Below are 57671 nucleotides of genomic sequence, written 5' to 3'. Positions count from 1 at the left end.
TATCCGTGGCAGGGTTAATGCCAATTACGGCATCACCATTGCCATACATCAACCCATCTAAAATACTGGCTGAAATACCGAGCACATCATCGGTAGGGTGGTTGGGTTGTAAACGGGTAGAAAGATGTCCTTTTAAACCAATTGTGTTGCGAAATTGGGTGACCACTTCACATTTGCTGGCGACATAAATCAAATCTTGATTGCGCATAATTTTGCTGACAGCAGCCACCATTTCTGGAGTTAAACCTGATGCTAAAGCTTTTAAGCTTTCTGCAGTGGCATCTTCTCCAAGTAACCAATTTCGAAAATCGCCTACTGTAAAGTGTGAAATAGGGGTAAAGGCTGCCAGATCATGTTCATCAATAATCAGTCGTGTAATTTCATCAGTTTCATAATCGATTACAACTTCATTTAAAAAGGTTTTTAATGGCACATCAGCCAAAGTCATTTGTGCCGCAACATGTTCGGTTGCATCTCTGGCAGCTACACCGGCTAACTCATCGCCTGAACGTAACGGTGTAGCTTTGGCCATTAACGTTTTTAGGTCAGCAAAGTGATACTGTTGATTGGCGACAATATTGCGATAACTCATAGTTACATCCTTTTATTTATAGTTCTTGTTCTGCGGCTTTAATATTTGCAAACTCTTCTTCTGGTGTTCCTTTCACTAAATGATAGCGGCTGTAGAACAAGAAGTAAGCAATAAATACGACATAGATACCGGCAGCAATAAACCACACTTTCGGATTAACAACAAAACCTGCGACCACAGCAGCGACTGCTAAAACTAGTGCAATGCTTGAAGTGATGATTCCTCCTGGAGTTTTATAAGGACGAGGCATATCGGGTTTAGATAAGCGCAGTTTGATGTGGGATAAAAGAATCAGCACATAAGAAATAGTTGCACCAAAGACCGCGATTAAAATGAGTGAATCGCCTTCTTTTGTGAGTGAAAGTAAGAACCCGATAATGCCCGGAATAATAATTGCAAGATAAGGAGCTTTATTTTTATTGGTTAAAGAGAGTGAAGTAGGTAAGTAGCCAGCTCGTGACAATGCAAAGATTTGACGCGAATAGGCATAGATAATTGAGAAGAAACTTGCGATTAAACCAGCTAAACCCACAAAGTTTACGAATGTCGCAAGCCAAGTGTTGGTGCCATAAACTTTAACCAAAGCATCTACCAGAGGGGCGCCTGAGTTTTGTAAGGTACTTGCACCCGCCGCACCTGCACCCAAGAACAAAATGAGCATAGCGAATGCAGTTAAGATGAGCATTGCACCGATTAAACCGCGTGGCAGAGACTTGGCTGGATCTTTTGCTTCTTCTGCTGCTAACGGCACACCTTCTACTGCAAGAAAAAACCAGATAGCAAAAGGAACTGCGGCCCAGATGCCTAAATAGCCATGAGGTAGAAAACGACTTGCACCAGTTGCTGTGCTAACGGGAATATCTAAAAGGTTTTGTGCATTAAAGTGTGGAATCATTGCTGTAATAAATACAACAAGAGCAACAGCAGCGACTAGCGTAATGGCAAACATGATTTTTAAGGCTTCGCCGGCACCTTTGAGATGTATCCCCATAAAAATGGCATAACAGGCGAGGTAAATCATCCAGCCATTAATACCAAATAGAGATTCGCAATAACCCCCAATAAATACGGCAATAGCGGCAGGCGCAATTGCGTATTCAATTAAAATCGCCGTACCTGTTAAGTAGCCTCCGAAAGGACCAAAGGCAGCACGTGCAAAACTATAACCGCCACCTGCTGTCGGCATCATGGTGGACATTTCCGACATAGAAAGACATAGACATAAGTACATAAGCGCAGCAAGAGCAGTGGCAATAAACATACCACCCCAACCACCTTGGGCAATACCAAAGTTCCAGCCGGCAAAATCACCTGATATCACATACGCTACGCCTAAACCAATCAGGAGTAACCAACCCACCGTACCTTGTTTAAGTTGACGCTGAGCAAAATATTCTGCTGATGAGACTTCTGCACTTGAAGAAATAACGGAAGCTGTTTCTGGTTGATTCATACAATACTCCTGCGAGTTGGTTTGTATGAATGAATGCAAAAGCAATGCCTAAATGATGTGCTTTAAATATTAGATGACGCTTTTTTATTCCGGATAGTAAAAATTTGAGAGCTGACTGTACTAAATAAAAAAGCCAGCAATCTAAATTACCGGCTTTTTATACAATTAATGAGCTTACTTCCTTCTAGCGTTGATAGCCTGGTATCAACTTGGTGCGAAACTTAGAAGAAGCCCATTGGTTTGGTTGAATAACTCACCAGCAAGTTTTTGGTTTGTTGGTAGTGATCTAGCATCATCTTATGGTTTTCACGGCCAATACCAGACTTTTTGTAACCACCAAATGCAGCATGCGCAGGGTAGATGTTATAGCAGTTTGTCCAGACACGACCCGCCTCAATAGCGCGACCAGCACGGTAAGAAATATGGGCTGAACGTGACCAAACGCCAGCACCTAGACCATACATGGTGTCATTGGCAATTTTGATTGCATCGTCAAAGTCTTTAAATGTTGTCACAGCAAGTACAGGTCCAAAAATTTCTTCTTGGAAGACTTGCATGCTGTTGTGGCCTTTAAAGATAGTCGGATCAACATAGAAACCGTCACCTACTTCTTTACGGCCACTACCACCTAGTAAGAGTTCTGCGCCTTCTTCACGGCCCGTATTAATACAACGTAAGATTTTCTCTTGTTGTTGCAAAGATGCTTGAGCACCAATCATGGTTTCAGTATCGAGAGGATGACCAGTTTTAATACGTTTTACACGTTCAACGGCCAACTCTAAAAATTGATCAGCAATGCTTTCTTGTACTAAAGCACGAGAAGGGCAAGTACATACTTCACCTTGGTTTAAGGCGAACATGGCAAAACCTTCAAGTGTTTTTTCTAAGAAGTCATCTTGTTTATCCATGATGTCTTCAAAGAAAAGGTTCGGTGACTTGCCACCAAGCTCTAACGTAACTGGAATAATATTTTCGGTCGCATATTGCATGACCATTTGCCCAGTTTGTGTTGAACCGGTAAACGCGATTTTGGCAATACGTGGGCTTGTCGCTAATGGGCGGCCAACTTCTGCACCGAAACCATTCACAATATTGAGTACGCCCGGCGGTAAGATATCTTGGATAAGTTCGGCAACTAACAAAATACCTACCGGAGTTTGCTCAGCTGGTTTAATCACCACACAGTTACCAGCCGCCAAAGCAGGAGCGAGCTTCCATGCAGCCATTAAAATCGGGAAGTTCCATGGAATAATTTGACCAACCACACCTAGCGGTTCATGGAAATGGTAGGCAATGGTATCTTCATCAATTTCAGAGATGCCGCCTTCTTGAGCACGAATACATCCTGCGAAATAACGGAAATGGTCGATTGCAAGTGGAAGGTCGGCTGCCAAAGTTTCACGAACTGCTTTACCGTTATCCCAAGTTTCTGCAACCGCAAGCATTTCAAGATTTGCTTCTAAACGATCAGCAATTTTTAAAAGTATATTAGAACGTGTAGTCGGTGAAGATTTATTCCATGAAGCTTTTGCTTTGTGTGCTGCATCTAAAGCAAGTTCAATATCTTCAGCACTAGAGCGTGGAATGCGTGTGAAAGCTTTTCCATCCACTGGCGATACATTATCAAAATATTCACCCTTTAGAGGTGCAACCCATTCACCGCCAATAAAATTTTCATATTGTGATTTAAATTGAACTTTTGAGCCTGGTTGATTTGGATCGATATAGCGCATATAAATATTCCTTTGCTTTTTTAGGACTAAAGACTAACAAGAACCCTGTCAGTAAGTACTTTCGTACTTTGTATAATTAGGATATAAAGAAGAAGGTTGGAGAAAGGTTGGAATAGAAATGTGAATATATAAGGAATTTACAAATGTTCACAAAAAAGGATTTATTGCAGCAACGGATGTTGATTGATCAACTGCGCACGCAAAATAGTCTCTCTCCTCAGAACGCTGCCAAACTCGGCCAAAGTATTGCAAGCTCGTGGGAACGATCAGCTTCTGCTGCGATTCCTAAAGAAAGATTTGCAGCACCTCTACTTGAAAAAAAATCTGCTTCACAAAATGCTTTAGATCTGGCACTAAGCCAGTGTGCTGATGACTTACGTCATATTGCAGAGCAGTCTTCAATGGTGATTGCTGTGGGTGATATCGGCAGTACCATTATCTGGACAGCCTCAAGTGCTCAAATGCAGAGTGCTGCTGAACGTGTACATTTTGTACAAGGTGGTCAATGGCGTGAAGAATTTGTAGGTACGAATGCATTAGCGTTATCTTTAAAAACTCAACAATCAAGTTGTGTTTTTTCCAATGAACATTATATGGAGTCGATTCACGATTGGGTTTGTTATGCAGCACCCATTATCGATCCATACTCAAAGCAAACCTTGGGCGTGGTAGATTTATCAACCACGTGGAAAAACCATAATACCTTGGGCATTTTGGCCGCTGAACGTTGTGCTTCCATTATTCAATCTGCTTTGTTAGAACAACAGCGCCAGCACTTACACATCCGCGCATTTTCGACACCACAAGTCAAATTTAATGGCAAAAGTTTATTATTAACACCGCGGCAAATTGAAATTTTAACCATATTGGCACTATGTCCACATGGTTTAACCTTAGAGCATCTCTATCAGGCTCTTTATGGTGAGCGTAAAGTCAGCATGGGTACACTTAAAGCTGAAATGTCTCAACTGCGAGATATTTTAGGAGGTTTGCTTGGTTCACGCCCATATCGGCTACTTGTGCATGTTGAAGCCGATTTCTTACAAGCTGAACAAGCACTCGATGCAGGATATGCGGCTTCTGCTTTACAGCTTTATACCGGTGTTTTTCTGGCAAAAACCGAAAGTCCGTTTCTGTGTGCATGGCGCGACTGCCTTGAGTCACGCTTGAGCGATGCAATTTTTAAAACCCAAGAAACGGATTTATTACTCAAACATTTAGCTCATTTTCCCGAAGCAATCGATGCGGTAGAACGTCTTATGGAGTTATTACCGAGTGAACATCCTGCGCATAAACTGCTGGTGAAATATATTGACTCACCTAAGCTAAGTTAAGTGATTTTTTGATCCAGCCACTGGAATAGTTGTTGATAGACTTGATTCCGCACTGGCTGGGCCGAAAGGACTAAATCGTGTAAGCCATTGTGAATAGAGACAACCGAAACATCGCCCTTTATTTTTTTACCGAATTTCGCAATGTCTTTAACATCTAAAATAACATCACTTTGGGTTGCATCTGGTCCCCATTTACGTGGGTTTTTAGTTTGGTGCGAATGCATAATCAGTGCAGGGACGTTTAGCTTAACGCCGTGGTGAATTTCTTTTTGTGCTGTATGAATCGCATGTAGAAAGCTAAGTTGAACTGTAGGGGCAGAGGTCGGTTTCCAATCCAGGTTGAAGTCCCATTCACCTTTAAGTTGTTTGTGAAGGCTGGTGGTGTACCATTTGTTAAGTTTGCTTGGAAATTTAACTTTAGGCAGATATTTTCCTACTCGACTGAGCATTGGAATACCAAATTTCTTTTCAACTAAACTTAAATTGAAGTCGTAAAACGGACTATTCGCCCATAGGGCTTTAATAAGTGGATGATCTGGATGATGAGTAGCATAAAGCGTTGCTGTCAAACCGCCAGTCGAATGACCTGCAAGTAATACTTGTGTATGTTTTTCTTGGCCAATGATCTCTAATGCTTGAGTAATTTCGGCATCATATTCATTTAAATCAAGCACATTATAGAAAATTTGATGAGGCAACTTTGAGCGGCCATATTTTCTTAAATCGAGTGCATAGAAGTCATAGCCATGCGCATTGAATTGCTCGGCCATTTCAGTTTGAAAGAAATAATCTAAAAAACCATGAATATAAAGTACGGCTTTTTGAGTTGGCTGAGTGGTCTTTTTACGAACTAAGGTGGCTATAACTTTACCTTCATAATCATCTGGAAAGTTGAGTGTTAGCTGTTCGTAGCCGGCACCTAAAATATCTGGGGCATAATTGTGTTTAGCTGTAGATGTATTCATTTTTATCGAGCTATTGTCATTAAGTCATGTTGAGTATCCTTCAATGAAATGGGCAAATTGTCAATCAGGTTTAGAGAAGGTTGGAGTATAGGTTTTAAAAAAAAGGGAATACCGCTGGAGCTAAGTATTCCCAAAAAGTAAGTCAACGGTCGGAGGGATTTGACTTACTACAGGAACATGCCGTTACATCAGTATTAAAGAGCGGCTTTGAAAATCTCCACAACTTGTGCATGGTTTGCTTTGCGAGGGTTGGTCAGCATACATGCGTCTTTTTGAGCGTTATCGGCCATCACCGCGAGGTCTTCGGTTTTTACGCCAAGTTCTGTTAAGCCAGATGGGATACCAATTGAAGAAGACAGTTTACGGATGGCATCAATTGCAGCATATGCAGCTTCTGTTACGGTGAGACCTTGCGTATTTACACCCATTAATTCTGCGATTTTTGCATAACGATCTGGACAAGCAATTAAGTTAAATTCACAAACATGCGGTAGCAAGATTGCGTTACATACACCGTGAGGTAGGTTGTAGAAACCGCCCAACTGGTGTGCCATTGCATGGACATAACCTAAAGATGCATTGTTAAATGCCATACCAGCCAAGTATTGTGCATAGCTCATAGCATCACGCGCTTCGATGTTTTCGCCATTTGCGACAGCGGGTTGTAACCATTGACTAATCATGGTGATTGCTTTTTCAGCACACGCATCGGTAATTGGGTTTGCCGCCGTAGATACATATGCTTCAACTGCATGTGTTAGTGCATCCATACCTGTTGCAGCCGTTAAACCCGCTGGTTTTGCAATCATGAGTTTCGGATCATCGATCGCAATAAGTGGAGTACAACGCCAGTCCACAATCGCCATTTTTACATGAGTGTCTGTATTGGTAATAATACAAAAGCGAGTCATTTCAGATGCAGTACCAGCCGTTGTATTCACTGCAATCAATGGTGTCATTGGTACTTTACTTTTATCGATGCCTTCGTAGTCACGAATATGACCACCACCTGCAGTCACTAAGCCAATTCCTTTTGCACAGTCATGAGATGAACCACCGCCTAGCGAGACAATAAAGTCACAGCCATTGTCGTTATAGGCATTCACACCGTTGTGAACATTAATATCGGTTGGGTTAGGTTCCGCGCCCGGGAAAATATGGCTCGCTACGCCTGCTTCGGTTAAATAGCTTGCGATAAGATCTGCAACGCCAAATTTAAATAGCCCTTCATCGGTCACAATTAATGCTTTTTTTGCGCCGAGATTTTGTGCTTTTGTACCAATTTCTTTGGCACATCCTGGACCAAAGAGTGATACGCAAGGAATATAAAAACCGTTTGTTTGATCTGCAATATTTTTAAAAGCCATGGAGTGATTCCTTTTTCCATAAATCCATTGTTTGTTATTACAGGTGAGCCTCACCATGGGCTTAGTATTGTGATGTGTAGATTATTTTCCTACCTACCAAAAACCTACCAAATATTACTTAAGTTTTAATTGTTGATTTTTAATGACTTTATATAAAATTTGGCGCATTCATTTAATTTTTTCGGGAAAATCGTTAAGCTATGGGCTGTTGAAGATGTACATATGAGATTATGAAACAGGAAACTGCACTTAAACTGCTCAAAGCAGGTGAAAATGTTTTTTTAACCGGTTCGGCTGGTGCAGGGAAAACCTATACACTCAATCAGTACATTCAATATCTAAAAGCACGTAAAGTGCCTGTAGCGATTACAGCATCGACAGGTATTGCTGCAACGCATATGAACGGTATGACCATTCATACGTGGGCGGGCATCGGCATTAAAGATCAGTTAACTGACGACGATCTAAAACGTATGAAAGAGCGTAAATATCTCAAGGAACACCTTGAAAATGCGCAAGTTCTCGTCATTGATGAAATCTCGATGCTACATGCGAAGCAGCTCAATCTGGTCAATCAGGTTTTAAAATATTTTAAAGAAAGTGATGAAGCATTCGGTGGCATTCAAGTGATTGTGGCTGGAGATTTCTTCCAGTTGCCGCCTGTAGGCCGTAATGGTGAAGCCAACCGTGATAAGTTCTGCTTTATGTCAGATGCATGGGTCGAAGCTAAATTCCGCGTATGTTATTTAACAGAACAGCACCGTCAAGACGATGAAATTCTGAATCAGATATTAAATGCGATTCGTGCGCAAAGTATTCAAACCGAGCATTTGCAAGCTTTGCATCAATCCCGTACTCATGACATTGGCGAAACCTTTACTCGTCTTTATACGCATAACATGGATGTCGACAATATCAATTATCAGCACTTAAATGAAATTGATAATGAAGGGCATCAATTCAACGCTGTTTTAGATGGTAATGAAAAATTACTAGAAACCTTAAAATCTTCAGTTCGTGCACCAGAAGAACTTACTTTGAAAAAGCATGCCAAAGTCATGTTTGTAAAAAACAACTTTGATATGGGTTATATCAACGGAAGTTTAGGTGAGGTGATCGGTTTTGAAGAAGATGACGAAAACGGGTTATTGCCAAAGGTAAAATTAACCGATGGTACAACTTTGCTGGTAGCGCCTGAAACATGGTCAATTGAAAATGAAGCAGGAAAAGTCATTGCAAGTTTTCAGCAAATTCCACTTCGTTTGGCATGGGCGATTACCATTCATAAAAGCCAAGGTATGACTTTGGAAGCTGCTGAAATTAACCTGATGCATACCTTTGAAAAAGGGCAAGGTTATGTTGCGCTCTCACGTTTGAAATCTTTAACAGGATTAAAATTATTAGGATTTAATGAACAAGCTTTAGAGTTAGATAGTCTTGCTGTAAAAGCTGATCGCCGTTTTCAGGAATTATCGGCTGAAGCCGAAGATAATTTCGCTAATGTCGATTTAACTGCCCAGCACAAAGCCTTTATCCGTCATTGTGGCGGCACCTTAAATGAAAAAGAGATTTCTCGTAATGAGAAGAAACTCGCAAACGGTGGTAAGCAAAATTATGCTACGGCAACGCTAGACGAGACACGTGTCTTGTTTGAAGAAGGTTACGAAATTGAAGATATCGCGCATGAACGTGGTCTAACACCAGCAACTATTATTAATCACTTGGCTCGACTGCATAAAGAGCAAAAACTAGATATTTCGGTTGCTCACCCAGGTGAAGAAGTGGTCGAAGAAGTGCGTAAAATTTATAAGAAGTTGAAAAAGCGTCAAAATCCGGATCATTTTTCTGATGATGGTTCGATCAAACTAAGACCAATTGTTGAAGCAACTAGCCCTCGAATGGGATATGATCAAGTTCGATTAGCTTTATTATTTATTGAATAAAGTTTAATGGGCTTAATGACTTATTATATAAATTGAGGTGGCTATGCCGCACGTTGTAGTTGATTATTCAGATAACTTAACTGGACTAAATGCAAAACAATTACTTGAAGAAATTAATACCACACTGATTGAAACAGAGTTGTTTAGTCCAGAAGACATCAAAAGCCGTGCACGTAAAGATGAAGTTTTTCTGATTGGCTTAGGGGTTGATCAAGCCTATATCCATGTAAAAGCCTATATTTTGTCGGGAAGAACTGCTGAACAAAAACAGCTTGTGGGTGAGCAGTTATTAGCGGCGCTCAGCAACAAAAAATATCTACCACAAGAGTTTAATAAAGAAATTCAATTGTGTGTTGAGCTTATCGACATGCCAAGAGACGATTATTTTAAGCAAGTTGTATAATTTTAAAAAACGCAATTTCGATCAAGAATAGCGATGAGCACTATGTAAAAGTAGTGCTATCGAATGAACAGACATGAATGTATGGCTGTATATACACAAAAGCTGCAACTGGTTTGCGATTATATTCAAAGACATCTAGATGAAGACCTAGATGTTGATCGATTGAGCCAGATCGCAGCTTTATCTAAGTTCCATTTTCATCGCATTTTTGCCATTCATATTGGTTTAAATGTGATGAAGTTTATTCAACTTTCTCGTTTAAAGCGGGCCTCTTTTCAATTGGCTTTTGAACCTGATCTCAAGATTATTGAGATTGCATTACAAGCAGGGTTTGATAGTCCAGAGGCATTTACTCGTGCATTTAAGCGTTCATTTGATCAAACTCCTCGAGCTTTTAGAGATAAACCGGACTGGGAATCTTGGCATCAGAAGTTTGTTTTTACAATTCCGAAAAGTGAGTTAAAAATGAATGTAAATATTGTTGAGCGACCTGCTGAAAAGATTGCATATTTATCGCATTTAGGAAGCCCTGATAAAGTCTTTGAAACGGCTGCACGTTTTATTGCTTGGCGCAAAGAAACAGGTTTGTCACCAGTGACCAAGTCTAGAACTTATGGTATTCCTTTTGCTGATCCTGAACAGACTCCATCTGATGAGTTTCGATTTGATATTGCCGGTTCAATTGAAAAGGCTGTACCTGAAAATACTTACGGTGTACAGACAGGTGAAATTCCTGCGGGGCGTTATGCAACCGTAAGACATTTGGGTAGCCATGATCAGATTAAAGATAGCGTCTATTACATCTTTAGAAACTGGTTACCTGAGCAACCAGAAGAGGCAGGGGATTATCCGGTTTTCTTTCATTATCATAACTTTGTGCATGATGTGAATGAATGTGACCTTGTGACAGATATCTACTTACTTTTAAAGTGAGTCTAGTGTCATTCAGGCATAACTTAGGTTATGCCTGTTTATTTAAAAGTTTGATATCTGCATATTGCTCAATCAGATTGTCATCTAGCATATGGATATAATCCATAAATATGCTACTAAAACTACCCATCGTTTGTGCTTGATTTGCAGCAAGTTTACCTGCAATTGCAAAGTGAATATGAGCTGAAAGAGCTGCAATAGTTGGTGTCGTCACAGCGCTATAGGCTGCAATTAATGCACCCAAAGCGCAGCCAGTTGCAGTAAGTTTTGGCTGTAATGGACTTCCACCATTTACTTGAATCACAGCATCTATTTCTTTAGACAAAATGTAATCTGATTCACCTGAAATAGCGATACAGCTCGCATGCGTTAAGAGTGAAAAAGCTTGTTGATAAGCTTGGTCACTGCTTAAAGTGCTGTCTACACCTTTTGATTGAACCTGATTGCCTGCAAGCGTGCTAATTTCTGAGGCATTACCACGTATAACGTTTGGCTTAAACTGCAAAAGCTCGTCTGTCATTTGACTGCGCCAAGCTAAAATTGGTCCGTAGCCCACTGGATCAAGTACCCACGGTACTTCATTAAGCTGTGCGGTCTTAGCAGAGATTTGCATGGCTTGCATTTGCTCTGAAGTCGGTGTACCCAAATTAATGCTTAAAGCCGATGAAATTTTGGTAAAGCTTTCTGCTTCATAAGGATTATCAATCATGGCAGGTGAAGCACCGGAAGCGAGTAACACATTGGCTGTATAGTTGGCAGCAACGCTGTTGGTAATACATTGCACAAGAGGCGTTTTTGCCTGCATGTTTTGCCAAGCTTCAATCACCTGTTCAATGAGGTTGGATGTCGAAGTCATCTGATAATCCTTATTAAGCCAGAGATAAGAAATTTAACGAGTAAAATAGTGATCTTGATGTTTACAGTTTTGGCAAATCAACGACACATAATCTGCTGCATCATAGTCAACACTTAGATCATTTGAACCACAGTACATACAACGTTTAACCGAGTAAAAGTTTAACCGAGGTTCGATTTTTCGCCATGCTTTCCATACAGGTTGTACAAAAATCTGTTCGTCATAACCTAAAAAGCGGTTAAACAATATGTGGCTCATTTTACTGTAAGGAATATTGTAAGGGCGTGGCAACATTGAAGTTTCCCACTTTTCAGCCAAAGCCCGTTCCCGATATTGCTCTAAAGTTTTCTTTAATAAATTGGTGTTAATAAACTTTTCATTTCGTGGCTGTAGCGCCTTTTGTTTATAAAGGTATTCAAGTGCAGTCTGAATAAGATAATAAATTTGTCCAATTGCCAATGAGTCCATTAAACGGTAGCAAAAAGTTTGAAAATTAGAGCTTCCTGCAATTTGGATACCCCAAGTTCGGCAGTAGAACTGAGTGAACTGAATAATTTCTTGGTAGAGCACCTGAAACAGCACGTCTTTCACTTCATCGGCACTACGAAATGGAATACCAAGACTTAGGTTTTCATAGAACCAGTGGCGTAGTTGCTGAGCTACACTAAATAAACTTGGGTCGCTATAACCATCTAGACGAATATTTAAATAAAAGCACTGTGGTTCATCGGTTTGATCTTGTGCATTTAAAATCCCATCTTTATGAAGCTGTTTAATCAGATGGCTTTGGAACATCCAGTTGGGGGTAATCGGCTGATATTTTATCTGGTCCCAGTGAATGTATTCGTCATGAGCAATATCGTCTCGTGCGTAGTCATCAAGTAGGCTTAGTAAAAAAAGTTTATGTAAAAAACTCAGTTGTTCCAGACTGCGTTGTGACTGATCTTTTGACTTAAACTGGCGTTGTTCTTGTAGGCGGGTTTGCTGTAAAAGTTTCTTTCTTTGTTTTGTGCATTGGTCACAGTGGCACGTCATTTTTGTGTCTTTAAATACACGATGTTGGCAATGGCTACATTCATGAAATTGAACGTCTTGCTCAAATTGTTCGGCATCTACCCAATACATCGACGCTTGGCAGAGAGGGCAATGGCTACTTTCATCTAGCTGTTTTTGTAGAATTTGTAAGGCCATTTTGCTCCGAGCGTTTAAATCAATCACGACTGATCTATTATACACAGCCGCATTGCCGATAGCTGAGATTGTCTTTTTGTTTGGTGCAAAAATAGAAAACCTAAAGTCTTTGCTTTGACTTTAGGTTTTCATAAGCGGTTAAAAGTTAAGATTAAACAGGGCACGGCAAGGTCTCATCATTTTGTCCAAGTTTTTTGGCATTGATAAGTGCCTGCACTTTTTTACTTGGTAATTTCACTTTACCTAAGGCGTCATAAGTATTAACGATAGTAGTTACCTCCTGAGCAGTCATTGAAATACCTTCGGCAGACAAGAACACGGCAATCACATGATGGTCGAGTCCTGCTGCATCTAGATCATGAATCGCTTTAATGTTTTCTAATCGATGTAAATAAGCTTTTAATTCCATAGTGAGTTCCTCTTGTTCTGATTGAAATACTTATACTGGTATATTGGATAAGGCAAGAACCATGCCCAAAATGTAAGCAGCTCCTCAAAAATGTTAAAAGCGAAAGGAGTTTTATTTTTATTGTATAGATTGATTATATAAGCAGCGATTATCGTAATTTTGGTCTAATCTGTGCTAATAAAAGACGATTCTAATTTGAAATGTATAAATGAAGTCCCATTAATTTTATAAAGGTAAACAAACACAGTATGTATGAATGTGTATGATCAAATTCATAAAATTCGTACTACGGTTTCCGAAAAGTATATAAGGAATAAAGATGAATATTGCGGCGCAGCCTCCAGTTCAGGCAGATCAAACAGTTTATTTAAAAGATTATCAAAAACCTGCGTTCTTGGTTGAATCAATTAATCTTGATATTCAAGTCTATGACGATAAAACAATTGTTGATTCAACATTGGTCATGAAGCGTCAAACTGCTGGAGACTTGGTGCTATTGGGCCGTGATCTTGAGTTGCAATCTATTCAGCTCAATGGACAAGATCTTACTCCTGCACAATATTTACTCGATAGTGAACAACTGGTGATCACTGATGCACCAGATGAAGTCATTTTACAAACTCAAGTTATTATTCACCCTGAAACCAATACTCAGCTTGAAGGTTTATATAAAGCTGGTGACTTATTTGTAACGCAAAATGAGCCTGAAGGTTTCCGTAAAATTACCTTCTATCCAGACCGTCCAGACGTACTTTCAGTTTTTACGACACGTGTAGAAGCAGACAAAAAATATCCAGTATTACTTGCTAACGGTAACTTGCTTGAAACAGGTGAAGTTGGTGAAAACCGCCACTTTGCGATCTGGCAAGACCCGACTAAAAAGCCAAGTTATTTGTTTGCTTGTGTGATTGGTGATTTAGCTGTTCTTAAAGACCGATATACCACTTCAGAAGGACGTGATGTTGCTTTAGAAATCTATGCGATTGAGAAAGACATTCCAAAATGCCATATCGCGATGGAAGCATTAAAGCATTCTATGCGTTGGGATGAAGAACACTACGGTCGTGCTTATGATCTCGACAACTATATGATTGTGGCGGTGAGCCAGTTCAACATGGGTGCAATGGAAAATAAAGGTTTAAATATCTTTAATACCTCATGTGTACTTGCCGATGAAGAATATACAACTGACGCAGCGATTATGCGTGTACAGTCTGTGATTGCCCATGAATATTTCCATAACTGGACAGGGAACCGTATTACTTGCCGTGACTGGTTCCAGTTGTGCTTAAAAGAAGGTTTAACTGTATTCCGTGATCAATCTTTCTCGGAAGATCTGCAATCTGCTGCGGTTCAACGTATTGACGATGTCGCTGTACTTAAATCGCATCAATTCCCGGAAGATGCAGGTCCTTTGTCGCATCCACCACGCCCAGACCACTTTGTCGAAATTAATAACTTCTATACAGCGACTGTTTATGAAAAAGGTGCGGAAATTAACCGCATGATGTCGACATTACTGGGTAAAGAAAAATTCCGTCAGGGAACAGATGAATATTTCCGCCGTCATGATGGACAAGCCGTAACTGTAGAAGACTGGGTTGCAGCATTGTCAGCAGGTTCAGGTGTCGATTTATCTGCATTCTTAACTTGGTATAACCAACCAGGTACACCAAAGCTTGAAGCGAAAGGTGAATATGATGCAGCAGCACAAACTTACCGTTTAAGTTTTAAACAAAGCCTAAAAGCACATCCTAAATATCCAAACTTAAAAGCTGTTCCGATTCCTGTAGCGTTGGCGCTATTTAATGCTAAAACAGGTGAGCAATATACACTTCATAGCGACAGCCTATTTGTAAATGGTGTTAAAGATGGCGTGTATTTGTTTGACCAAGATGAAGCTACTATCGAGTTTACAGGTGTGACTGAGCAACCAGTTGCATCGCTATTACGTAACTTCTCTGCACCCGTAAATCTGATATTCGATTACAGTGATGAAGAATTAGCATTCTTGATTCAGCATGAAACAAATGGTTTTAACCAATGGCAAGCAACACAAACCTTGCTTGAACGTATTTTGTTAGAAGATCACTCAGCGGATACCTATATTCAAGCTATTCAAAGTACATTGCCTGATTTAGTTGGTCGTGATCCACTTTTAACATCCCGTTTATTTGATGTACCAACTGAAGGTTATTTGGGTAGTCGTATTGATCAAAACTATGCACCAGCCGATATTCATGTAAAACGTGAAGCCTTGCTGAATCGTTTAGCACAAGATTTGGGTTCATTCTGGAAAGATACATACCTTACACTGGACCCAGACTTGCAAAAAGAATTTTCTTTAGCGATGGGTGTACGTGCATTAAAGAACATTATGCTTATGATGATGGCGCGTCAGGGCGACCAAAGTGCATTTGAATTGGCTTACGAGCAATATCAAAGCACAGGCAATATGTCTGAACGTTTAGGTGCGCTACGTGTATTAGTTTGGCAAAATGCGCCTCAAGCACAAGAAGCCCTTGCTGATTTCTATAACCGCTTTAAAGATGAAGCATTGTCTTTAGACCAATGGTTTATGATTCAGGCAGCAAACCCAAATGCCACAGTTGAGACAATTGAGTACTTAACTCAACATCCTGATTATGACTTAACTACGCCAAACCGTATTCGCGCCGTGAGTGGTGGTTTGTCAAATAACCCTGAAAATACTTGGGGCTTTGGGGTAGGTCACTTTATTCATCTTGCAGAATATCTGGACGAGAAAAACCCAATTTTAGGTTCACGCTTATTACAAGTGTTATCTCGTTGGTATACGCTTGCAGAACCTCAGCGCACTCAAGTGCAACAGGCTTTACAAGCCTTGCAGCCTAAAGTGAAATCTAAAAATGTTTCTGAAACTTTAAATAGTATGTTGAGTATTTAATTATTTAAATATACTTAATAAAGGCCTCTTAAGAGGCCTTTATTTTTATATAAATTTCATAATAAAGAGTGTTCAATATTACCCATCATAAAAATTAGAATTATATACGCTCTATAATTTATTTTAGTTAAGGTGAGTTTTTAATGATTTATTTTAAATATATCTTTTAATGTGACAAAAAATAGAATAGTTAAATTTTAATCCTTATGGTTTTTATCTAAAAGACCTAAATTTTTGACATATTTATTTAAAATTTAGGAAATAAATTTTAATGGTAATTTATTAATTTTAAATAAATCAAATTCTTGTAATTTTGATTGTTAACTTTTGTTAATGTTTTGTTAGTTGGGGTAATGGTATTTTGTTAAATAGAAATAAAAATAAAAACATACTCATACATTTTAATTATTTTTATGTATGATGACTAAAATAGGATAAAAAATAAGCTTTAAAAGAGCAGTCAAATAAAAATGATTGTAAGGATAAGAGTTAATTTTTTTATATCTATTAATTCGACAATTTAGTTTAAAAGGTTTTAGACATGAAAAAGACTTTTTTTTATTTATCGGCAATTGCTGTAGGATTATTTTCTTTTAATGCAGCAAACGCCGCTACAGCAACGGGGACATTAACTGTTAAGGCGACAGTAACAAATAGTTGTGTTCTGAATACATCTGCAACAGGTACAACCACAAATGCTGTTTTGGACTTTGGTACTTTAAGCTCTCTCGCAACTAACGAAGATGCTGATACCACCACGACCGGAGGTACCTCAATTAAAGTCCTTTGTAACAATACTGTACCATGGACTCTAGCTTTCGATGGCGGCAAAAATGCTCAAACGACCCAACGTCGTATGATTGGTGGTGCAACAAGTAATGAATATATCCCTTATAACTTATATTCAGATACAGGACGTGCTACTGCAATTGGAATTGCTACAACCGCTTATAGTGGTACAGGGAGTGGTGCGGTACAAACAGTAAACGTATATGGTCGTATTCCTGCTGGCTCAGCGTTGCCAAGTGCGGGTAGCTATGTTGATACGGTGACAATAACGGTAACTTATTAATTTGTATAAATTAGAAAAACTGTTAGCCCTTTTGAAAGGGCTAATATATTAAAAGATATATATTTGAGTAAAACATGAAAAAAAATATTTTTATTATTATGGGATTATTCTTATCTTTATCTACCATTATTAACGCAGCTACAATCCGTCTTTCACCAGTAACAGTGGAAATTTTAAGCCATCAGAAAGCATCTTCAATTAGTTTATATAATCAGTCAAATGAAAGTGCTGATTTACAGGTACGTATATTTGAATGGACTCAAAATAATGGGCAAGATCAATTAACGCCTACAGATGAAATCAATATTAGTCCACCTTTTTTAAAGCTAAAGCCTAATGAGTCTTATAATTTACGGGTAGTTAGAATTAATCCAGAGCCGATTTCTGGTGAAAAAACTTATCGTATTATTATTGATGAATTACCCAAACCTGTTGATAGCCGAAAAGCTTCTCAAGGTGTAAATGTAATGCTTCGTTCGTCATTACCTGTATTTGTTGTCAATAAAGATGCGATTACTCAACTAAATTGGAAAATTGATACTCATCAAAAAGAACCTTCCCTAAATATTAATAATGTTGGGAATCGACATGCACTGTTAAATGATTTAACGCTTGTAGATAACACAGAGAATAAGAGTTATCCGATTAAGGTAAATACAGTGAATGGCTATATTCTTGCAAAGCAAGAAAAAAGTTATTCAATTAGTAATTTTACATATCAGCCAAATCATAAATATAGTATTTCTCTGACAGTAAATGGTAAGAAAACCACACTTTAAGAGGCTTATATGAAATATATTATAGGTGTCTTATGTGTTGCATACTTTCCAGCGCATTCATTTGCTGAACAATTAGTAGATCATACGAATACTTTGATTCCAAGTGTTCCTGAATCTATAGATGGCAATAATAAATATACACAGGAAAAGATAAATGGACAGGAGCAAAATCTTAATTTTATTCAGTTATTTTTAAATATTTCTATTAACTCTAATCCTTCAGAAGATTTGTTTTCCGTAAAACAATCTAAGGACGGAAAGTTATATATTCGTTCTGGCGACTTAAAAACGCTAAGAGTGAAAATGGATGAGCATATTCCAGATAGCCAATGGGTATGTATTAATGAACTTAAAGGAATCCAGTTTAAATATCTGGAAAATGAGCAGTCTCTGAACTTACAAGTTCCTTCGAGCATGTTAACTGGTTACTCAGTTGAGTTAAGTGGTCAGCAAACTACTAGTTCTGGTTTGCTAAAAATGAAACCCTTAAATGCTGCAATCCTGAATTATAGCCTGTACCACACCATAACCAATGATGAGAGTATTTTCTCAGGTTCAGCTGAAGGTATTTTTAATAGCGCACTCGGTAACTTTTCATCAGGCGTTTTATATAACGGTAGTAATGAAACGAGCTATAGCCATGAGAAGTGGGTACGTCTGGAAAGTAAATGGCAATATGTAGACCCTGAAAAAGTCAGGATATATACCCTAGGTGACTTTGTTTCCAACAGTTCTGACTGGGGCAGTAGTGTACGTCTTGCCGGTTTCCAGTGGTCGAGTGCCTATACCCAGCGTGGTGATATTGTTACCTCGGCGTTGCCGCAATTTTCCGGTTCGGCGGCACTGCCTTCAACACTGGACTTATACGTTAACCAGCAAAAGATTTATTCAGGACTTGTTCCGTCAGGCCCATTTGACATTAAGCAACTGCCGTTTATTTCCGGAAATGAAGTCACACTGGTAACCACCGATGCAACAGGTCAGCAAAGCATTACTAAAAAGCCTTACTACTTTTCATCGAAGATTCTGGCAAAAGGCATAAATGAGTTTTCAGTAGATGTTGGGGTTCCACGCTATAACTATGGGCTGTACTCAAACGATTATGATGATGCCACTTTTGCCTCTGGTGCAATTCGTTATGGTTATAGCAATTCACTGACCTTAAGTGGGGGTGCAGAGGCTTCTACAGATGGTCTTTCCAACGTGGGAACAGGTTTTGCCAAGAATTTGTTTGGTGTGGGTGTGATTAATGCTGACCTTGCAGCAAGCCAGTATAAGGATGAAAACGGCTATTCGGCTCTGGTTGGTTTAGAAGGGCGTATTAGCAAGAACATTTCATTTAACACCAGTTACCGCAAAGTATTTGATAACTACTTTGATCTGGCCCGTGTATCTCAAATTCGCTATTTAAAAGAAAACCAGATTACTTCTGAACCACAAAATTATTTGAGTTATAGCGCGCTGGCAGATGAGATTATTAGGGCAGGGATTAACTATAACTTTTATGCAGGCTATGGTGTTTATGTCGGTTATAACCAGATCAAGTACAGTGATAACTCGTATAAGTTACTGTCTGCTAACTTAAGCGGAAGTTTAAACAAGAACTGGGGTTTTTATAGTTCAGCTTATAAAGATTATGAAAACCATAAGGACTATGGTATTTACTTTGCGCTGCGCTATACGCCGTCTACCAGAACTAATGCGATTACAAGCGTATCTAGCGATAGTGGCAGGCTGACTTACCGACAAGAAGTATTTGTTTTATCGGAACCAAAAATTAATTCATTTGGATGGGGTGGATATGTAGAGCGAGATCAGGATGCGCATACTAACAATGCATCGATCTATGGTTCGTACCGAGCAAGGGCTGCGTATCTGACAGGTCGTTATAACCGAATTGGAGATAATGACCAAGTTGCTCTTTCAGCGACAGGATCGTTGGTTGCGGCGGCAGGACGTATATTTGCGGCCAATGAAATAGGGGAAGGTTATGCTGTTGTTACCAATGCCGGACCGCAAAGCCAGATTATAAATGGTGGGATAAATCTAGGAACAACTGACAAGTCTGGAAGATTTCTTATTCCTAGTCTTATGCCATATAGAGAGAACCATATTTATTTAGATCCATCATATCTTCCTTTAAATTGGAATGTTAAATCTACAGATCAAAAAACAGTGGTGGGCTATCGCCAAGGGACGCTAGTTGACTTTGGTGCACATCAGGTTATTTCAGGCTTGGTGAGAATAGTTGATAAAAACAATACACCATTATTACCAGGCTATAGCGTTCGAATTAATGGACAGCAAGATGCTGTAGTGGGCTACGATGGTGAAGTATTCGTTCCAAACTTATTAAGACAAAACAAACTTGAAGTAGATCTTCTCGATCATGGTTCATGCCAGGTTAACTTCACTTATAACAGTAATCAGTACTCAACTAAAAAATTGGGACCTTATATATGTCAGTAAATAGTATTAATAAGGCTCAAAGAGAGAGCTATAAAAAATTTTCATTGTTTTTAAAATATTTTATAGGTATTTGCTTATTTTATATCGTTTATGCATTCTTTAGTCCGTCACATGCTGCTTGTACGGTAGCTGGAACGACCAATAATACGTTTACCTACACGGCAGCAAATATTAATAGTGATGCAACGGTAAACTTTTCAGGAACAATTACTTGTACGAATGGAGGGATAATACCTCAGATCTCTCCGTTTATGTGTATGAAGACCGTATTTACAGGAGCAACCACTGCGAATAATAACGTGACCTTACCCTATACGGTTACTGCAACTGTAGGTGGAGCAGGTTCTTCTACCACCAACCAAACCTCCAATGTTTGGTATGGTCCAGTGGTAACTATCGCTTCAAACAATGTTCTTAGCTATTCGGTAAATGTGAAGGTACCCGCACGTACAGGATCACTAATTGCTTATCCTCAAGGAACATATACAGCTACAGTTCAACTATTTTGGGATATGGATCTTCTATCAGTGCTATGTTTAGGTGATTTACTCAGCTGGGACTCTGGAAGTGTAATTTTAACAGCAAATTTTGTAGTGCCGACACTTTGCCAATTAAACTCAACCTCGAATGTAGATTTTGGCAATATTAACGATATTGGCACGGCTAGTCGTGATTACACAACACAAGGTGCTGTAAATACGACATGTAACTATGGAACGCCTTATACGATTTATTTGGGGGATGGCAATAACCGTATAAGCGGAGGATTCAGGCGTATGGCCAATAGTAATAATGAGTTTATTCCCTATCAGTTATACAAAGATGCTGCTTATAGTTCGGTGTGGGATGCTACAGGTGGGGTAGCTAGTATTGGTGGAGCAGGTGGAGTATCTGGCACAGGATCAGGTAATGCTCAAACGACTACAGTTTATGGAAAAATTCCGCAAGGTACTACGATTGCAAGTAGGCCAGGTGCTTACTCCGATAATGTTGTGGTTACAGTGACTTATTAATTATTTTAAAGCTATATAAGAAGCTCTTTTGTGACAGAGCTTCTTGTAATTAAAATTGTATTGGTTAGAAATTGCTAAAATATAAATAATAAAAATCAAATAATTCTTAGCTTTTAAAACTTGTAGGTCATCAAAATTGGTTTGACTTAAAAAGGTATTCTGTATATTTATTGATTAGTTCCAAAAAAGAACTGGTAAGTAAAACAGGCAATTAAAAAATAAAGGTGAATAAATGTCAGATATTATTTTGCATCAGTGGGAAATTTCTCCGTTTTGTCAAAAAATTTCAAGGGCTTTGAAATTTAAGGGTATTCCATTTGATACAGTAAACTATAACGGCATTCTTGGTGCCAAAGTTCCTTTGCTGAGTAAAGTGGGGAAGTGCCCGTTATTGATGATAAAGGGCAACGTATACAAGACAGTACCCGTATTGCTCGTTATTTAGATGAAGCCTATCCAGATACACCGCGACTTTATCCCGAAGATCCAAATCAAAAAGCACTTGCCGAACTCTGGGAAGACTGGGCAGATGAGTCTCTTTATTTTTATGAGGTGTATTTAAGGGTAAATGACTCGGAAGCGTTAGAAGAAGCAATCCGTATTAGTAGCATTGGTCGCCCAGCTTATGAAAAGCCAATGGTAAAAGCTTTTATTTTAACCGAATTAAAAACACAACTTTTCTTTCAGGGTTTGGGCCGAATGAAAGCTGAAAATGTAGAAGCAGAGTTTTTAAAACATTTAGACCGTATTGAGCAGGTGTTATCACAAAGTGAATGGTTGGTTGGAGATAAACAGACGATAGCAGACATTGCCGTAGTTGCCCAACTCGGTGAGGTGGTTCGAACAAGCAAAAAGTTTAGTAAAGAAATTTTGAATCGACCGTTTATTGCTTTATGGTATAAAAAACAAACAGGGTGAAACGGCTATGTCATTAGAACCACCGAATAAAACACGAGATTGTGCAGTTGTTATTGGTGTTGGGGCTTCACAGGGGATCGGAGCAGCCGTTTGTCATCGTTTTGCAAAAGAAGGATTAAAAGTTTACGTTGCAGGACGAACTTTTCAGAAAATTGAAGCAGTGGCTGCTGAAATCCATGCAAATGCAGGTGAAGCTGTCGCATTTCGTTTAGATGCCGAAGATATACATCAAGTACAAGCCTTATTTGACACCATTACTAGTCAAAACGAGCGTATTACCGCTGTTATTCATAATGTTGGAGGGAATATACCTTCAATTTTTTTACGCAGCCCGCTGTCGTTTTTTAATGATATGTGGCAATCCACATTTTTATCAGCTTATTTGGTTTCTCAAAGCTGCCTAAAAATTTTTAAAGAACAAAATCACGGCACACTTATTTTTACTGGGGCGAGTGCTTCTTTACGTGGAAAACCGTTTTTCGCTGCTTTTACCATGGGTAAATCTGCCTTGCGAGCTTATACATTAAATCTAGCTCAAATTTATAAAACACAAGGCATTCATATTGCTCATGTCATTATTGATGGAATGGTAAATGGTGACAGAATTAATAAAGCTTTATTTGGGCTAGGCCGTTTGGCGCGTCTTACACGTGGAACAGGCGGGCTTAATCTTGATGCAATAGCAGAGAACTATTGGATGCTCTACCTGCAAAGCCCTGAACTTTGGACACATGAGTTAGATTTACGCCCATACCAAGAAAAATTTTGAGAGACTTATATGCTAAAAACAATATTTCAGAAGTTTCAAAAAAAGCAGGGCTGTGTTGTGGTTGCCGGCCATGATATAGAACTACTTAATCATGACTTTGTAATTTTAGATAAAAACTATCAAGCTCCATTACATGTTTATCAAGTTGTGCATGATTCTACTGTTCAGAACATACAATTAAGTTACGTAAATGATGGCATGACGAGTGTGCGCTTAAACTTGGTAAAAACTAAGCATTTAAAAAGTCTGCTGAAATATATAACAGAGCATTGTCATACCATTGAGTTATGTGTGTTTCAGCCAAATTTTTCATCAGCGCCAAATATCGAAGCTTTATCTTTAGAAGAAATTGAACACAGTTGGCAGACCACAGGTTTAAGTGCAGTGAGCGTGTCACAGTCCGTACTGAAACCTATGTTAAAGCAGCAGCGGGGTACAGTTATTTTTCTTGGAGCGCCATCTCATCATTCGGCTCATCACGATGTATTAAGTCAAAGTATGTTTGCGAGTATTCGAGCGTTATCGCAGTCGTTGGCAAGAGAGTTTCAGCCCAAAGGTATACACGTGGCGTATTGCATGGTGGAAAAATGGGATGGACAAAACCCGCACTTTATTTCATCGGTTAAACAAGTGTGCCAGCACATCTATCACCAATCTGATTCTGCGTGGAGTCAAGAGCTCAGCGTATCGTGAGATTTTACTTTCGAGTGTTCTTAAAATAGAGTACTGCTTTGGAATGACAGCACAACAATAATTTCTACAGGTACTCAAATGTTAAATATTAAGTATGCTCAACAAACGGTTAAAGTGGCGACTGCAGTGGCAACTTTGATGTGCTTTTCTTCACTGGCACAAGCTTATCAATATGAGCAAACAGCACGTTTAATTAACGAACGTTTATCTTATATGAAAGATGTCGCAGGCTATAAAGCAGAGCAGCATTTACCGATTGAAGATTTAACACAAGAAAAGAAGGTACTCGACCAATCACTTTCTGAGGCCGACTCTTTTGGGCTTAACAGCGAAACAGTAAAGCCATTTATAGTAGCGCAAATGGATGTGGCTAAAGCAATTCAGTACCGATATAGAGCAGATTGGTTGTCGAGTCCTGAAACCAATTGGAAGCCTCAAGACTTAAGCGAAGTGCGTTTAAAAATTAGTTCTTTAAACACCGAACTTCTAAAAAATATTGCCTATGAACTTAAGAAAAATAATAACAAGGCGCCTCATGGCTGTAGCTATATGTGGCCAGTTCAGCACCCTCAACTTAAAGAAGCTGACAAGAAAGCTTTATGTGTAACATTAAATAAAATCAAATTAAAACAATGAAACACCCAAAGCTGTCCATATAAGTAAATCACTCAATTAACATTAAATCGGCAGTATTGGCAGATTTAAGTGGTCGTAAGGCAAAGGTTGAACGCGTATGCCGAATACCTTTGATCGAATACAGCTTTTTACGTAAAAACCGTTCGTAATGTTCGGCATCTTTTACGGCCACTTTTACCAAGTAATCATAATCACCCGTAACTAAATGCGCCTCGACTACTTCAGGAATGTCTGCCAAAGCCTCACTAAAGTTTTCTAACATTTCGTCATCGTGTCGTTCTAGCGTAATTTCAATAAAGAACAACTCGTGAATGCCAATCGCTTTTGGGTTTACGTTTACTGTATAGCCTTCAATAATTTTTAGACTTTCTAAACGTTTGAGTCGAGTCCAGCAGGGTGAAGATGAAAGCCCAACTTCTTCGGCGAGCTGCGCAACTGTTAAGCGTCCATTTCCACGAAGGGCAGATAATATTTTCCGATCTATGCGATCTAGTGTGTATTCTGTGCTGTTCAAAATATAAACCAAAGAAGATTCTTCTGTTAATTTTTAATATACGTGATTTTTATGCTGAGATCATTTAAAAAAACTGAAAATACAGTAAACATTTTGAGTGACACAGCCATACACTATTTCTATGCATCGAACTCTACTGGATAGGAGTTGTGATGAAGCAAAGAGCACTGTTTCAGTAAGGGTGACTAAACAGTGCTCTTTGCGGATCTTATAAAAAATTAAATATTAGAAATTTTTGATTCGAAAACTGCTTTTATAGTTGAAGAAAATTCACTAAAAGAAATTATCTTTATCTGCTGCTTAGTTTTATATTTGACAAATTTATTTAAACATTTGTTAGGTACTCTCATAAACTAAATCTATCGATTTAATGAAGTTAATTCTCATTTTTATTTTACAATTATTCTTATATGGTTTTATAATCTCATTCATAGAAAAAATATAAAGTATGTTATTTAAACCTACATCAAAATTTTAATTTAATCATTATAAGTGCATATAAAACTAATCCCATAATTTTAATAAGGTGATGAAATATTCAAAAGATAAGAGGATTTATCTAACTTTATTATTATTAATAGACACTTATACACAATTATTATTTAATACGTCCGCAACATTGCCACTAATACTTTTAATAATTTTATCGGGGAAATAATGCGTAATTTTTTAGTAACAGCTTTCACTTTATTGGTAGGGTCATCAGTTTATGCTGCTCAAGAGCCTAAAACTTATATACAGCGAACAACTTGCGAGAGAACAGTACAACTACATGGTTTTTTAAGCCGTGCTCAACTTGATTGTAATTATCACTATACTTCACAAGAATTAGTTCATGAATCTGAAAAATGTACCAAACATGAACTAGGTGAAAAGTATGGTAAAGAAGTGATGAGATTAGGTATGGACCAATTTGAAGCACGCAAACGTGAAGATATGAAAGGCCAATTATGTAGCACGGTTTTAAAAGAGTTTCCAAACTATATTAGAAAATAAAATGGAATCTTAAAAAGTCTGTCTAGGCAAGCCGATAAAATGGATTTAATTATTCATTTTATCGGTGTATCACAGTATATAACTATCAATTAAATCAGAAAATAATTATTAAAAATGTAATCAATATAAAAATTAGCTAATTGGGGATCTATTAATGATCATATTTTAGTTGTTGGAATTAGTGGGAGATGAAAAGTGTTCTTTTAACTCTAATTTAAAATTTTCCCATAGTGTTTCAGGCTCTAATTGTGAATAACCTAGAAATGCCACATCTAGTTGACTCTCATATGAGTGAATTAACGAACCTAGTTCTGCATTTTCTAAATAATGAATCAGGTAATGAGTATTCTGAAAGAAAGAATCTATCTGATCTTTATAATTCCAAGTATTTAAATGCTTAAAAATATAATTTTCCAAAACTTTCCTTGTTACTTCATCTACCGAAATTTCATTGAATTCACTTTTTTCCGTGAGTCTGAAGTATTCTAATATTTGCTCAGTGTTTGATAAAAAACAGATGTCTAAAGCTAGCTCATTTGTTGGATCATTCTCTAGTGCATGCACGGCCCAGTTCTGAATCTCTTCAGGTGTAATTAATTTTAGATCTAGCTCCATTTTTAATTGAAATTTATAACTATTAGACATTTATTTAACCTAAATTTATTAGATGATATTTAGAGGAAGTAAGAGCCGCATCTTTCAATATGTGGTCATATTTAAAAAACTAGATAAAACCTTCACTCCATTTTTTGTCTAATTCTTTTAAATCATTATATGCTTTTTCAAATTCGCTCAATGGAAAACTTAATTGAGGAACAGAAGTCGAGGTTTCCCAAACTACGGATGTCACAACATCGTGAATATGGTTAAATGCAAGACCAAAACGAGCCCATATGACTTGATCTGCGGAAACAACTTGTTCAACCATAATTACGCTGCATGCTAGATCTAAATCATCAGAGCAAATTAATATTGGAACCACTGTTGAAACAGCTCCATTTTTATAAACTTCAGGCTTAAGAAGTTTCCATGCATTACTTAATGCTAACTCACTATCATAATCATATAACCAACCTTGAGCTGGAACTAAAGTTTCTGCACGATCAATAATTTGGGTATTCTGGTGCACCCATATATTTAATGGAATATTATCAATTGCAAGAATAGGGAATGGTTTAAAATTACCATTAGCATCTTTTATACATCCTTCAATCAGATGTTCACGTAAAAGAGTTGCTGAGATCGTATTCATATTTATAAGTTTATGTGCGTTAAGCAAATATAATATATTCTATTCAATAGATTAATGAATCTAATCTAATGAAAAACAAAAAATTATTTATCCATTTTCTAGCCAATATCACATTGACACCCAAAATCTCTACGATTATCCTTTGCCTGCTGGCCTACATTGCCAGTCGACTTTGACAGGTCGCCATCATCTAGAACATCAAAAAAGTAATTTTTTGGTGTTGAACTCGTTCGTCCCCCTTCGTAGCGGTAGGACGGAGGAGGGACGCCTTCGGGCGTGCCAGTTCCTAGATGACTGGTCTGTCAACCCGCCTTCGTTCTACCACCATAATCATTTGACAGTGATTGGGTAGAACTTCTATTTCATCTAGGAGTCTGCTATGCGTGCTATTTCTTCTCATTTATTGGTCTTTGCCAAAATCTCTTTATTCATACCATTTCAACATCCTATAAAACGGTTTAATCGACTCTAGGTTTTCTGCACCTTAAGAATCGTTACGACTCAAAAATCATAGCAACAATAAACCCGAGATAGGCGAGCACACCTTTATTGTGCCGATTTTCTATGCCTGTTTTTAGCACTCAATTTAAGAGTGATGGCATTTCTATCTCTTTTAGATACAACAAAAAATTATTTTAAACGGTACACATATGCCACCTTTAGTACTTTCTACACGTGCTTTAAAAGTTGTGAATAAGGGAATTGATTTATTTCACCATCACGGATTCCATTTAGTAGGTGTCGACAGAATTATCAAAGCGTCTGAAATTACAAAAATGACTTTTTATCATTACTTTCAATCCAAAGCGCGGTTTATCGAAATTTGCCTACTTGTGCAAAAAGAACGGCTGCAAGACCAAGTCATTAGTATGCTTGAGTATGATCACAGCACAAGCTTGGTGGATAAACTTAAAGCACTTTATGACGTACATACAGACTTGGAAGGGCTGTATTATTTATTATTTAAAGCCATTTTTGAAACCAAAAATACCTATTCAAATGTTTATCAGGTCGCACTTAAATATAGAACTTGGGTAACCAATGAAATTTATAGTCAGCTTAGCGTGCTAAAAGCTGATGCCTCATTTCATGATGCCAAACTACTTCTGCATATAATTGAAGGAACCATTATCCAAAGGCTCAGTCATAACGATGTAGATGAGCGGGACAAACAATTCGAATATTTTATAGCGATGTTTTTATAAAATACTCAAGATAATAAAAGCCCCGAGGTTGGGGCTTTTACTGAATTAGGGACCAACCAAATTTCTTACCACTTATGGCTATAAGTCACTTTAAGCGTTATACCATTTGCAAGTAAGTGGCTGGTGTTATCGTTCGTTCTTAATAATTGGCTATAAAGCGGGTAGTACTTGCGGTTAAACATGTTTTCTAAACCAATGGTCATGGTGTCTTTCTTGTTCAGCGCAAAACTACTGATTAAATCTGCCGTAGTATAAGATTTTACATCGTAACGACCAAAACTATTTACACCATTCAAACGGTAATCTTCTGAACCGAAGTAAGTAGCTTGTAGACGGTTTGTCCAAGTTTCAGTTGGGCTATAAGAAATATAACCTGTTAGTTTTAATGGTGGAATACGGAAGCCCGTCATGTCCTGTTCAGCACCATTTTGAGGTTTCTCACGGCCTTTCATCCACGTTACGCTACCACCAGTTCCCCAAACATTTGCATCGTCAAGGTAGTCAAAAGTTGCTTCAACACCTGTGACTTTCTCTTTAGTTCGAGCCAGCACTAAACCATTATTGAATGATTGAACAGCACCCAAGTCAGAAGTAGAGTGGAATACAGCTAAGCTTGAAGAGAAGTTATTAAAGTTACCTTTCCAGCCGAGTTCGTAGTTATCAACTTTTACAGGCTCTAAGAATGATGAGCCAAGGTTAAAACCTTCACCAGCATTACGAATAATCAAGCCAACATCAGGCAACTGAAAACCTTGGTTAAACGATGCATAAATTGAGTGCTGGTCGTTTGGTGAGAAAGTTACATTGGCATTGTATAACCATGCATCAGCTTTTACTTTTCCACCCGGAACCGTGTAAGGGTTGGTTTTGCCTAATTGTGATAATGGAACAAAGCTGTCAATTTGCGCATAGCTGTCTTCATAGCGTGTGCCAGCTTCTGCTGACCATTGGTCATTAAAGCGGTGTTTTAACTGTACAAAACCACCGACACTTTGCGTGGTGAGTTCAGGTAAATAAATCAGTTTGCCGATTTTTACAAACTCTAAGCCGCCTGATTGATCATAAATTTTTTGATCAAAAATATCTAAAGGCATTTCGCTTTTTTCGCGGCTAAAGTCACCACCCCAAACTAAAGATGTGTCACCTAAAAACTCAAGGGGAGTGGTAACCGTTAGGCGGCTACCGAGTACATTATTTTCTTGATAAATCTGGTCGACTTGTTTACCACGGTTGGCATTTGCACGGGCATCAAACGGTGAAAAACGGGTAAAGAAGTCGCGGTAATAAATTTGAGCATCAACCTTATTACCAAAAAAGTCTTTATGGTTATAGGTTAAATTGTAGATCTGGTTTTCGTTTTTATTTTGGTCTTTGAGCTTTAAACCTTTAATTGCTTTAGCTGGCACAGTTCCAGCAGGAGCTTTTTTCACACTTGGGTCAGATGCATAATCTGAGTCTTGCTCAGCATTATAGTAGTTTGCAGCAAACTGTAGGTATTGGTTGTCATCAATGTGATAACCCAGCTTACCGCCAATGCTATAACCATTTGAGTCGTAAAGGTCGCCTTGGCTTGGTTCGGGTGCAACACGGTCGCCACTTGCATCGTAGGGGCTACCAATACGTTGATAACCAAAGTCGAGTGCATAGTCGAAAGCGTTAAAACTGCCCGTAAAGTACTGGTGAATGTCACCACTTAAAGCATTAGAACGCAGATTTGTAAGTGGTGTTTGAAGTCCAACAACCGTTTTAGCCGTAGGTTCACCGCCCGCAGCTTTCGTGGTAATTGAAATAATACCGCCCGCAGCACCGCCACCATAAATTGCGTTACTGCCACGAATCACTTCAATGTTGGCAATACTTTCAGGGTCAATGGCTGAAAGTCCTCTCGCTGTATCACGAGTGAGGTTCATTGGAACGCCATCCACCAAAATAAGCGCATTACGGCCACGTAAAGTTTGACCATAATCGGTAATGGTTCGGCTTGAGTCCGATAGGCCCGGTACGGCTTTCGCTAAAACAGTCGCAATGTTTCCAGATGATCCATTTTTCAAAAGTTCAATTTGTTTTTCATCTAACTTGGTGACTTGTTTGGCAGAGGTAGAGAGTTCATCTGCACGTGAAGCGGTAATGGTAATAGTAGGAAGGGCTTCAGGCTTTTTTTCTGTTTCTGTGGTTTCAGCAGGTGAAGCGGCAAATGCTGAATTTGAAAGAATAATGGCTCCTCCAAGTGAAAGAAGTGGAATGATATTTTTAACTTCAGACTTTCTTGTAAAAAGTTTATTACTTTTCTTATTTGCCATTGTCTCGCCCTGAGAGTGATTTTAAATTGAGCGAATTATAAATGAGAATCATTGTAATTAACAATATTATTAATTGCTTAAAAATAATATATTTGAAATTTATTCAATGAATTAGGGGAATAGGCATTTATTCCCCTTAAAAGATTTGAACAGTTATGAGTTGTCCTTAAAGGAATTTAGATGGTTTTGATGGGCACGGCGAATAATGCTGCGGTCATCCCCGAGTACAAAAAGCTGAACAGATTGCTGTTTCCATGCCGCGATATCTTCAGGTTGTCGGGGAATAGCACAGAAATGCTTTTGACTATTTTTAGTCTTTGTATACATCTCTTGAACTTTTTCTTTCACCTTTGGATGGCTAGTTTGCCACGGCATTCCCATCGATTGAGAAAGGTCGGCAGCACCTTCCAGAATAATATCGATACCTTCAACTTTTAATATTTCATCAAGTTGTTCCAGACCTTCCAAGCTTTCAATCATGGCAATCACAACAGTATTATTTGTTGCTTGTTGAACAAAACTCGCTAAATCATCCATGCCATATCGATTTAATCTTGTTGAGTTGAGTCCTCTTTGCCCAAGCGGCATATAGTGGCAATTGTTCACAGCCTCTTGCGCCTGCTCCGCATTTTCAATACGTGGGAAAACAATGCCTGTTACCCCTGCATCGAGCAGAGGTAGTACGAGGTGGTTGGCGTTTAACGGCACCCTCACAAATACATCAAGAGGCATGGCTCTAGCAGCTAAAATCATGGTCTCGACTTGAGACGTACTAAATAAAGTATGTTCCAAGTCGATAATAATAAAGTCGTAGCCCGCAAGTGCCAGTTGCTCGACATTAATCGGAGAAGCTACGGAACAAAATATTCCGTAGAGCGTCTCACCATTTGCTATTCGTTTCTTAAAAGAAATCGAATGCTTATTCATATTCAATTTCCTTAATGAGGCTGAGCGGGTTTGGCGTGGTTTGTACTCTTAAACGAATTTCCGGAAGAAAACGGCGGCTTGCGAGCTGTTCAATATCGATGGTGTCATCTGTAAAGTTAAACAATTCATATCGCTCGGCAAACTCTGGGTGAGCTTCTTTGTGTTGATTGATGATAGTTCTTAACATAGTCCAGAATTTGATTTCATCGAAGTCATAATGTTCATTTAAGAAAATTGCTAACTCGGCCAGATTTACAAACCAAAGCGCATCTTGGGTAAAGTCTCTGAGCTCATTTGGAGAGTGGGTTTCCAAGAACGAGTTCGGGTTAATCTTGGCATGTTCTTTTGGTGCATCTTGCAAGTTAGGTAAAAGATTCGGCTCACGTAAAAGATGACGGCTAAAACGAATTCCATCGTGGAAATCTTTCAAGGCTGCTTTAACAGGTAAGCCATTTTTATGAATCAGTACCATGTTTTGTGCATGTGACTCTAAAGCGAGGCCGTGGCACCATAAAATATGCATGATTGGTAGATAAGCATTGCTGAGTAATTTTTCTAACCAGAACTCGATACCGTACTCTTGAATCCAATCATCAATGAGAGGTTTTTGGTCAATATCGAGTTGCATTAAACCTGTTACTGGCGTTGCCGATTCACCTTCTTTTAAGTAGCTGTAAATACTTTCGCGCCAAATGCAGGCGAGTGCGCCGTATTGAACAGGAAGGGCAATCTGCTGGTTCACTGAAAGACCGCCAATCTCTCTTAAAATAACAGGCTTGCGCTGTTTTTCTAAAATATGGTCTTGCTCAACAATGTTATACAGCCAGTCACTCATTTTTGCCGCATTTTGAACGGTATGTGGTGCCAATACGCGAGAGGTCGAGGTATTGACCAAATTCATTGCCAACTTAAGAGAAAGCGCCGAGATATCACTAATATTTGATAAAGTTCGAATCGACTGCTGTGGTAAATAAGTTGGACCTTCAATATCTAACGGAATGATCAGTTGGTTGCTAATCGCATCTTGATAATACAATTCAATAATTTTATCCCACTGCCACGGATGAATTGGGGTGAGGATATAATCTTTAAAATCTACATTTTGCTCTTTCAATTGCTCATTAATAGTTTGTAGATCTTTTTCTGAAAAATGCTGTTTATAAAGCTGCTCTAAGTTAATGGTTTCACTTAAAACCAGTTTGCATAAACTATTATGAGTTGCCACCCATTGAACCGTAAAACCTTCAGAAAGCTCGGGTGCATATTTTTGGTTTTCTTTTAAATCGAAGCCGATACGTGACTTAAAGCTTGGGTGATATAAATGGGCGTTGGTGATGCGTGCCTCTTGTTCTAGGTACGGCAAAGTTCTTAAAGGTTGAGCAGGCACTTGGCTCAAAGTCTGCGCATGTTTAACGTAAGTTAAGTTGAGTTCATCATTAAAGTTTTGCCATTTAACTGGGTCAGCTTCAATAATATTTTTTAGGTCAACAAGTAGCGTTTTTAAGTTAGGGCGAGTTTCAGTGCCTAAAGTAATATCAGAACGGGTTAAGCTTGAAGGATCTAGCTTAATTCGTTTAAAACTAAAATGTCGTTTGGCCGCGCAGGTATAGAAAACGGTATCGGAAATATAGAACTTGATTTGACCTTTAGAAAACTCGTATTTAAAAGTATTTTCAAAAATGAGCGCTTCTAGTAATTGACCCATCACGCGATTTTCCGCAAGGGTTTTATAATTGGTTTGTTGTGTTGGTTGAAGAGGGCAAAGCGCTTCTGCACCGCGATATTTATAAATAGGGTTTTCAACTTCAATCCAGATAGGATTGCCACCACTGTGGTAGAGCGTATTTAACATATTTGCCTTAATTGGTAATGTGAGTGAATGAATTAATAAGTCGCGGTACTGCTTGCCTTTGGCAGTAAAGTTTTCTTGTGTGAGGGTAAGATGGGTGGCTTGCCAAAGTTCAAATTCTTCAATAGCCGTAACTCGCGAAATTGCGCTGATGAGATGAGCAATGTGATTGATCACGAGGTAATATTTTAAAAACGTCCATGCATCTTTTTGGGAGAACCAAACAGTACTATCTTCAGAAATAGATGAGTCGTCTTCTATCATTTCTGGAACAATGCTAATGCCTTCCATATCTCGAAGAATAAGGCGATGCGGATAACCGTTTTTAAATTCCATTAAGCTGTTTTGCATATGCGCTTCTACGCTAATGCCTTTGTTTGCAAACAACTCAACTAATGGAATAAGCGAAACTTTAAGGTACTGTTTCCACCAGAAAGTAATGAAGTCTTTGGCATCGTTCGATTGTAAGTTTTGATTCGGTGCCGCTTGCTGAATAAAGCTTAAAAGCGGGATTTCATGGTTTTCGTTTTCTTCAACCAAGCCACCGAGCATTCGGGTATTTTCTAGTACAGCAGGAGTCAGCCCAGCTCTATAAATAATGCCAAATGAACTTTCAAGCTCTGGGATTCTGACTGTTTTCGCCTCTAATTCCGGCAGAATCACAAGGTCGGGATATTGCTCATTAATCTTGTGATTAATAATAATTTTGCTCGCATCAATGGCACGTTCCATTTCATCCATTGGGTTATTACGAATGAAACTGGTAATTCGAACATCAATAGAGAGTTTTAAGAATAGGTTCGATTGAGGTAACCATACTGTACGAACAGATGAGGTCGGCCATACGGTTTGACCTAATGCGCCTAGATAGATCACGTCTTGGCTGTCTAAATATTTCTTTAAAGATGGATGTTGAAGTAAGAAATTGGCTTGCCACGGATGTGTTGGCATAAGCTCATAATTGGTGAAATTCTCTTGTAAATGGTCTTTTGCAGCTTCTAAAACTTCATCTTCAATATGGTGAGAAGGTTCGTTCTCGCTGACCAGTTTTTGGATTAAAGAAGAATGAATTGCAAAGTAGTGGAGTTGGAAACTTGCGCCTAACTCAGGGCTATACTTTTTCATGTCCTCTTTAGAAAAACCTAAATTGGCTTTAGAGGTCACATGAAAAGGGTGCCCATATAACATGCCTTGTTCAGTAGCCTGAAAACCACTCAATGCTTTAGCTGTTGTTTGAGATGGCTTATTTTCTAAAAAGAATTTTGTGTTCTCGATACTATTGGCAATATCGGAGTACAAATTCTTATTTTGGTTTTTGTCTTTAAATAAGCTATTCAGTTCATCTGTAATCAGCTTCACTAACTGTTTAGGGTCGGTGAGCGAGTCAAATGTATTGTTGCTTAAGTTTTGCAGAACAAAACCACGTTGATATCTGTGATAGCCCGTAGTTGATAAGTGCTGAACTGCGCCATAAGCAACCGTGTTAGATGCATGAAATGTATAAGCAAAACATAGCGTGTCTGGTTGCTCTGCATATAGGGTGAATAAAGGAGAGTCTTGAGCTGGGATAATGTGCTTTTCAAGATTCACTTTGAGTTCACGAAAGAAAGTATTCAGGTACTGTTCGAAAAGTTTATAAGACCATGCATCTGTTGTAATAATTGAGTTCATTCTTGTGCCTCTTTTAAAATTGTATCCATTAAGAATTTGTTCAAAATCACCACTAATCCCGCACCGATAAAAAATAGTGAGGTGCAGATTAATGCAGCGGTAATATTGAAAAATGAGTAGGTGAGCGTGATGGTGATTGGGCCAATAAGTTGCCCTAAGACAAAGGCACTGTTAGAAATACCAATCACTTTTCCTTGGCTTTGAGCGCCAGCTTTTAGAGAAATGGTGTGTAAGATCGAAGGAATAAGGGCTGCAAAGCAAAAACCTTGTATGAGTCGTAATACAAGAACTAGCCAGATATTCGAAACCCAGATCAATGCAAAAATCGTGATGCCGCAAATTAAAGATGCGTAAACGAAGTTATTAAAAGAGTCTCCTTTATCATCATTTCTTTTTCCCCAATAGGTCGCAGCAATAAAGGCTGCTCCCCATGAAAGCGCATGAATGGTTCCCGTTAAACTCGCGGCAGATAACGATGAGTGAGTGCTTTGGCTTATTTCGCTAATGTATAAAACGAAGCAAGACACCAAACCAAAGCCACCCGCTTGAACCAAAATGCCGGCGCTTAACCATGAAAAAATCGTTCTATCAAAGAAAGCGGGAAGCTTGGATTTCTCTTTGGTTTTTGTGGTTTCAGTTTTAACGGGATTAGTTAATACAAATGACGCAATCACAATGAGTGTCACAACAACAAATGCTGTTGCGTTGAGTAATACTTCAACCCGCCATTGATCCATAAATATCCCGCCGAGCACGGGACCACATAGGCAAGCTAGCGCAACACTACTTTGTAGTTGCCCAAAAGCGGCACCACGTTGTTGCTCGTTGGAAAGATATGAAACATAGGCATTTAAAATTACGGAAAGACCGCAAAAGCCGAGTAAAATTCGCGCGAAAATAAACAGGTATAAATGCTGAGCACTCGCCATGAGCAGTATTGAAATACAGAAACCTGCCAGAGAAAGTAGCAAGGCTTTTTTATGGCCGAATGTGTCGGATAGGTGTCCCACAATCGGTGCTGTAAATAAGCTGCCAATAGCCGGAGCCGCGAGTGCTAAACCTGCCCAGATAGTAGGAGCACTCATATGCGCTGTCAGTTTTTCCATATAAAGCGGCATGATCGGAATAAGTACCATGAGCCCAAAAGTGGAAAAAAATTGACAGAGCAAAATAATGAAATGATCTAGGCGAGATGAGCGCATGATTTAGATATCCATGGTCTCATAGCTAGAAACAGATAAGCTGTGATAAGGGTTCGGCGTACTTCCGATTTTACTTGGCATGCCTGTTGAGTCGCTTTCTTGCGCAAGTAAAGGCGTAAGGAGCTGTTTGAATGGCCAAGTCTTATTGTCGAAAAGATAAGTTTGAATTTGCGATTTTGTTTGTTCTGAAATGGCTTGGGTTTCTACAAAATCTTGAATAATGTCTTGAACCATCTCCCAAAAATCGCTTTCTGTACGATCCGTATATTTCAAGGCAGCTAGAGCAATTGGATAGAGGTTAATTTGAAGCCCTAATGTAATGAAGTAATTAAATAAGTCTTCATTTTTAGTAAAGATAAGATTGTTCGGTGTACTGGTATCAATGGTATAAATCGGAGGTGTAAAACCATTTTCTTCAATGGCTGTGGTACATATTCTTAAGGTATCGTGGTCACGTAAAATAAAGCATTTCAACTTGTTATTTTCATAACACACCATAGTGTTTTGCCCGTGGCATTCAGGCATGATTCCTTTTGCCCAAAGCGTTAAGAATGTTTGAATAAAATGAACGCTTAAGTCTTTTAGTAATGTCCATTTGTCACCCTTAATGCCTAAAGTTTCCCAAGGGTCAACATAGGTACAGCTTAAAGCTGACATAGTGATTGGCGTGACATTTTTATCTTGGCAAAAGTCAGGAAAATGTCGGACTTGGCAACCAATTACACCTAAATTCTTTACAATCGGCTCTTGTTTACCCAGCACCCACCAGTGCGTTTCGTTACTTAAAAAGAGACGATTTTTTATTAATGCAGTTTCATTAATGACGTCATTTAAAAAATCATAAGCCGTATGACCATTCATTAAATAGCGGCCTGGCATAGAGCGGATTGCACCTAATGTTTTGGCATTGGTTGAGAGTTTTAAATGCAGAGTCGGGTTTGCGTTGTGAATAAGGGTTCTTAAAGAAGAAGTCGGTAAACCAATTGTGGTGACATGGTTTAGGTCAATACCGCCGTACTTATTTTCATCAAACTTTAAATAGCGATGTTGAGTCTCTAACAGAGGCAGGGCTAAGTAGTCATCTGAAAGCTGAGCTATTTTGTCAGCAATCAGACGTTCCTCAACTTCTGATAACAGAAGCTCTTTGTGAGGAATCGACTTCATATTGTTGATGACGTCATCCTTCTTAAATGCCCACCAATACACCTCAATTTCTTTTTGAGTTGTGAGTGGGGCAAGTTCACCTTTTGAGTGAGCGAACGGATGAAATGGACGATCAGCGACCAGCGATAGCAACTCGCTTTTGATTAAAGGTGAAGAAAATGAAAGTGCTGACTGTAAAATTTGAGGAATTTTTTCAGCCGTAACTAAGTTGTCTAGCCAATAATCAATCGCTTTTTGATGGTGTGGTGACGGCCACCAAGTTGCTTGAGTTAAATAGTTAAAAACTTCAGAAATAGAAATTTTAGAAGTTGTATTGCTCAACAGGTTATGAAGCAAAACTTCGGGTTGGGTAACATAGAAAGGATTTACACCATCTACTTTTAAACAGCTGAAATAGAGTTCCAACTCATCATTGAGAGTAATTGCCAGATAAGGCTTTTTATAGGAAAGATGATCTTTAAAATCTCCATAATTCTCCATGTAGAGGGCATCTATCGTTTTTTGTAGTTGTGCTGTGTAAATCCGATCTAACATTTTAGTTATTCCTATTCTTATAAAAGCGGTAGAACCGTGCCAACGTTTTGTTCTTGTGCAGCATTGAAGAACCACTTCGCGCAGACAATATCGTCAATCGCCATGCCCATTGGGTTGAGCAAAATGATTTCATCTTCGTGTTCACGGCCGTTTTTATGACCAATAATGATGTCGCCAAGTTCAGCATGCAGTTTTTCACGACTGAACAAGCCATCTTCAACCAACACGTTGATGACTTTCTTTTCTCGGTTTGATTGGTCCCAGTCATCTACAATCACTTTGTCTACTTTTAAGAAGACTTCAGGCTCAATATCCATAATTGAAATGTTTGAAACAAAGCAGCCTTTTTTAAGCCACTCAAACGGAATGTAAGGCTTATCTGAAACTGTGCAGGTAATGAGGACATCTGCTTGCACAATTGCAGACTTAGCACTGTCATGAATTTCAATTTCTAGATTTGGATATTCTGATAAGAACAATGCTTTGAGTTTTTCAGCTGCTTCGGGGTTTACATCAAATAAATGTATTTTTTTCACTTGAGCGTATTGCTCAAGTACCGTCTTAATCTGCATTTGAGCAATTGGACCGCAGCCAATTACGGTAATGTCTGAAAAGTCCTTTTTCGCTAAATACTTAATAGAAACACCCGTAATTGCCGCAGTTCGCATGGCACTGATGAGGCTGCCTTCCATCACTGCAACCGGATAATTTGTTTCTGAATCATTTAAAACAATCAGTGCGCTGGCACGCGGAATATTGAATTTTTTAGGGTTATGTTGTCTTGAACCAATCCATTTGATTCCGGCAATCGGGTCGTTGCCACCTAAATAGCAAGGCATTGCAATAATACGGTCCGCAATATGGTCTGCACCTTGCCAGCGAAGATACGGTTTTAAGGGTTGTACAAACTGTTTATTTGCATGCAGGGTTAAACCTTCAGTAATCGCTTCAATAAATGAATTACTATGATTTGCGCCAAGATTTAATAAATCTGATTGACTTAAATAGCGAAGGGTAGCCAAATTGCTCATGAATATGTCCTAAGGAGAAAGTTAAACAACATTTTGTAAAGTAAGGTTTTCTTGACGTCGTAAATTTCGATTGAAGTGACGTTTCTTGATCATTTCGAACCATTCATCTTCATAAACAAGATCGAGATAGCGGTCGCCGCGATCAGGCAGCAGCGTTAAGACGCATGAACCTTCGGGAATGGTTGGAATCAGTTTTTTTATGGCTGAAATGGACGAGCCGCTTGAACCGCCTGCAAAGATTCCTTCATGTTCAAGAAGTTCTCTACAACCGAGTGCCGATTCATAGTCATCTACATAAATGACATCATCAATTTCATCAGGAGAGAGGAGTGGTGGGACAGTACTTGCTCCAATGCCGGGAATTTCACGTGGACCAGATGTGCCACCGAACAATACCGAACCGACAATATCGACCGCGATGACTTTTAATTCTGGGAACTTCTCTTTAAGACGACGAGATACGCCCATAATCGTGCCGGAGGTACTTGCCCCAATTACGAGGTAATCAATCTTCCGATCAATTTGATTTAAAATTTCTTCTGCTTCACCAAAGTAATGGCTTTTCCAGTTGTTTGGATTGGCATATTGATTAATCCAAACCGCATTTGGCAGTTGTTGGCATAGCCGTTTTACGGTGTCAATTCGGGTTTTTAAGTAACCGCCGTTTTGGTCTTTCTCAGAAACCATTTCGATATTGGCTTTGTAGAGCTTCAGCATTTGTAAATTTGCTGAGGCAATTTTTGGGTCAATCACGGCAGTGAATTTTAATCCATATATTTTGCAAGCCATTGCAAGTGCAATAGCTAAGTTCCCTGATGAACTTTCAACAATATGACTGTCTTTATTAATCACTCCAGATTTCAGGCCTTCCTGTAGCATGAATAATGCTGGACGGTCTTTAATACTTCCTCCTGGGTTTAACAATTCCATTTTCGCAATCACTGAGACTGATTGATGCGTGAATAGCCTTGATAGTTGTAATAGTGGCGTTTTACCTATGCATTCGAGAATATTTTCATGGATCATGGCAGATCTTCTCAGGTTTTTATGTGTTGTAAATGATAATTATTATTAATTAAATTATTATTACGATTTATTCCAAGATTGTTGCTGTTTGTAAAGAAAAAACAGGGGGAGTTATAGGAATTTTCACTAATTTTTTTGTTCTAATTCTTTGAATAATAAAATCTATATTTTACAAAAGGTTAAATTAATAAACTTTTTAAATATAAGCAGATAGGCAGGAACTTACTATTTTATAAAAATTAATCACAGTGAAAAAATAAGTGAGTTGACGAAAAAATGAAGAAAAATAGGTGATGAGGAAAGTTTTTCCATTCATAACTCTTCATACCAAGGTAAGTTTATTGAAACAAAAAAGCTGTAATTTGATAAAAAGAGCACTTCTTATGAAGGAGCTAAGTAGATAAAGCAGTGTTGAATAACTAATCTTATTTTAAAAATGAAAATCTACTTATTGCCTACTTGAATCATTTTTCTAAAAATTAATCTAATTTAGCGATTAAGTATTATAGACGTGTTGTATTTATGACGACATATGTAAACAAGCCTTATTCTATAACATACGAACACTTTAAAATTATTGAAAATAAAGTTGTAAGGTGTAAGGGTTTGGATTTTTTTAATTATTATCGTGATCTTCAAGCTGAGTTAAGCAACTATCCTTGGCTAGAAATGATAGTTTCACTCACAATTTTGATTTTATTTGCTGCGTTGGCAAACTTTATTGCTAAGCGAATTATTGTTAGGGGAATCCGTCATTTAGTGACTAAAATCAAGTCACTTAATCAATCTGTTTTTGCTCAGCATAGTGTTATTAAGCGATTTGCCAATATTGTGCCAGCCATTGTGATTATGAATGGTATTACCACCGTTCCACACTTATCTGAAAAAGCCATTGCTTTGGTACAGATGGGCGCACAGGCATTTATTTTCCTGACTATTGCACTCACTATTAGTGAATTATTAAATATATTTAACTTAATCTATCAGCGTAATCCAAAGTCTAGAAATAAGCCGATTAAAGGTTATTTACAACTCGTTAAACTCATCATTTTTGTTGTTTGTGGTTTGATGATTTTAGGTACCTTCCTTAAAAAGGATGTATTTACCTTACTGGCTGGCTTCGGTGCGATGGCAGCCGTATTAATGCTGGTATTCCAAAATACCATTTTGTCATTGGTCGCGAGTGTACAAATTGCTTCTTATGACATGGTACGTATAGGAGACTGGATTGAAATGCCATCGTTAAATGCCGATGGTGATGTGATTGATATTTCATTGCATACTGTCACAGTCCAGAACTTTGATAAAACCTATACCACCATTCCAACCAATAAACTCGTAACGGACACTTTTAAAAACTGGCGTGGTATGAGTAATGCCGGTTGTCGCCGTATGAAGCGTTCTCTTTATATTGATCAAACTAGCGTTCACTTCATGACTGAAGAAGAGCAGCAAAAACTTAAAGATTTTCTATTATTAGATCAGTATCTCAATGCCAAGCAATCTGAAATTGAAGAATTCAATAAGCATCTAGGAAGTCAGTCACGTTATAACAAAAGACGTTTAACCAATATTGGGACATTCAGAGCATATGTTGAATTCTATTTACGTCAGCATAAGGGCATTGCTCAAAACCAAACTCTTATTGTTCGTCAATTACAACCAACGAGTGAAGGTCTACCTTTAGAAATTTATGCTTTTACCAATACTACGGCGTGGGTTTCTTATGAAGCAATTCAGTCTGATATATTTGATCATCTCATCGCGATATTGCCAGAGTTTGGCTTAAGAGTGTATCAAGCGCCTTCAGGCCATGATTTTCAAAAACTAACAGTAGAATAACTAAATAGAAGAATGCTATCTTTCTTGATTTTTCAAATAGATAGCATTCTTTTAATAATTTTATACATTAATTAATAATTATTTTTGGAAAATTATTATTAAATAGCGGTATAAATTGACTATACCAAGTTATGTGTGTTTCATAACTTGAAAAGATTAATTTTTAAGCAAACTCGATCTATAACTTTTCAGGAGTAAGGCTTAAGTAACAATTTTGACACTTTGAACAAAGAAAATACTAAATGTTTAAGAATAACAAACAATAAAGTTGCTTTACTAAAATTTGTTAGGTGAGTTGGAGTGTTTGAATGGCTACAGCAATAGAGAACCGAGCTAGACAACTTAAAAACGCAAAACGTGGAGGATATGCGCCAACCATTGCCAAAGATGTAAACAAACACAAAGTCCAAAAACTAAGGAGAGCTCTAGACGAAGCCCGGCGATATGTGAGTGAACTAAATGACGAAACCATTATCTTTGACGATCAAGACGCAAGGCAAAAGGCTGAAGGAGCCAAAGCAATAATTGAAATGTTTGAAGCAGCTTTAAGCGGTGCATGAGTACCATCAAGCTAAAACATAAATTATAGAAGACCTTGCTGAAGACACGGTTAACTTTTCAGTCCCTTGACTAAAAACTCGTTATTCAGCAAGGCAGCAAATAAAAAAATAATTCAAAAATTTCTATATTCTATTTTTAGATAAGACACCACAAAAAATATAAGTCAAATAATATTATTGATGAGCTTAATTTTTTTCAGAAAATTATTACCAACTATAAAATCTTTCCGCACATAAAATGCGACGAATTTTGCACTTTATTTAATTGCTGTGGTTTATTATGGAAGGCAGTTTCACAACCCTCTTATTGATTACATTTGGCATTTCAACACTTACATACTGCAATAATATATCCATCATACTTCCCTAAAAATCTGATCAATCACCAAAGTCAGAATAAGAGGGAAGGAACCATGCCAAAATTTCTAATAATCGCCGAGAAGGTGTATAAAAAATTCGAAGAAGATAAATTGTTCTCTGATAACCTGATTGAACAATTAAATAATTTGGTCAGCATTATTCGAAAAGAGATAAAGGGAACCCCCTGTAAACTCAAATATAATTTTATAGACTTTGAAGAATGTCTAAGTAAACCCTTAAATGAATGTTCAATTAAACTCGACATGAGCTTAATGCCTAAATATAAAAATAAGGGTGAATATATTATGTGGTTAGCAAGCTTTATTGAAAGAATTACAACAGGTGGTCAGCCAAAACTTCCACCACTTTCAAGTATTGTACCTGCTGACTTTAATACTAAAAAAGAAACTCAATCCGTACTTGAAAGTAAAAAGGCAGTATCAGAAGAAAATGCCAAGATGATAGTGAACTATTTTAATTCCGAAGAGTATAAAAAAAATAATAAAAAAATAAATCTGGTTTAAAACCTATAAAAGTGTGTGTCCACCGCAATTTTATAATTGCTGATAAATTTCAGCAACCGCCTTCTGGGGCGGTTTTCTTTTATATAATTTATTTACTTTATTTGATGGTGACAGTCTTATAATATGCACTTTTTAATTATCATAAGCGAATATTACATATTATGAAATTACGATTTTTTATCTTGGGTTTACTTATTTGTACTAACACTACGGCGGCACCAAACACAAGCTTTGAAGATGAATATTATAGTCTTTTAGAAAAATTCCATATAGTTCAAGCACAAAGAGATGCTTTTATCAAAAAGAATGCGAATAAAAATTTAACCAGTTCGCAAAGGAAAAAGCTAGATTCAATAGAATGTAGCTATATGCAATCCGAATTAAAATATAATGAATTTCTTATTTCTAGATTTAAAGAATATAAAACTTTCATGAAAAGATCTGGTCTAGTAGTAGCTGCTGATAAAGAGTTAATTCAAATGGATATTGATTCTTTAAAAGAAGAAATAAATGGTCCTAATGGAAAGTGTAAATAACTATAAGCACCGATAACGGTGCTTTTTAAAAGGAATTTTTTTATTTTCAATACGATATACATTACATACTTAAACAATTAGATCATAAAAAAATCCATAACTTATCTGTATAGCATGTTAAGTTTTTCTACACATATATAAATTATAGAAGGACTAAAACATGAAATGTTCATATCAAGATTTGGATGGAAGCAGTGTTGAAATAACTTGTGAAAGTTACATACATATACCATCCGGTGCAGGAGTAAACAAAATAGCCGGGAATAATCGGTCGGCAGACCTAATACATATTACCGAAGATTTCAGTTTTTTTAAGAAAACACAAGCAGATTCAATACCCATCTATCGATTTGCTGTTGATGATAATTGTAATGTTTTTAATAGTGATGAGTTACCAGCTTTGGCACAGATTGGAACAAATTGGAAGGTTTTAGATGAATAGTTTTTAAAATGAAAACATAGTCTATAAGTTAATTTTAAATATTTTGTAAAATTTATCAAATAGTAAATATTTAACTAAACTTAATAGAGGTATTATAGACAGCTAAATTAGATGTAGTCTGAATATTTATAGGCAGTTTTAGACTAAATGTTGCATAGTGAGAAAGAACATGAAGCGCCTTATTACATTATTTTTATTGCCTTATGCTACGGGTACATTCGCTCAAGAGCCCTTCGAAGTCAGTAAAAGCTGTTTTATTGTGAATGGTAAAAATAGTACTGAGACTTGCTTACTCTCTTCTACGAATAACTTAAGTTCTAACTTTGAAAGATTAACTTTTCCAAATAGCAAAGTATTTATAAAAGAATCAAATATTTGTTCTCATGAGGATTCATGTATTTCTGTGGGAAGTAATTTATCGAATTTAAAAGATGCGACTATTTATTATCGTGATTTTAAAACTAAAAAGATTATTGAAGTACCTGAAAAAGATTCATGGACATGCTTTAAGCAACAGCATGATCGGTTAGATTTTTGTGTTTCCTACAATTAACAAAAGCTTACTTCTAAGAGTGATAATTAAAGTAATGAGCGAAAACTAGTTAAGTATCCCTCTCATCTCTAAAACTGCTGCTATTTAATTATCAATGCTTTAATTATGTGTGCTCCATTCTAATTTACATTTCTATGCGAGAAGTACAAAAAAGTCTATAAACCTATGCTGATCGTAATATGGATAGTCAGTATTTATAACCTAATCAATGGAAACTATATGAGGTAAGACATGACTAAAATTATAGCTACCCTAGGTTTAGCAGCAATTATTTCAGTCTCTGTTGCGGCATGCCAAGGCGAGAACGATACCAAACAGCAAGATAAAACCACAACGCCGCACTCATTAGATAAAGACTCATAAAACTAAAAAAGCCCATCAATAGATGGGCTTTTTTAATCTTATTTTCATTTAAAAAATGGATTACTCACAAACACTAAACCGACTGAAAAAAATGAGTCATCTTTAGTCTGATTTAAACGGTTACCGTAACTTGCGTTGAACTGTATATTTTCTCTGTACAACATATATTTAATACCGGTTTGATAAAATGAATCACTTCGATCATTTCCATACACTTCAGCAGTAACCGTTAAGGGTTTTGTAATGAATGTTTCTGTACCCACACCCCAAGTAGTTTGCTCGCGGTGAGTGGTGTGTTCTCTAAGCCACCCCACATTAGTATGCAATAAGAAATGGTCATCCAACATAGAAATACTTAAGGGCACATTCACAGTCCAATCTTTTTCAGAAGTGTGGTTGTTATTAATTTGGCTAGAAAATGAAACACCAATTCCCCAGTTATTGGTCTCAAGTGGTTTTATAAGCGTTTTCCCTTGAACAGTCGTATAAGTGATATTACCTGCCTCATCAGAAAAATGACGCCCCAAACCTACACCAAACTCAAAATTGCCACCAACATTGCAAGAAGGAATAACCCAATATTCCTTATCTTTAGGGTTATTCTGCATCCATGAGTCAAGTTGACAAGAATGGGCTGGGACTAAAGAAGCATCATCAACGACCATTGGTCGTCCAGCATAGCTACAAATAAATGCCAAGCAAGTGCTAAAAAAAACAATAGATTTTTTAAAATTAAGAAATAGCATGGATGACTCCAAAACAACAAGGAGCATATGTAAGTATTTACTTGTTTTTTTAAAACAACTGATAAATAAGAAATAAAGCAAAAGGGAAGGACTCTCTTAAATCCACAAGAGAGCCAGTGGGCTTTAGTGGATACTTAAATCTGAGTCGATGATTTATTCTTATCAATCGAGCAAGTACTCACAATGAAGCCCCTAAAAATTCGTTGCGCGGATTCTAAGGCGGTTTTTATAAGCTGGCAAGTTAAAGTTTCATGACATATATTTTTTGAACAACTATTAAAAGACTTACAAACTCAAACGTTACTCATCAAATTTATACATAAAGTAAAATTTAATAAAAAGTATCTTTTTTATAATTATTTAAAAGAATTTTGAGGGTTAAAAATGAAAAAAAATATTAAAATTTTATTATTAACAGGATTAATTGCAACTTTACCATTAACTGTTGTTGCTAAAAATGTTGAAACCAAAGTAAGCTTTTTAAAAGGTTCTGATCAAACAACTTTAACAGGGAAATTTCAGGGCTATGATGATGTAAGGTATCGAGTTTTTGCAAAAAGTGGTCAGGTTTTAAAATTTAACATTAATAGTTATAGTAACTTAGCTTATATTAATGTTTTTGCTCCAGGTCAAAAGCCAGGCAAAGATAAGGCATTATTGGTAGGCTCGACTACAGGCTCTTCAGGAGAAGTAATACTACCCGTTGATGGTGACTATATTATTCAAGTTTATCAAATGAGAAATAGTGCACGAAAAAATAGAACCGTATCATTTAATTTAGATCTTCAAATAGTGAATAATAAAAATATAAAATACTAATTAAGGCCATCTATATAAAAGCTCTAATAATTAGAGCTTTTATAGGAGATTAAAAAATATTAATTTAAATAAATTGACTCATGAATTCCGCACTTTTCAACAAAAGCTAAATCATGAGAGACTAATAACACAGCACCTTCATAGCTAGAAATAGCATTTGCAAATAGCTCTCTTGATTCAATATCCAGATGATTTTCTGGTTCATCGAGTAATAAAAGTTCAGGCATAGTCTCTGCATGACTTAAACCTAACAATGCGACTTTTAACTTCTCACCACCACTCAGTTGAGCTAATGGATAAGTCCCTTTTTCACCACGAAGCCTAAGCTGACCTAATAGATTTCTCCACTCTAACTCAGAAATATCAGGATTAATATTTCTTAAATTCTCAACAGCAGAGAGATGGTCTAACAAAAAGCTGAAGTTCTGATCTAGATAGAAGCAATTTACAAATAGGCTAATTTCATCTGTAGGCGCTACAGCAGATTGAACAATCTGTTTAAGCAAGGTTGATTTACCGACACCATTACGACCAACTAAGTGAGTTTTTTGAGAAGCTTTGAGGGCAAAATTGATGGGTTGCTGTGTTCCATAGTGGAGTTTTAAGTCATGAACTCTAAGAATTTCTCCTAAACGTTTTTGAAAAGAGGGGAATATAAATTGTTGAGGTTTAACAGTTTCCAGAAGTGATTTTTTATTTTTCAAATCCTGCTGGCTTTGCTCAATTTGACGGTGATGTTGAGACTGGATTGCTCCTAAACTTTGTCCAGCCTGTTCTTTTTTAAAGTCGAGTAAAATTTTAGCTTGTGAGTTTGAATCACGAAGTTTGTTGCCAGCACGCTCACGTTTTTGTGCTTTCATTAAAACATCATGTTGCTTCTGCTTCATGTGCTTAACTTCACGTTGATGTTGATGTACAGACTGTTCTAAAGCCTCAACTCGTGTTTGATATTGCTCATAAAAAATTTCATAGTTTCCTGTAGTGTGCTGTAAGCCATGTTCATTTAAGTGATAAATATGGTCCACTTCATTTAACAAAGTTAGATCATGGCTAATGATAAGAGCACCCGCCGGATGTTTCTTGAGGTGATGAATTAACCACTGTCTAGCATCTTGGTCGAGATGGTTACTTGGTTCATCAAGTAATAGATAGTGGTCGGTTTTTAAAAATAATGCTGCTAACGCTAACTTGGTTTTTTGTCCTTCACTTAATTGTTTCACCGGAAAGTTTAAATCGGTTGGTAAGTGAGCCGATCGCAATAAGGCTTCCCAAATAGAAGGGAGATCCCAATTGCCTTCTAATAAATCATAATCATCGAATTCAGCTTCGCCTTGTTCTATTCTTTGCAAAGCTTTATAAAGATGGTCAATCTCTAAAGCTTCTGCAATGGTGGATGAAGAAAGGCGCGTTAATTGAGCTAAATACGCATGCTTAGACAGCCAAGTAATTTGACCACTAATGTGCATTTCTTTGGTGGGCGAAATCTCTTGGAGCAATTGCATAAGTAAAGACTTACCTTGACCATTACGGCCAATTAAAGCTGATACTTGATGATGCTCAAGTGAAAAATCTAGTTCTTTAAACATCACTTTTGAAGGAAATTCTAAAGTGAGCTGCGATACTACACATGCCTGCTGAGTCATAAAAAACCTCATAAATACAGGATGTACAAAATAGGAAAGTTAAGCTTTAAATAAAGACGTTAAGTCACTAAAAATAGTCTATTTTGCACATCAAAAAAGAGAAAATTGATGAGAAAAAAGACTTACTTCATTGGCGTGACTCACAAAATAGAAGGGGGAAGAGACTAATAGTTTATAACGGTTTTTAAGCTGTGTAAAACTTATGCATTTTTTTATGATGAAAAGCCTAATCACTAGATTAGGCTTTTATTTGCCTAAGCAATTATTCTTTTACCACCAAAACTTGGATTTTAGTGCTGTTTAGAACATCTTGTGCAAAACTACCTAAAATAAGTTTTTGGAAACCTTTGCGACCATGAGAACCAATAACGATCAGATCTGATTTTAAGTCTTCTACAGCTTTTAAAATGCCATCAGATGAGATTTCACCTTGAATAATTTGTGTATCAATATCAACGCCTTCTTCAGCACATAAGGCTTTTACCTTGGCAAGCGTTTTTTCAGCATTCGCACGCGCTTCAACAAAATAATCTTTTACAACAGGAGAGATGTAATAAAAATCAACACCACTAAATGGATCTACTGCAACAAGACTAATTGCTGTAAGTTTACTACCAAAAGCTTTAGCAATATGGGCAGCTTGTCGGGCTGCTGCCAAAGAAATCTCGGAACCATCCACAGGTACAATAATATGTTGATAATTCATAATGTTATTCCTCTTATTTACAAGTTGTTATATGTATGAAGCTTTTCTTACTTAAAGATTAACACATTTGTTTAAAGGTAGAAATCAATTCAATTAAGTTGTCATTAAATTAAATAAAAATGAAATATATAATTGATTTTTATTGCTTTTAAAATGAAATTGCTTGATCGATATAGAGTAGAGTGTAAATTTTATTTTTTAGATGAACTTTACAATAAATTACTTTTCATATTTTTGTCATACAGAACTCGTATAACCAAATAGTATATTGAGTGGGGGAGTATAAGAATGGCAGATTTAACAGCAAAGAAAGTAAGTAAACTTATTGAAGAATTTCGCCAAACAGGTAAAGAACCGGAAAAATTAGTAATTGGATATAAAACTTATGCAAGACTTATGGCGGACGATAAGTTTGCTGAAAAAGTAGTACCTTCACTGGAAAATTCAAAAGATCGTTTATATAAAAATCTGAAAATAAAACTTATTACTGAAAAGCACTATTTTGAAGTTAAATAAATTATAATTGTGATATTTGTCACAGTTTATTTTTTATTATTAACATTTAGCAAGAATTATTAACATATTGTTTTTGAGTTAATACAAAGAAGGTGTGTATTCAACATTTGAGAACAGTATTTATTGCTAAAAGCGCTAGAATGAGTTGATTTTATCGTAAATGGTTGAATAAACTAAATGTTTAAGTTAATTATAATTTTATTTTATCTACTCACTATTCTAGGTGTTTTATCTATACTAGGAGGTGTATTAACTTTAAGCTTCTTTTTGATAATTATTGGTTTAGGACTAATCTGTGCTGCATTACTATTGAAGAAAGAATTTAAAATTGATGTTTTGTTTTGGAAATAATCAGCCGTTATATATTATTAATTCAATAAAAATAATTAAACCACCTCATCTAGAGTGAGGTGTATATAAAATACTTAAATATTATATATGCTGTTATAATTTATTGGTACTCAACAGTACTTATTACAATTCTAAGTAAAATAGAAAATTAAAAATTATTTCAAGTATTTAAAAATAAAAAGATTTCCTTTAGGATTAAAGTAAAATGAAGTTGTCTCTTTAGTATAAGGCAAACGATAACAAAACAGAGGTGTACGCATGAGCTATAAATACGAATATGCAGGGTTCTGGTTACGATTTGGTGCAATGATTATTGATACACTTATTCTCTTTTTAGCAATTATTCCAGCTGCATGGGTTTTTTATCGTGGAGATTATGATCTGATATTTGCGACAGGAATGAGTAGTAAACCGCAAAACTATTGGTTTGATCTGATTGTAAATTATGCTTTTCCATTTTTATATACCGTTTTATGTTGGCTCTACTTTGCAGGTACACCAGGTAAACGCCTTATGCGTTTAAAAGTTCTCGATGAAAAAACGGGTAATAAGTTAACTTTGATGCAATCCATCATTCGTTATATTGGATATATTCCATCCATCTTAGTATTTTGTATTGGTCTTATTTGGGTGGCATTTGATCCTAAAAAACAAGGCTGGCATGACAAAATGGCGAAAACTGTGGTAGTCAAAGAGCTGTGATTTTAAGCTGGAATTTTGTTAATAAAAAATTACAAAAAAATTCTTGTGTGTTATAGAGTAAAACATATACTTGCCGCGAGTTTATTTAATGGAGATCCTAAATGGGTAGTTGTTCGAGGTTCGAGTTTAATTATCAATTAAACCAAAGCCAATACTGAGCAAGATAACCATTAGGAAGGGCTATCTTGCAATGAGATAGCTTTGTAAAAAATTAGATTAAACCTATACAAATTATTTTTTGTAATTAAGTACTTCAAGCACTTATCTATTTAGTTTCTCGCTAGAAATGGGGAGAAGCCAATGTTCTTATATGCTTCCACACACTGCTATAACTACCAAAATTCAATTTTGGTAAATAATTCGTCTCATACGATTCAAAGTATTCGAGCTATGTTCAAGCCCGCGACTTTCCGTCAGCGTTGGTTCGGCTTTGGGCTAATTTTCTCTTCTTCATCGTAACTCTACGATCTCCGATTCCTTTCTAAATTTTAAATTTTTATAGACTTTATTTATCAATAAGGTCGAGAGCTTTGTACGCCTAAAAAATGGAGGATTTCGCGATGAAATTCTGGCAACGACTCTTCACAGCATTTTTACAAAGATTTCATTTGATGCGTTTTTTTGGTCGTAATCGATCTTTTAAAGAGCTACATCAATCTAGCTATGCTCAAGAAATTAGCAAAAATTTATCTATGCGTTTGCTCGATGCATCAAGAGCCCAATCAAGTGATTTATTAAAACAATTCGATACTCATTACACAGGGCTTACAGAAGAACAAGCACATACCCAGCAAATGGCAGTGGGGCTTAATGAGATCACTCATGAGAAGCCATTAACTTGGTGGCAACATCTTTGGTATTGCTACCGCAATCCGTTCAATATTTTGCTTAGCCTTTTGGCATTAATTGCTTTTTTTACCGATGATTTAACGGGTTCAACCATTATTAGCGTGATGGTTATTCTCTCGACGTTACTTCGTTATTGGCAAGAAGCAAAATCAAATCAAGCTGCAGATGCTTTAAAGGCAATGGTAAGTAATACCGCTACAGTACTGCGTCATCAAGTTAGTGCAGAAGATTTAGAGCTTATGCATGAGCGTTATGGCATTGATATTAAAAACCAAACCAATCACCAATTTGAAATGCCAATTCAATATTTGGTGCCAGGTGATGTGATTTTATTATCTGCAGGTGACATGATTCCTGCTGATTGCAGAATTTTAAATGCGAAAGATTTGTTTGTCTCTCAAGCTGCAATGACTGGTGAATCAATGCCTGTCGAGAAATTTCCATTGCAGAAAAATCTCGAAGAAACGAGTGCTTTAGAGCTAGATAACATTGTATTTATGGGGACCAATATTGTTTCTGGTTCGGCTCAGGCAGTTGTTTTAAGTACGGGTATTCAAACATATTTTGGTGCACTTGCTCACCGAGTTACGGCTACTGATCGAAGTAACACGGCATTTCAAATGGGTGTCAACAAAGTCAGTTGGTTACTTATTCGTTTCATGTTGGTGATGGCACCTGTTGTACTTTTTATTAATGGTTTCACTAAAGGTGATTGGACAGAGGCATTTTTATTTGCATTATCGGTTGCTGTTGGTCTTACTCCAGAAATGCTACCGATGATTGTGACTTCAACTTTAGCCAAGGGTGCGGTTTTCTTATCTAAAAAGAAAGTAATCGTTAAACGTCTAGATGCGATCCAAAACTTTGGTGCAATGGATGTTTTATGTACCGATAAAACTGGAACGCTAACTCAAGACAAAATCTTTTTATCTCAACATATTGATGTTCATGGGGAAAAATCAGACTTTGTACTCATGCAAGCATTTTTAAATAGTTACTATCAAACAGGTTTGAAAAATTTGCTTGATGTGGCAGTGTTAGAAGCTGTTGATGATCAGATCAAAACTCAAAAGTTACGTTATAAGAAGTTAGATGAAGTTCCTTTTGATTTTGATCGCCGCCGTATGTCGGTTGTTGTAAAAACCCCTCAAGAAAAAGTGCGTATGATTACCAAGGGCGCAGTTGAGGAAATGTTAAAGGTTTGCCGTTATGTCGAGGTAAATGGCAAAGTAGAGCCTTTAACAAAGCAACGTGAAGTCGCAATTGAAGCATTAACTCAACGTTATAACCGAGATGGCTTACGTGTTGTTGCTGTAGGGTATCGTGAGTTTGATAATAATCAGGAAAATTATTCGGTTGTTGATGAAAGTGATTTAATTTTAATTGGTTACGTCGCATTTCTTGATCCACCTAAAGAGTCTGCTCGAGAAGCAGTACAAAGTTTGCATGCTCATGGTGTAACCGTAAAAGTACTTACTGGTGATAATGAGTTTGTCACTCAAAAAGTGTGCCGAGAAATTGGTCTGAACTATGATCAAGTTCTATTGGGCGGTGTAATTGAAACCTTAACCGATGAGCAGCTCAAAAGAGCAGTAGAGCAATACCATATTTTTGCAAAGCTTAGCCCTGTACATAAAGAACGTATTGTTGAGCAGTTAAAAGCCAACGGTCATGTGGTTGGTTTCTTGGGAGACGGTATTAATGATGCCGCGGCTATACGCGCTGCCGATATTGGTATTTCAGTAGATACGGCAGTAGATATTGCTAAAGAATCAGCAGATTTAATCTTGCTTGAAAAAAGCTTGATGGTACTTGAAAAAGGTGTAATTGAAGGCCGTAGAACTTTTGCCAATATGTTGAAATATATCAAAATGACGGCAAGTTCAAATTTCGGTAATGTTTTTTCGGTATTAATTGCGAGTGCTTTTATTCCATTTTTACCAATGCTGCCTATTCACTTACTCATTCAAAACTTACTTTATGATGTGTCACAAATCGTGATTCCATTTGACAACGTTGATGAAGAGTTAATTGCAAAACCGCAGCGTTGGCAACCTGAAGAAGTTGGCCGTTTCATGGTGGTGTTTGGACCGATTAGCTCTATTTTTGACATTATCACTTTTTGTTTAATGTGGTTTGTGTTTTCGGCAAATACACCTGAACATCAGACTTTATTCCAGTCTGGCTGGTTTGTAGTGGGGTTACTCACTCAAACGTTAATTGTGCATATGATCCGTACGGCTAAGATTCCATTTATTCAGAGTCGTGCTGCAACCCCATTGTTAGTCATGACAGTAGTGATTATGTGTATTGGTATTTTCTTACCAATGGGCCCTTTAGCAAGTTATTTAAAACTGCAAGCTTTACCATTAAGTTATTTCTTATATTTGCCTTTAATTTTAATTGCTTATATGTGTATTACTCAATGGGTGAAAAAAATCTATATCCGCCGTTACGGCTGGCAATAAAATTATAGGTGCAAGATGAAGTTGCAATTTCTACAACATGCAGATTTATCCAATATTATTGATACATTAATTAGTCTTTCAGTTGCTTTTATTTTAGGAGCTTTAATTGGATTTGAACGGCAATATAGGCAACGGACTGCTGGTCTTCGGACCAATGTGCTGGTCGCTGTAGGTGCTGCAATCTTTGTGGATGTTGCAACAAATCTTACTGGAGCAGATGGCGCTGTTCGGGTCATTGCTTATGTGGTTTCGGGTATTGGTTTCTTGGGCGCAGGTGTAATTATGCGTCAAGAAGGTAACATCCATGGCTTAAATACCGCAGCAACTTTGTGGTGTTCTGCTGCGGTAGGGGCTGCTGCGGGTTCTGACTTAATTATTGAAGCCATACTGGCAACAGCTTTTATTTTATCTGCCAATACGTTGTTAAGACCGATTGTTCATATCATTGATCGTCGTCCATTAGACGATGATACAGAGGTTTTACATGTAATTTATATTATCTGTGACCGAAGTCAGAGCAAAGTAGTTATGGATGAATTAAATCTAACGTTGAAACACCACAATTACCCTCCCAAAGACATTGATGTAACACCTTTTGGAGAGAAAGAGGTTGAAATAGAAGTGACCTTAATTGCGACTTCAATTGAAGCGGAAGAAGCGCAGCATATTATTAACCACTTAAATGCGATGCCACAAATAAGACAGGCTTTTTGGGATAAAAACGCAATTAATTAATTTAATGAGACTTTGCACTTAATTGTTTATGAAATGCTCTAAATGGTTAAGCGCAAAGTTTCTATTGTAGGTGTTATTTTTTAACCTTAAATTTAAGGACTACAAATACAATAATACCGACAATTAGTCCCCAAAATGCCGAACCAATACCGAAAAATTGAATACCCGAAGCACTACATAAAAAGGTAAATAGTGCTGCTTCACGGTCTTCAATTGGGCCAAAGGCAAGCGCAATGTTATGGCTAATGGTGCCAAGTAATGCAATACCTGCTAAAGCTACAATAAAAATATGAGGAAAGGACATGAGTAAGCTTGTCAGTGTTGCTGCAAAGAGTCCCATCAATGCATAGAAAAAACCAGAGCTTATGCCAGCAATATAGCGTTTACTTGGGTCAGGATGAACTTGATCATCAAGGCATACAGCCGCACTGATCGCGGCAATATTGACGCTATAACAACCAAAAGGCGCAAGCAAAACTTGGGTTAAACCAGTCCAGCCAATAAGTTGATTGACATGTGGTTTATAGCCATAACTTTTAATCATGGCAATACCAGGTAAATACTGTGAAGCCATACTAATCACAAACAGTGGTAGCGCTAAGCCTAAAACTGCTGACCAGCTAAACACAGGACTAATCCAAACAGGTTTAGCCAAAGACCAGTGAAGTGTAGGCATATGAAAGTCTAAAAACACAGGGCAGAGCACAACACCAGCAAGTGCTGTGAACACGATGCTATAACGCGGCCATAATCTTTTGGTAATGATATAAATGACGAGTAAAGATAAAACGAATGCCCAATCATTTTGCAAACTTGCGAAAAGTGAAATACCAAATTTGAGTAAAACGCCTGCAAGCATGGCACTGGTCAAGCTTTGAGGAATATATGAAAGCGCCTTTTGAAATATTCCTGAAAAACCTAAAACCGCAGTCAGTACACCAACAACTAAAAAAGAACCAATTGCTTCATTTATGCTATATCCACCGCCAGTTGCAATAATTAGAGCGAGACCGGCAGTAGACCAAGCTGTTGCTACAGGGTATTTAAATTTCCAAGAAAGGATGAGTCCTGATAAACCAAGACCCAAACCTAAAGCCCAAAACCATGAGGTGATTTGTTCAGGTGAAGCATTTAAAGCTTGGGCTGCCTGAATCACTAAAATAGCCGAAACACTAATACCAATTAGAAAGGTAATGAAACCCGCGAATACGGCTGGAATAGAAAAATCTTGAAGAATCTTTTGCATGGCTAAATATTCTAAGTCCCTGAAAAATTAATATGTTTCTGCCTATATTTTCAGCCAGATAAATCTAACAATTTTTTTAAAGAAGGTGCTTCCTATTTTGGGTGTAAAAATGAAATAATATTTTTTATATGGTTCTAAATGCTATTATTTATTTCATAATAAGTAATTAAATTTGGATATTATTTTTATGAATGAGCAAGCTGAAAATTTGACACCGCTTGAGCTGAAAATTATGCGTTGTTTACAAGAAAATGGACGCTTAAGTAATGCTGAACTAGCAAAACTTGTTGGTATTAGTACCTCGTCATGTTGGAATCATACGCAACGTCTTTTTAAAATTGGAGCCATCTTAGATGTTCGTGCTCGAATCAATCCAAGTCTGGTGCAGCGTGAGACCATCGTTTTGGTTGGGGTAGTGCTGGACCGTTCAACACCGGATAGCTTTCAAGCTTTTGAACAAGCCGCAGGTGATTTGGAGAATGTTCTAGAGTGTTATCTAGTTGCCGGAGAAGTCGATTATTTTCTAAAAATTCGTGTTAAAGACTTAGCTGCTTTTAACCGATTTCATAGTGAAAAAATTATTGCCTTACCGGGAGTAAGGCAGGTGAGAACATTCTTTGTACTTAATGAAGTCAAAACAGATGGCATGCTGGCATTTTAATAATTTAATAAGTTTTAACTTTATTGCCTTAGTAAATTACATGGTTGAAGTGGCCAGCTTTAAACCGAACCCAAAAAATAAAATACCCACTAAGAAAATTCCGCTTGCTGCAATTTTATGATTTTGCTTAAAAAATGCTGAGAGTTTAATTCCAGAGAAAATGAGCGCTGTTAAATAGCTAAAACTAATAATTTGTAAAATTACCGCTAAGATTAAAAAACTTAAAGCTGGATAAGCATAATCTGGATTAATAAACTGAACAAAGAAAGATAAGAAAAATAAAATTGCTTTAGGGTTAAGTAAACTAATACTTAAGGCAGTTTTGTAAGGGTGAATTTTATCTAAAGTAGGTAAATCAGCCATTTCAGCTTGTGGTTGATTACGTAATTTCCAGCGTTGAATACTGCCTTGTAAAAGTTTAAACCCTAAATAGGACAGATAAAGTGCACCAACGAGTTTAAGAATAATAAAAACCCAAGGGAATGCTTTTAATAAAGAAGCGGCACCTAATACGGTACATAGCATTAAAATAAGATCACCAGTAAAAATACCAAGTGCACCCATATATCCAGTTTTAATACCATAGCGTGAAGCAATTGACATCACATAAAGGGAATTGGGTCCGGGTAATAACACAATTAGGAGTGTACCAATAATATATGTTGTTAGATCTGTTATGCCGAACACGAGAAACTCAATAAAAAACCGATTTTTGTCATGATAACAAAAATCGGTAATTTTGTATGAAAAGTGCAGTTTTTTAAGATTTAATTTCTGCATCAATTCCAAAGGATTGACGTAACAAAAGGCTTAATTGATCTCGCGCTTTAATGAAGCCATCAACACCACCTTGTAAAAGTTGGAAAGCCATTAAGTCATGATTGAGTTCGTCTTTAAAACTTTGTTCGTTCTGAGCAGGTCTAA

The 57671-nt window shown here is 37.3% G+C and carries 52 protein-coding genes and 1 pseudogene (2 of these 53 running past the window's edge); 29 read left to right on the top strand and 24 right to left on the bottom strand.

The genetic code is table 11. The features are described from left to right. The 3 genes from ABLC00_RS11575 to ABLC00_RS11565 form a co-directional block, all read right to left on the bottom strand. On the bottom strand, positions 1-592 hold the start of the coding sequence (locus ABLC00_RS11575; protein ID WP_004886560.1) for an ethanolamine ammonia-lyase subunit EutB. Its footprint begins 794 nt before the window's first position; only the first 592 of its 1386 coding nucleotides appear in the window; it begins with the start codon at positions 590-592; the stop codon falls past the left edge of the window. Between the two features lie 16 nt (positions 593-608). Continuing rightward, positions 609-2045 (bottom strand): ethanolamine permease, encoded by a 1437-nt coding sequence (eat, locus tag ABLC00_RS11570; protein WP_004886562.1) that lies wholly within the window; start codon positions 2043-2045, stop codon positions 609-611. Positions 2046-2266: 221 nt separating this feature from the next. Beyond that, a complete protein-coding gene (locus tag ABLC00_RS11565) occupies positions 2267-3778 on the bottom strand; it encodes an aldehyde dehydrogenase family protein (protein WP_001269060.1) in 1512 nt (503 codons plus the stop codon). Between the two features lie 143 nt (positions 3779-3921). Here ABLC00_RS11565 and ABLC00_RS11560 point away from each other — a divergent pair, with 143 nt between their 5' ends. Next, positions 3922-5112 (top strand): transcriptional regulator, encoded by a 1191-nt coding sequence (locus tag ABLC00_RS11560; protein WP_348941051.1) that lies wholly within the window; start codon positions 3922-3924, stop codon positions 5110-5112. Here the strand turns inward: ABLC00_RS11560 and ABLC00_RS11555 are convergent. Both ABLC00_RS11555 and ABLC00_RS11550 read right to left on the bottom strand, forming a co-directional pair. Beyond that, a complete protein-coding gene (locus tag ABLC00_RS11555; protein WP_006581219.1) occupies positions 5109-6077 on the bottom strand; it encodes an alpha/beta hydrolase in 969 nt (322 codons plus the stop codon). The genes ABLC00_RS11560 and ABLC00_RS11555 overlap by 4 nt on opposite strands. Before the next feature lie 194 nt (positions 6078-6271). Next, the gene (locus ABLC00_RS11550) at positions 6272-7444 is read right to left on the bottom strand and encodes an iron-containing alcohol dehydrogenase (RefSeq protein ID WP_004886568.1); all 1173 of its coding nucleotides are present in this window, start codon (positions 7442-7444) and stop codon (positions 6272-6274) included. 230 nt (positions 7445-7674) lie between these two features. Between ABLC00_RS11550 and ABLC00_RS11545 the strand changes: the two genes are divergently transcribed. The 3 genes from ABLC00_RS11545 (at position 7675) to ABLC00_RS11535 (ending at position 10723) form a co-directional block, all read left to right on the top strand. Then, positions 7675-9387, top strand: coding sequence for an AAA family ATPase (locus ABLC00_RS11545; protein ID WP_004886570.1), 1713 nt, complete (start codon positions 7675-7677; stop codon positions 9385-9387). Between the two features lie 43 nt (positions 9388-9430). Further along, a complete protein-coding gene (locus ABLC00_RS11540; RefSeq protein ID WP_004886572.1) occupies positions 9431-9790 on the top strand; it encodes a 5-carboxymethyl-2-hydroxymuconate Delta-isomerase in 360 nt (119 codons plus the stop codon). A gap of 81 nt (positions 9791-9871) precedes the next feature. Beyond that, the gene (locus ABLC00_RS11535) at positions 9872-10723 is read left to right on the top strand and encodes a GyrI-like domain-containing protein (RefSeq protein WP_006581221.1); all 852 of its coding nucleotides are present in this window, start codon (positions 9872-9874) and stop codon (positions 10721-10723) included. A 28-nt stretch (positions 10724-10751) separates the two neighbouring features. Here the strand turns inward: ABLC00_RS11535 and thiM are convergent, their stop codons facing one another. The 3 genes from thiM to ABLC00_RS11520 all read right to left on the bottom strand — a co-directional run bounded on the left by thiM (position 10752) and on the right by ABLC00_RS11520 (position 13179). Continuing rightward, on the bottom strand, positions 10752-11579 hold the full coding sequence (gene thiM, locus ABLC00_RS11530) for a hydroxyethylthiazole kinase (protein ID WP_004886574.1): 828 nt from the start codon (positions 11577-11579) through the stop codon (positions 10752-10754). Positions 11580-11612: 33 nt separating this feature from the next. Beyond that, the gene (locus tag ABLC00_RS11525; protein ID WP_004886575.1) at positions 11613-12770 is read right to left on the bottom strand and encodes a hypothetical protein; all 1158 of its coding nucleotides are present in this window, start codon (positions 12768-12770) and stop codon (positions 11613-11615) included. 151 nt (positions 12771-12921) lie between these two features. Then, on the bottom strand, positions 12922-13179 hold the full coding sequence (locus tag ABLC00_RS11520) for a hypothetical protein (RefSeq protein WP_000420541.1): 258 nt from the start codon (positions 13177-13179) through the stop codon (positions 12922-12924). A 319-nt stretch (positions 13180-13498) separates the two neighbouring features. Between ABLC00_RS11520 and pepN the strand changes: the two genes are divergently transcribed. The 9 genes and pseudogenes from pepN (at position 13499) to ABLC00_RS11475 (ending at position 24454) form a co-directional block, all read left to right on the top strand. Beyond that, a complete protein-coding gene (pepN, locus tag ABLC00_RS11515; protein ID WP_004886577.1) occupies positions 13499-16105 on the top strand; it encodes an aminopeptidase N in 2607 nt (868 codons plus the stop codon). 541 nt (positions 16106-16646) lie between these two features. Next, positions 16647-17177 (top strand): spore coat U domain-containing protein, encoded by a 531-nt coding sequence (locus tag ABLC00_RS11510; RefSeq protein ID WP_004886579.1) that lies wholly within the window; start codon positions 16647-16649, stop codon positions 17175-17177. A 74-nt stretch (positions 17178-17251) separates the two neighbouring features. After that, positions 17252-17956 (top strand): molecular chaperone, encoded by a 705-nt coding sequence (locus tag ABLC00_RS11505; protein WP_006581224.1) that lies wholly within the window; start codon positions 17252-17254, stop codon positions 17954-17956. Between the two features lie 9 nt (positions 17957-17965). Further along, complete coding sequence (locus ABLC00_RS11500) at positions 17966-20425, top strand: fimbria/pilus outer membrane usher protein (RefSeq protein WP_348941053.1); 2460 nt, start codon at positions 17966-17968, stop codon at positions 20423-20425. Next, entirely contained in the window at positions 20416-21438 is a 1023-nt protein-coding gene (locus ABLC00_RS11495) for a spore coat U domain-containing protein (protein WP_004886588.1), read from the top strand. Before ABLC00_RS11500 ends, ABLC00_RS11495 begins: the two co-directional genes overlap by 10 nt. 232 nt (positions 21439-21670) lie before the next feature. Then, positions 21671-22356 (top strand): annotated as a pseudogene (locus ABLC00_RS11490) (glutathione S-transferase family protein). Between the two features lie 7 nt (positions 22357-22363). Beyond that, positions 22364-23125, top strand: a complete 762-nt coding sequence (locus tag ABLC00_RS11485; RefSeq protein ID WP_033846015.1) for an SDR family NAD(P)-dependent oxidoreductase — start codon at positions 22364-22366, stop codon at positions 23123-23125. Between the two features lie 9 nt (positions 23126-23134). Continuing rightward, entirely contained in the window at positions 23135-23818 is a 684-nt protein-coding gene (locus ABLC00_RS11480; protein WP_004886593.1) for an SDR family NAD(P)-dependent oxidoreductase, read from the top strand. 78 nt (positions 23819-23896) lie between these two features. Further along, entirely contained in the window at positions 23897-24454 is a 558-nt protein-coding gene (locus ABLC00_RS11475) for a chorismate mutase (protein ID WP_004886594.1), read from the top strand. A gap of 28 nt (positions 24455-24482) precedes the next feature. On the opposite strand, the gene ABLC00_RS11470 is transcribed toward ABLC00_RS11475, so the two are convergent. After that, positions 24483-24968 (bottom strand): Lrp/AsnC family transcriptional regulator, encoded by a 486-nt coding sequence (locus ABLC00_RS11470; RefSeq protein ID WP_031944247.1) that lies wholly within the window; start codon positions 24966-24968, stop codon positions 24483-24485. A 657-nt stretch (positions 24969-25625) separates the two neighbouring features. On the opposite strand from ABLC00_RS11470, the gene ABLC00_RS11465 reads away from it, so the two are divergent. Next, the gene (locus tag ABLC00_RS11465; protein ID WP_004886597.1) at positions 25626-25964 is read left to right on the top strand and encodes a hypothetical protein; all 339 of its coding nucleotides are present in this window, start codon (positions 25626-25628) and stop codon (positions 25962-25964) included. A gap of 165 nt (positions 25965-26129) precedes the next feature. On the opposite strand, the gene ABLC00_RS11460 is transcribed toward ABLC00_RS11465, so the two are convergent. Both ABLC00_RS11460 and ABLC00_RS11455 read right to left on the bottom strand, forming a co-directional pair. After that, entirely contained in the window at positions 26130-26609 is a 480-nt protein-coding gene (locus ABLC00_RS11460) for a hypothetical protein (RefSeq protein ID WP_004886598.1), read from the bottom strand. A 79-nt stretch (positions 26610-26688) separates the two neighbouring features. Further along, complete coding sequence (locus ABLC00_RS11455) at positions 26689-27216, bottom strand: hypothetical protein (RefSeq protein WP_004886601.1); 528 nt, start codon at positions 27214-27216, stop codon at positions 26689-26691. Between the two features lie 650 nt (positions 27217-27866). Between ABLC00_RS11455 and ABLC00_RS11450 the strand changes: the two genes are divergently transcribed. Continuing rightward, on the top strand, positions 27867-28421 hold the full coding sequence (locus tag ABLC00_RS11450) for a TetR/AcrR family transcriptional regulator (protein ID WP_348941055.1): 555 nt from the start codon (positions 27867-27869) through the stop codon (positions 28419-28421). Between the two features lie 65 nt (positions 28422-28486). On the opposite strand, the gene ABLC00_RS11445 is transcribed toward ABLC00_RS11450, so the two are convergent. From ABLC00_RS11445 to sbnA, 7 genes are all read right to left on the bottom strand, one after another. Continuing rightward, positions 28487-30721, bottom strand: a complete 2235-nt coding sequence (locus ABLC00_RS11445) for a TonB-dependent receptor (RefSeq protein WP_033846013.1) — start codon at positions 30719-30721, stop codon at positions 28487-28489. A gap of 153 nt (positions 30722-30874) precedes the next feature. Continuing rightward, entirely contained in the window at positions 30875-31648 is a 774-nt protein-coding gene (locus tag ABLC00_RS11440) for an HpcH/HpaI aldolase/citrate lyase family protein (protein WP_033846012.1), read from the bottom strand. After that, positions 31641-35168, bottom strand: a complete 3528-nt coding sequence (locus ABLC00_RS11435; protein ID WP_033846011.1) for an IucA/IucC family siderophore biosynthesis protein — start codon at positions 35166-35168, stop codon at positions 31641-31643. The genes ABLC00_RS11440 and ABLC00_RS11435 overlap by 8 nt, the downstream gene beginning before the upstream one ends. Next, positions 35165-36370 carry an MFS transporter gene (locus ABLC00_RS11430; RefSeq protein ID WP_004886610.1) on the bottom strand — a complete coding sequence of 402 codons (1206 nt, stop codon included), beginning with the start codon at positions 36368-36370 and terminating at the stop codon, positions 35165-35167. The genes ABLC00_RS11435 and ABLC00_RS11430 overlap by 4 nt, the downstream gene beginning before the upstream one ends. A gap of 3 nt (positions 36371-36373) precedes the next feature. Then, entirely contained in the window at positions 36374-38014 is a 1641-nt protein-coding gene (locus tag ABLC00_RS11425) for an IucA/IucC family protein (protein ID WP_079377151.1), read from the bottom strand. 71 nt (positions 38015-38085) lie between these two features. Further along, positions 38086-39099 (bottom strand): 2,3-diaminopropionate biosynthesis protein SbnB, encoded by a 1014-nt coding sequence (sbnB, locus tag ABLC00_RS11420; RefSeq protein ID WP_004886614.1) that lies wholly within the window; start codon positions 39097-39099, stop codon positions 38086-38088. A 21-nt stretch (positions 39100-39120) separates the two neighbouring features. Then, complete coding sequence (sbnA, locus tag ABLC00_RS11415; protein WP_004886616.1) at positions 39121-40125, bottom strand: 2,3-diaminopropionate biosynthesis protein SbnA; 1005 nt, start codon at positions 40123-40125, stop codon at positions 39121-39123. A 606-nt stretch (positions 40126-40731) separates the two neighbouring features. Here sbnA and ABLC00_RS11410 point away from each other — a divergent pair. The 7 genes from ABLC00_RS11410 to ABLC00_RS11380 all read left to right on the top strand — a co-directional run bounded on the left by ABLC00_RS11410 (position 40732) and on the right by ABLC00_RS11380 (position 45305). Further along, positions 40732-41967: a mechanosensitive ion channel family protein gene (locus tag ABLC00_RS11410; RefSeq protein ID WP_002048675.1), complete on the top strand. Its 1236-nt coding sequence runs from the start codon at positions 40732-40734 to the stop codon at positions 41965-41967. 308 nt (positions 41968-42275) lie between these two features. Then, positions 42276-42527 carry a hypothetical protein gene (locus ABLC00_RS11405; RefSeq protein WP_002048677.1) on the top strand — a complete coding sequence of 84 codons (252 nt, stop codon included), beginning with the start codon at positions 42276-42278 and terminating at the stop codon, positions 42525-42527. Positions 42528-42940: 413 nt separating this feature from the next. After that, positions 42941-43411, top strand: coding sequence for a hypothetical protein (locus tag ABLC00_RS11400; RefSeq protein ID WP_004886619.1), 471 nt, complete (start codon positions 42941-42943; stop codon positions 43409-43411). 161 nt (positions 43412-43572) lie between these two features. Continuing rightward, positions 43573-43947, top strand: a complete 375-nt coding sequence (locus tag ABLC00_RS11395; RefSeq protein ID WP_004886621.1) for a hypothetical protein — start codon at positions 43573-43575, stop codon at positions 43945-43947. 160 nt (positions 43948-44107) lie between these two features. Next, positions 44108-44389 (top strand): hypothetical protein, encoded by a 282-nt coding sequence (locus ABLC00_RS11390; protein ID WP_004886623.1) that lies wholly within the window; start codon positions 44108-44110, stop codon positions 44387-44389. Between the two features lie 169 nt (positions 44390-44558). Further along, positions 44559-44942, top strand: a complete 384-nt coding sequence (locus ABLC00_RS11385; protein ID WP_004886625.1) for a hypothetical protein — start codon at positions 44559-44561, stop codon at positions 44940-44942. 231 nt (positions 44943-45173) lie between these two features. Then, positions 45174-45305, top strand: a complete 132-nt coding sequence (locus ABLC00_RS11380; RefSeq protein WP_002048661.1) for a hypothetical protein — start codon at positions 45174-45176, stop codon at positions 45303-45305. 44 nt (positions 45306-45349) lie between these two features. Here ABLC00_RS11380 and ABLC00_RS11375 read toward each other — a convergent pair whose 3' ends face one another. Further along, positions 45350-46051, bottom strand: a complete 702-nt coding sequence (locus tag ABLC00_RS11375; RefSeq protein WP_004886626.1) for a hypothetical protein — start codon at positions 46049-46051, stop codon at positions 45350-45352. Positions 46052-46435: 384 nt separating this feature from the next. Here ABLC00_RS11375 and ABLC00_RS11370 point away from each other — a divergent pair, with 384 nt between their 5' ends. Beyond that, a complete protein-coding gene (locus ABLC00_RS11370) occupies positions 46436-46870 on the top strand; it encodes a hypothetical protein (protein WP_002053610.1) in 435 nt (144 codons plus the stop codon). 59 nt (positions 46871-46929) lie between these two features. Here ABLC00_RS11370 and ABLC00_RS11365 read toward each other — a convergent pair whose 3' ends face one another. Beyond that, complete coding sequence (locus tag ABLC00_RS11365; RefSeq protein WP_004886628.1) at positions 46930-48513, bottom strand: ATP-binding cassette domain-containing protein; 1584 nt, start codon at positions 48511-48513, stop codon at positions 46930-46932. Between the two features lie 262 nt (positions 48514-48775). Next, positions 48776-49219: a universal stress protein gene (locus ABLC00_RS11360; RefSeq protein WP_002053669.1), complete on the bottom strand. Its 444-nt coding sequence runs from the start codon at positions 49217-49219 to the stop codon at positions 48776-48778. Positions 49220-49507: 288 nt separating this feature from the next. Between ABLC00_RS11360 and ABLC00_RS11355 the strand changes: the two genes are divergently transcribed. The 5 genes from ABLC00_RS11355 to ABLC00_RS11335 all read left to right on the top strand — a co-directional run bounded on the left by ABLC00_RS11355 (position 49508) and on the right by ABLC00_RS11335 (position 54840). Beyond that, positions 49508-49735: a hypothetical protein gene (locus ABLC00_RS11355; RefSeq protein WP_000774578.1), complete on the top strand. Its 228-nt coding sequence runs from the start codon at positions 49508-49510 to the stop codon at positions 49733-49735. A gap of 177 nt (positions 49736-49912) precedes the next feature. Continuing rightward, entirely contained in the window at positions 49913-50086 is a 174-nt protein-coding gene (locus ABLC00_RS11350) for a hypothetical protein (RefSeq protein ID WP_022575551.1), read from the top strand. A 258-nt stretch (positions 50087-50344) separates the two neighbouring features. Beyond that, positions 50345-50788, top strand: a complete 444-nt coding sequence (locus ABLC00_RS11345; protein ID WP_002053613.1) for an RDD family protein — start codon at positions 50345-50347, stop codon at positions 50786-50788. Positions 50789-51348: 560 nt separating this feature from the next. Then, positions 51349-54105 (top strand): magnesium-translocating P-type ATPase, encoded by a 2757-nt coding sequence (gene mgtA / locus ABLC00_RS11340; protein WP_004886632.1) that lies wholly within the window; start codon positions 51349-51351, stop codon positions 54103-54105. A 15-nt stretch (positions 54106-54120) separates the two neighbouring features. Beyond that, positions 54121-54840, top strand: coding sequence for an MgtC/SapB family protein (locus ABLC00_RS11335; protein ID WP_004886634.1), 720 nt, complete (start codon positions 54121-54123; stop codon positions 54838-54840). 73 nt (positions 54841-54913) lie between these two features. Here the strand turns inward: ABLC00_RS11335 and ABLC00_RS11330 are convergent, their stop codons facing one another. Continuing rightward, on the bottom strand, positions 54914-56086 hold the full coding sequence (locus ABLC00_RS11330; protein ID WP_004886636.1) for a benzoate/H(+) symporter BenE family transporter: 1173 nt from the start codon (positions 56084-56086) through the stop codon (positions 54914-54916). A 187-nt stretch (positions 56087-56273) separates the two neighbouring features. Here ABLC00_RS11330 and ABLC00_RS11325 point away from each other — a divergent pair, with 187 nt between their 5' ends. Further along, positions 56274-56747: an Lrp/AsnC family transcriptional regulator gene (locus tag ABLC00_RS11325; RefSeq protein ID WP_004886638.1), complete on the top strand. Its 474-nt coding sequence runs from the start codon at positions 56274-56276 to the stop codon at positions 56745-56747. Between the two features lie 36 nt (positions 56748-56783). Here ABLC00_RS11325 and leuE read toward each other — a convergent pair whose 3' ends face one another. Then, positions 56784-57434, bottom strand: coding sequence for a leucine efflux protein LeuE (leuE, locus tag ABLC00_RS11320; protein WP_004886640.1), 651 nt, complete (start codon positions 57432-57434; stop codon positions 56784-56786). A 73-nt stretch (positions 57435-57507) separates the two neighbouring features. Next, on the bottom strand, positions 57508-57671 hold the 3' end of the coding sequence (gene tal / locus ABLC00_RS11315; RefSeq protein WP_004886642.1) for a transaldolase. The gene runs 826 nt beyond the window's last position; only the last 164 of its 990 coding nucleotides appear in the window; its start codon lies off the right edge, out of view; its stop codon occupies positions 57508-57510.

Source organism: Acinetobacter nosocomialis (assembly GCF_041021905.1).
Lineage (GTDB): Bacteria > Pseudomonadota > Gammaproteobacteria > Pseudomonadales > Moraxellaceae > Acinetobacter > Acinetobacter nosocomialis.
Note: the sequence above shows the minus strand (reverse complement) of the source record. Positions and strands in the feature narration are given on the sequence as shown.

Coding starts and splice junctions, on each gene's coding strand:
- ABLC00_RS11480 (WP_004886593.1), top strand. CDS start 23,135: ATGCTAAAAACAATATTTCAGAAGTTTCAAAAAAAGCAGGGCTGTGTT.
- ABLC00_RS11440 (WP_033846012.1), bottom strand. CDS start 31,648: ATGAATAAGCATTCGATTTCTTTTAAGAAACGAATAGCAAATGGTGAG.
- ABLC00_RS11465 (WP_004886597.1), top strand. CDS start 25,626: ATGCGTAATTTTTTAGTAACAGCTTTCACTTTATTGGTAGGGTCATCA.
- ABLC00_RS11400 (WP_004886619.1), top strand. CDS start 42,941: ATGCCAAAATTTCTAATAATCGCCGAGAAGGTGTATAAAAAATTCGAA.
- ABLC00_RS11430 (WP_004886610.1), bottom strand. CDS start 36,370: ATGCGCTCATCTCGCCTAGATCATTTCATTATTTTGCTCTGTCAATTT.
- ABLC00_RS11345 (WP_002053613.1), top strand. CDS start 50,345: ATGAGCTATAAATACGAATATGCAGGGTTCTGGTTACGATTTGGTGCA.
- ABLC00_RS11335 (WP_004886634.1), top strand. CDS start 54,121: ATGAAGTTGCAATTTCTACAACATGCAGATTTATCCAATATTATTGAT.
- ABLC00_RS11385 (WP_004886625.1), top strand. CDS start 44,559: ATGAAGCGCCTTATTACATTATTTTTATTGCCTTATGCTACGGGTACA.
- thiM (WP_004886574.1), bottom strand. CDS start 11,579: ATGACTTCGACATCCAACCTCATTGAACAGGTGATTGAAGCTTGGCAA.
- sbnA (WP_004886616.1), bottom strand. CDS start 40,125: ATGATCCATGAAAATATTCTCGAATGCATAGGTAAAACGCCACTATTA.
- ABLC00_RS11425 (WP_079377151.1), bottom strand. CDS start 38,014: ATGGAGAATTATGGAGATTTTAAAGATCATCTTTCCTATAAAAAGCCT.
- ABLC00_RS11360 (WP_002053669.1), bottom strand. CDS start 49,219: ATGAATTATCAACATATTATTGTACCTGTGGATGGTTCCGAGATTTCT.
- ABLC00_RS11535 (WP_006581221.1), top strand. CDS start 9,872: ATGGCTGTATATACACAAAAGCTGCAACTGGTTTGCGATTATATTCAA.
- ABLC00_RS11395 (WP_004886621.1), top strand. CDS start 43,573: ATGAAATTACGATTTTTTATCTTGGGTTTACTTATTTGTACTAACACT.
- eat (WP_004886562.1), bottom strand. CDS start 2,045: ATGAATCAACCAGAAACAGCTTCCGTTATTTCTTCAAGTGCAGAAGTC.
- ABLC00_RS11330 (WP_004886636.1), bottom strand. CDS start 56,086: ATGCAAAAGATTCTTCAAGATTTTTCTATTCCAGCCGTATTCGCGGGT.
- ABLC00_RS11565 (WP_001269060.1), bottom strand. CDS start 3,778: ATGCGCTATATCGATCCAAATCAACCAGGCTCAAAAGTTCAATTTAAA.
- ABLC00_RS11485 (WP_033846015.1), top strand. CDS start 22,364: ATGTCATTAGAACCACCGAATAAAACACGAGATTGTGCAGTTGTTATT.
- ABLC00_RS11520 (WP_000420541.1), bottom strand. CDS start 13,179: ATGGAATTAAAAGCTTATTTACATCGATTAGAAAACATTAAAGCGATT.
- sbnB (WP_004886614.1), bottom strand. CDS start 39,099: ATGAGCAATTTGGCTACCCTTCGCTATTTAAGTCAATCAGATTTATTA.
- ABLC00_RS11500 (WP_348941053.1), top strand. CDS start 17,966: ATGAAATATATTATAGGTGTCTTATGTGTTGCATACTTTCCAGCGCAT.
- ABLC00_RS11475 (WP_004886594.1), top strand. CDS start 23,897: ATGTTAAATATTAAGTATGCTCAACAAACGGTTAAAGTGGCGACTGCA.
- pepN (WP_004886577.1), top strand. CDS start 13,499: ATGAATATTGCGGCGCAGCCTCCAGTTCAGGCAGATCAAACAGTTTAT.
- ABLC00_RS11495 (WP_004886588.1), top strand. CDS start 20,416: ATGTCAGTAAATAGTATTAATAAGGCTCAAAGAGAGAGCTATAAAAAA.
- ABLC00_RS11510 (WP_004886579.1), top strand. CDS start 16,647: ATGAAAAAGACTTTTTTTTATTTATCGGCAATTGCTGTAGGATTATTT.
- ABLC00_RS11450 (WP_348941055.1), top strand. CDS start 27,867: ATGCCACCTTTAGTACTTTCTACACGTGCTTTAAAAGTTGTGAATAAG.
- ABLC00_RS11435 (WP_033846011.1), bottom strand. CDS start 35,168: ATGAACTCAATTATTACAACAGATGCATGGTCTTATAAACTTTTCGAA.
- ABLC00_RS11460 (WP_004886598.1), bottom strand. CDS start 26,609: ATGTCTAATAGTTATAAATTTCAATTAAAAATGGAGCTAGATCTAAAA.
- ABLC00_RS11505 (WP_006581224.1), top strand. CDS start 17,252: ATGAAAAAAAATATTTTTATTATTATGGGATTATTCTTATCTTTATCT.
- ABLC00_RS11325 (WP_004886638.1), top strand. CDS start 56,274: ATGAATGAGCAAGCTGAAAATTTGACACCGCTTGAGCTGAAAATTATG.
- ABLC00_RS11355 (WP_000774578.1), top strand. CDS start 49,508: ATGGCAGATTTAACAGCAAAGAAAGTAAGTAAACTTATTGAAGAATTT.
- ABLC00_RS11540 (WP_004886572.1), top strand. CDS start 9,431: ATGCCGCACGTTGTAGTTGATTATTCAGATAACTTAACTGGACTAAAT.
- ABLC00_RS11555 (WP_006581219.1), bottom strand. CDS start 6,077: ATGAATACATCTACAGCTAAACACAATTATGCCCCAGATATTTTAGGT.
- ABLC00_RS11445 (WP_033846013.1), bottom strand. CDS start 30,721: ATGGCAAATAAGAAAAGTAATAAACTTTTTACAAGAAAGTCTGAAGTT.
- mgtA (WP_004886632.1), top strand. CDS start 51,349: ATGAAATTCTGGCAACGACTCTTCACAGCATTTTTACAAAGATTTCAT.
- ABLC00_RS11375 (WP_004886626.1), bottom strand. CDS start 46,051: ATGCTATTTCTTAATTTTAAAAAATCTATTGTTTTTTTTAGCACTTGC.
- ABLC00_RS11405 (WP_002048677.1), top strand. CDS start 42,276: ATGGCTACAGCAATAGAGAACCGAGCTAGACAACTTAAAAACGCAAAA.
- ABLC00_RS11525 (WP_004886575.1), bottom strand. CDS start 12,770: ATGGCCTTACAAATTCTACAAAAACAGCTAGATGAAAGTAGCCATTGC.
- ABLC00_RS11390 (WP_004886623.1), top strand. CDS start 44,108: ATGAAATGTTCATATCAAGATTTGGATGGAAGCAGTGTTGAAATAACT.
- ABLC00_RS11380 (WP_002048661.1), top strand. CDS start 45,174: ATGACTAAAATTATAGCTACCCTAGGTTTAGCAGCAATTATTTCAGTC.
- ABLC00_RS11560 (WP_348941051.1), top strand. CDS start 3,922: ATGTTCACAAAAAAGGATTTATTGCAGCAACGGATGTTGATTGATCAA.
- ABLC00_RS11365 (WP_004886628.1), bottom strand. CDS start 48,513: ATGACTCAGCAGGCATGTGTAGTATCGCAGCTCACTTTAGAATTTCCT.
- ABLC00_RS11550 (WP_004886568.1), bottom strand. CDS start 7,444: ATGGCTTTTAAAAATATTGCAGATCAAACAAACGGTTTTTATATTCCT.
- ABLC00_RS11370 (WP_002053610.1), top strand. CDS start 46,436: ATGAAAAAAAATATTAAAATTTTATTATTAACAGGATTAATTGCAACT.
- ABLC00_RS11350 (WP_022575551.1), top strand. CDS start 49,913: ATGTTTAAGTTAATTATAATTTTATTTTATCTACTCACTATTCTAGGT.
- ABLC00_RS11545 (WP_004886570.1), top strand. CDS start 7,675: ATGAAACAGGAAACTGCACTTAAACTGCTCAAAGCAGGTGAAAATGTT.
- ABLC00_RS11455 (WP_004886601.1), bottom strand. CDS start 27,216: ATGAATACGATCTCAGCAACTCTTTTACGTGAACATCTGATTGAAGGA.